Source organism: Nitrospirota bacterium (assembly GCA_016207885.1).
In the GTDB taxonomy this organism is placed as follows: Bacteria; Nitrospirota; Thermodesulfovibrionia; order UBA6902; family UBA6902; genus JACQZG01.
The window spans coordinates 1-57,671 of sequence record JACQZE010000023.1 but is presented as its reverse complement, the minus strand read 5'-3'; the positions used below and the strand labels follow the sequence as shown (position 1 = coordinate 57,671).

Sequence of the window (57,671 nt, the reverse complement as noted above, 5' to 3'; positions counted from 1 at the left end):
GCTTGTCATACAAGCTGATATCTATGAGAAGGTTCTTTAATAAACTCGCCTGCTCTGAAGTGTCATAGATGGTGAAGTTCTTCCTCAGGCCGACATGCTTCATCTCTTTTCTGAGGATCTGCAGGCAGAAGGAATGAAATGTTGAAACTATCGGCGCCTTCTTCTTACTCTTCTTTAAGATAGAGGTTATCCTCCCGCGCATCTCCCGCGCCGCCCTGTTTGTAAATGTCACAGCTATGAGAGAATCAGAAGGAACACCTTTATGAATAAGATACGCCGCCCTGACGGTTATAACCCTTGTCTTTCCTGAACCCGCGCCTGCGAGCACAAGAAGCGGGCCTTCCGTAGTTGTGACCGCCTCATGCTGCGCGGGATTGAGAGAGCGTATGTATTTATCCATTGTTTAATTGTGTCCTATTGTGATTGAAAGGCGTGATAAGTGCGGTTCCGGATTTGCAACTAATTACCAGTAGAAAACCAAAGCCGGGATATATTATGCCACACGGTGCAGAAAAATGATTTTACGTTCCCTAACTGCTAAAATATCCGAATGTCAGTGGATAAATTGATAATCAAAGGGACGAGGCAGAACAACCTGAAGAATATCAGCCTCACCCTGCCCCACAACAAGCTGATCACGTTCACAGGCATATCAGGCTCGGGAAAATCATCCCTTGCGTTCGATACGATATTCGCAGAAGGCCAGTGGCGTTTTATCGAGTCGCTGTCCACCTATGCAAGGCTCTTTCTTGAAAAGTTAGACAGGCCTGATGTCGACAGCATTCAGAACATAAGGCCTGCGATCGCACTTGAACAGAGAAACACGGTAAAGACCTCCCGCTCCACCGTAGGAACCATGACAGAGATCTCCGACTACCTGCGGCTGCTCTTCTCAAAGATCGCGCAGCCTCACTGCCCTGTGTGCGGGGATGGGCTTAAGTCATGGTCGCCCTCTTCAGTTGTGCAGGAGCTGCTTGAGAAATATAATGGAGAAAAGGCGTTAATAATCTTCAGTACTAAGCGTCCGGTACAGGAACTTCAGAAAGAGGGATTTCATCGTGTATTGATAGACGGTGAAATATCAGAGCTCGCTTCAATTAATACCAAACACTCTGCACTCGACATCGTGCTTGACCGGCTGATTATAAAACCTGAGCCGCGGCTCTCTGATTCTATCGAGACCGCATGGCAGCACGGCAGCAGTAATGTAAAGATAGTGATCGTGAAGAGCGAGGAAGAGAACATAACCCTGCTCTATTCATCAGCTCTTAAATGCCATAAATGCGATATCGAAGTGGCACGGCCGCAGCCTCTGCTATTCTCATTCAACCATCCGTTAGGCGCATGTCCCAAATGTAAAGGCTTCGGCAACACGCTTGAGTATTCCGAAGACTCTATCATCCCTGACAAAGACCTATCACTTGAAGAAGGCGCGATAGACCCATGGAACAAGCCGTCTTACATATGGTGGTATGAGCAGTTTGCCAAGAAAGCGAAGAAAGCAGGCATCAGGCTTGATATACCTTATAAAGATCTGCCGCAGGAATCAAAAGCCCTGATCTTTGAAGGCAGTAAAGACTTCTACGGTATCAATGATTTCTTCAACGAGCTTGAGAATAAAAGATACAAGCTCCATGTAAGGGTCTTTCTGACAAGATACCGTGAGGCTGTTCAATGCGCAAACTGCGGCGGAAGCAAGCTGAGCCGTGAGGCGCTTGCCTTTACTATCGGCGGGCTCAATATCGCGCAGATATCTGATATGCCGATCCTGAACCTGAGGGAATTTATCTCAGGCCTCACTTTCTCAAAATATGAAGAAGAGGTCACAGGTGAGATATTAAGGCAGATCAGGCAGAAGCTCGACTTTCTTATACGGGTTGGCGTGGAGTATCTTACCATCAACCGGCTCACCAAGACGCTCTCAGGCGGAGAGTCGCAGAGGATCAACCTCGCAAACCAGCTCGCATCAAAACTCACAGGCACGCTCTATGTGCTTGATGAACCAACAGTCGGGCTTCACGCACGGGATGTAAAGAAGATAGCCGACATATTGAGAGAGCTTGCTGAAATAGGAAATACCGTCATCACTGTTGAGCATGACCAGTCGATCATAGAATCCTCTGACTGGGTAGTTGAACTTGGGCCCGGCGGTGGTGAGAAAGGCGGCAGGCTGATGTTTTCAGGCACAGTGGAAGACTTTATGAAGAGCGGCACATTGACCGCAACGCATATCAAAGAGACAGGCATCATACCTGCGCCCAAGAGCAGGAGGATGAGCAGCGGCAATTTCCTTACGATAAAGAATGCGTCAGGCAACAACCTCAAGAATGTCGATATCAGCATACCGCTTCAGAGGTTCACCTGCGTAACAGGCGTATCCGGTTCAGGCAAGAGCACTCTCATTGACAGGACATTATATAGAGCGCTTGCAAATGCATTTAAAGAGAGCTTTGAATCACCTGAGCCTTTTGAGTCCATCAAAGGCATCGAGCATCTGAAGGGTGTAAGGATAATAGACCAGCAGCCCATAGGCAAGAGCCCGCGTTCAAATCCGGTCACATATATAAAGGGGTTCGATCACATAAGAAAGATATTTGCCGATGAGCAGGCTGCGAAGAATCTCGGCTTCGGGCCGGGGCACTTCTCGTTCAATGCAGAGGAAGGGCGGTGCGATGCGTGTATGGGCGTGGGATACCAGAAACTTGAGATGTACTTTTTTGAGGACCTCTATATAACCTGCGAAGAGTGCAAGGGCAAAAGGTTCCGTCCTGAGATATTGAACATAACCTATAACGGTAAAAACATACATGAGGCGCTGAACCTCACGGTTGATGAGGCTGTCAGGTTCTTCAATCGTGTGCCGTCGCTTCTGAAGAAACTGGAGCTCATGTCTTCGGTCGGGCTCGGCTATCTGCGGCTTGGCCAGCCTGTCACAACGCTCTCAGGAGGCGAATCACAGCGACTCAAGATATGCGCCGAGCTCGGGGCGGGAAGCATGACAGACCACTTGTATATACTTGATGAGCCCACTGTAGGCCTTCATCCCGAGGACATCACAAAACTCCTTAAAGTTATCGACCACCTCCTCAGCGCAGGCAATACCGTGGTCATAGTCGAGCATAATCTTGATATAATTAAATGCGCTGACTGGATAATCGACCTTGGGCCTGAGGGCGGGGAGAAAGGCGGTTATATAGTTGCTGAAGGAAGGCCGGAGGATATTGCAAAAGAGAAAAAATCATATACCGGCAGATACCTGAAAGAACATCTAAAGAGGACAAACCACAAATGATTATAATCCTTGAGGTTTATTACCCCACTTTGGCAAAGGGGGGCGAGGGGGGATTATTAAAATTCATTCTATAAAATCTCCCCTAACCCCTCTTTTTCAAAGAGGGGAATTATTCAATACACCTTAACTGAAAGATTATATATAATCTCATATTGATTAGTTTTGTCAGCCGGATACTGTTATAATCATTAGTAACATGAGTACTAAAAATACAAAAGACAGCGAATCGATCCTCAACTACCTCAGCAAGAAGACCTCCAAACCCCTTAAGCTCAAAGAACTGGCAAAGCAGTTAGGGACTCATAAATCAGGCGTACGCAAGCTCGGCCAGACGCTTGAATCCCTTGTTCAGTCAGGCAAGGTATTCAGGACGCGCACAGGATGCTACGGCATAGCCGAACAGATGAACATGCTTACAGGTATCTTTGAGGCTCACAGGAACGGGTTCGGATTTATGATTCCTGAGAAGTCAGGTGAAAAGGATATATTCATACCGCCCAGAAAGACGCTCGGCGCCATGTCAGGCGACAGTGTCGTAGTAAGGGTAGAAAGCTCCATAAGAAGAGAAGGCTCGGTATTAAAGATCCTTGCAAGAGGTCAGAAGAATATCATAGGCAGGCTCTATCTCGAAAAGACCACCTTCTATGTAAAGCCCAAAGGCAGAAGGCTGCCGCTTGATGTATTCATTGCGCCGAAGGACAGGGGCAAGGCTAAAGACGGAGACCTCGTGCTTGTGGAGCTGACCTCATACCCGACAGCCACAAGGCCGCCTGAAGGAAAGGTGCTGAAGGTGCTGCCTGAGGTGGATGAGCCGCGCCGCGAGATAGATATGATAATTGAGGAGCGTTCACTGCCGCTCGCATTTCCTGATAATGTGCTAAGAGAGGCAAAGGGCTTCAGCGAGATATTAAGCCCTGACAACAGGGTAGACTGCAGAGGCCTTCTTACCGTAACGATAGACGGGGAGGACGCAAAGGACTTTGATGACGCGATATCGATAAAGAAGATCCCTGAAGGCCATAAGCTCTATGTGCATATCGCTGACGTCAGCCACTATGTGCCGTGGGATACGGATATCGACCTTGAGGCAAGGGAGAGAGGCACGAGCATCTACTTCCCCGGGAACGTCATACCCATGCTTCCTGAAAGGCTGTCAAATAACCTGTGCAGCCTTATGCCGAAGGTAGACCGTTTCGCTTTCACAGCTGAGATGGATATTGACAGAAACGGCAGGCTGATAAAGAGGAAATTCTATCCAAGCATCATAAACAGCAATGAGAGGATGACCTATAACTCTGTAAAGAAGATCCTTGTGGATAATGACCCGGATGAGAGGAAAAAATACGGTTATCTGCTTGAGGACTTTGAGATAATGAAGGAGCTTTACCTGATACTGAAAGAGATGAGGATACAGCGCGGCAGCCTTGACTTTGACCTGCCTGAGCCGTACATCCTGCTTGATATACAGGGAACGCCTGAGGACATCATCAGGGCGGAACGCAACATGAGCCATATGTTGATAGAAGAGTTTATGATAGCTGCGAACGAGGCTGTGGCATCATATCTTGAGGGGATGGGAGTGCCGTCGCTTTACAGGATACATGAAGAGCCTGACACAGATAAACTCGATGAGCTGATGCCGATACTCAGGGCGTTCGGCCTGAAGATAAAGACAAAAGGGGTCAAGGCATTCCGCGCCATACTTGAAGCGTCAAAAGGGCTGCCCGAGGAGACGCTCCTCAATACGCTCCTGCTCCGCTCTCTGAAACAGGCAAAGTATTCCAAAGATAACGTCGGGCATTTCGGCCTTGCTTCAAATAGCTACACTCACTTCACCTCACCAATAAGGCGCTATCCTGACCTTGTTGTGCACAGGGTACTCAGGGAGATCGTCAACAAGAAGAAGCTCTCAGACAAGAGCAGGGAGTTCCTTGAAAAAAATCTCGCAGAGATCGCGCTCCAATCCTCAAAGACCGAGCGCGCCTCAATGGAAGCGGAGAGGGAGATCGTCAGCGCCATGAAGGCATGGTTCATGAAGGACAAGGTCGGGAACGAGTACGAGGGAATGGTGAGCAATATAAATCCAAAGGGAATGGCAGTCCAGCTTCAGGATTACTTTGTAACCGGTTTCATACATGTCTCGGACATGGGTGATGATTACTACATCTTTGATGAGGCTAAATACAGGCTTAAAGGCAGACGCTCAAAACGAACCTTCACCCTTGGTGACAAGGTCATGGTAAGAGTGGAGAAGGTCGATATCGAAGAGAGAGATATCACATTGGGGCTGGTTCAGAAGACGCCGATTAGGAAAATTGGATAAAAAGACTACCTCTTATTTTATATCGAGTATAGAGATGCCTCGTATGATCTTGCCTGCTCCTCTGATAATTCACCTGAAAGAATTACAAGCACATTGTCTTTACTGAAAGACCATGTGTGAAACTCGCCTTTTTCATTAAGCGCAAGATAATGCTCTTTCAGCTTATTTAAGTCTTCAACAGAATCAAAAGTTATAACGCATCCGCCGAGTAATCTATCCATTGTTGCCATCTGGAACTTCAGGCATTCTTTGAACTTTAGTGTATCAGGTATATAATCCGCTTCCTTTACCTTCGCAACTCTATTGAACTGAAGGCCTGACTTTATGAATCTCTCAGCCAATTGATTCGCAAGCCACTGCTTTGAGACCACCATTATTGTTGGCGTCATATGACTTGTGGTGGGGGTAAATCTACTAGAAGTTACATAAGGTGTCGGCGTGGTGTGGGATATCATGTCACCCCTAGAAAAAGCAGGATCATATGCAATGGCAATGGAGTGATATATTGACATTATAATAATGGCAGGCAACGCAACGATTAATGCAGCCGTCAGGTTTAAAAGTTTTTTTCTCTTCATTTTCTCTCTCCTTTCAGATGTTAGATATTTTAGTTAACAGATTTTATAAGTTATCTTAATTCGATTATAGCCATCCAATATCAAATTGTCCAGTTAAAAATTCTAATGGTATACATAATTTTTTCTAATTATCCCAGGATTGTTATATGTTACGCTCTATTCCACCTCTAAAGTCTCTACAAAATGACATCAATCCCCTAAAATGCTAAAATAGTCTGCCTTAAATCCATTGTATTGCGAGACCCTATTGAGCTTGATACACCTTTATAGAACCCCTGCCTTTTCCGAGGCCAAGAAAAATGACCTTTTGTCTGTTGTAAAGAAGAGGATATCTTCAGATATCGCGGATATAAGGACAGAGTTCTGCTTCAACATAGACGCATCCGAACCACTCTCTGCTGAAGAGATGAAGCTGCTGACATGGCTGCTTTCTGAGACCTTTGAACCTGAGAATTTCTCAAATGAGAGTTTTCTAACCTTAAATTCCCACCTTACCAAGGGGGGACACAGGGGGGTTATCCTGGAGGTCGGCCCGCGTATGAACTTCGCAACCGCATGGTCGTCAAACGCGGTATCTGTCTGCCACGCGTGCGGGCTGAAGAAGATAAAACGAATTGAACGCTCAAGGAGATTTGAATTTATTTTAGGGGAGGGAACCCCACCTTGCTCCTCCCCTTGCCAAGGGGAGGATGGGAGGGGTTTACTCTCTTCACTCACAACCCTCCACTCTTCATTATTCTACGACAGAATGACCGAGTGCCCTTATCCCGAACAGCTCAAGACATTTGAGACAGGGATCAAACCTGAACCGGTATTTGAGATACCATTCATTGAAGAGGGCAAATCAGCGCTTGAGAAGATCAACCGAAAGATGGGGCTCGGGCTGGATGACTGGGACATTGATTATTATTACAACCTCTTTGTGAATGATATAGGAAGAAACCCGACCAATGTCGAGTGCTTTGACCTGAGCCAGTCCAACAGCGAGCATTCAAGGCACTGGTTCTTTAAAGGGCTGCTGAAGATCGACGGGGAAGAGATACCTCACACGCTCATCGAACTGGTGATGAGGCCGCTGAAGTGGAAACCCGGAAACAGCGTTATCGCATTCAATGACAACTCAAGCTCTATCAAAGGCTATGAGATCACGACGATAACCCCTGAAAAACCGGGGAGTCCCTCACGCTTCAGAAAAGAGAGTCTCAATTACGACATTATCTTTACGGCTGAGACGCATAACTTCCCAAGCGGCATCGCTCCTTTTCCCGGCGCTGAGACAGGCACGGGCGGAAGGCTCAGGGACATACAGGGAACAGGCAGGGGCGGCCTTGTCGGCGCAGGCACAGCGGCGTATTGTGTAGGAAACCTGCATATTCCGGGCTATGAACTGCCTTGGGAAGATAAAGGCTTCACATATCCGAAGAACCTTGCGTCGCCCCTTGATATAGAGATACAGGCGAGCAACGGGGCATCTGATTACGGCAATAAATTCGGCGAGCCTCTTATTCAGGGCTTTACCCGTTCATTCGGCATGAGGCTGCCAAACGGTGAACGTTCAGAGTGGCTGAAGCCGATAATGTTCACAGCAGGCATTGGCCAGATGAGCTCAAGCCATGTTAAAAAGGGCGAGCCTGAAAAGAGCATGTGCGTGGTAAAGATCGGCGGCCCTGCTTATCGCATCGGCATCGGCGGCGGAGCTGCGTCAAGCATGATACAGGGTGAAAACGCTGAAGAGCTTGATTTTAACGCAGTTCAGCGCGGCGATGCAGAGATGGAGCAGAAGATGAACCGTGTCCTGCGCGCATGCGTGGAGATGGGCGACCGAAACCCGATAGTCAGCATTCACGACCAGGGCGCAGGCGGAAACTGCAATGTCGTGAAAGAGATAATCTACCCGGCAGGCGCAAAGATAGATGTGAGAAAGATACAGGTCGGTGACGAGACGCTCTCTGTGCTTGAGATATGGGGCGCGGAGTATCAGGAACAGAACGCCCTGCTTCTGAGGTCTTCGGATGCGGGCCTTTTTGACGATCTCTGCGCACGTGAGAAGGTGCCTTACGCTTTCATCGGCAGGATAACAGGCGACGGTAAGATAGTACTTTATGATGACAATGACAATAGCACCCCTGTAAACCTTGACCTTGAAAAAGTTCTCGGCCATATGCCGCAGAAGACATTTGAGATGAAGCGCATTCTCTCAAAACCACAACCGCTGAAACTTCCTGAAGATATTACAGTCAAAGATGCGCTGGATAGGGTGCTAAGGCTCGTCTCGGTGGGATCAAAAAGATTTCTTACGAGTAAAGTGGACAGGAGCGTTACAGGGCTCATCGCGCGCCAGCAGTGCGCAGGGCCGCTGCAGCTTACAGTATCGGATGTTGCTGTTATCAGCCAGAGCCATAGCGGAATAACAGGCGCTGCTTTATCAATAGGAGAACAGCCAATCAAAGGCCTTCTGAACCCGGCTGCGATGGCGAGGATGTGTTTGGGCGAGGCGCTGACCAATATGGCCTGGGCAAAGATATCATCCATAGAGGATATAAAGTGTTCGGGCAACTGGATGTGGGCGGCAAAGCTTCCCGGTGAAGGCGCAAAACTGCATGATGCAGCAGTTGCGATGAGCGACTTCATGATAAAGCTCGGCATAGCTGTTGACGGCGGCAAAGACAGCCTCTCAATGGCAACTATGGTCACTGATACAGCAGGCGATACAGAGACGGTCAAGTCGCCCGGAACGCTTGTCATCTCAGCATACGCTACTATGCCTGATATAACCAAGGTCATAACACCTGACATCAAGAGGCCCGGTGAAAGCAGGCTGCTCCTCATTGATATGGGATACGGGGACAACAGGCTTGGCGGCAGCTCATTGGCGCATGTCTATGGACAACTTGGCAGCGATGCTCCTGACGTGAATCCTGTTTTGCTGAGAAAGGCATTTAACGCTGTTCAGGATTTCATATCAAGAGGTTTAATCCTTTCCGGCCATGACAGAAGCGACGGCGGCTTGATAACAACACTTCTTGAGATGGCATTCTCCGGCAACTGCGGGATCGAGATAGAGTTAGGAGTTAATGAGAATAATGCGTTGAAGGCCCTCTTCTCAGAAGAACTTGGATTAGTATTTGAGTATCTGCCGAACGATGAGAAAATGATAATATCCCTGCTTGATAATGAAGAGATACCTTTCTCCATTATCGGCAAGACAACTAAAGATAAAAATATTTCCATTAAATCAGCAGGTGGATATGTCCTTAATGAAGACATGAGAAAGTTAAGGGCGATATGGGAAGAGACAAGTTATCAGCTTGACCGTATACAGACAAATCCTCTCTGTGTTGATGAAGAGAAGAGGATAAATTTTGACAGGAGCGGGCCGGATTATAAGCTTTCATTCACACCTGAAGAGACGCCTTCCAGGATTCTGGAGAGTGAGAAGAAATACAAGGTCGCCATCATTCGCGAAGAAGGAAGCAACAGCGACAGGGAGATGACGTCAGCCTTTTATCAGGCTGGTTTTGAACCGTGGGATATTTCAATGACCGACCTTCTGAATGAAAAGGTGAAGCTCTCAGACTTTCGCGGCATCGCATTTGTCGGCGGCTTCAGCTACGCGGATGTGCTTGACTCGGCAAAGGGATGGGCAGGCGTTATCAGGTTCAATGAGCGTGTATGGAAGGAGTTTCAGGATTTTTACAACAGAAAAGATACATTCAGCCTCGGCATATGCAACGGCTGCCAGCTCATGGCGCTTTTAGGCTGGGTGCCCTGGCAGGGGATTGAGAACAATATTCAGCCCAGGTTCATACACAACACTTCAGGCCGTTTTGAGTCGCGCTTCTCTACGGTAAAGATAATTCCCGGCAACTCTATTATGCTTAAGGGAATGGAAGGCTCTGTCCTCGGCGTCTGGGTCGCGCATGGCGAAGGAAAGGCATACTTCCCTGATGAGAAGATGCTTAAAAAGGTCGAAGATGAGAGCCTTGCGCCGGTGCGCTATGTTGATGACTCAAATGAGATAACAGCAGCCTACCCGTTCAACCCGAACGGTTCAACTAACGGCATAGCAGGCCTCTGCTCTCCTGACGGCAGGCACCTCGCAATGATGCCGCACCCTGAAAGGGGATTTCTTAAATGGCAATGGCCGTGGATGCCGGAGGAGTGGAAGCAGAAGCTTCAGGCGTCTCCGTGGCTCAGGATATTCCAGAATGCAAGAGAGTGGTGCGAAAGGAACAGTTAACAGGGCTTAGGGAATAGGTTCAAGGAAATGTTATACTAACTTTTCAAAACCAACTCGTTTCTGCAGGAATAAATTGGATCACAAAATTAAGAAAATTAAGTGTACGTCACAGTTTGAGGATAGCACTTCTCTGCCTTTGGACAAGTTTCATGACGAATGCGGGGTCGTGGGCATCTATAATCATACCGACGCAGCGAATCTCACCTATCTCGGACTCCACGCGCTCCAGCACAGGGGACAGGAGGGCGCGGGTATCTGCTCTTCAGATTCCAGGCAGCTCTACATTGAAAAATCCATGGGCCTTGTTGCTGATATATTCTCAGAGAAGCGGCTGACGCGGCTGCCCGGAAATATGGCTATAGGCCACAACCGATATTCAACCGCCGGTTCAAGTGTGCTGAAGAACGTCCAGCCGATAATGGTGAACTTCTACCTCGGCCCTCTTGCCATAGCGCATAACGGAAATCTTGTGAACGCCAATGAACTCAAAGATGAGCTTGAGGCGAACGGAGCGATATTCCAGTCAAACTCAGACAGCGAGGTCATACTGCACCTTATCGCAAACTCCAAAGCAGGCTCATACTATGAGCGTGTAGTTGACGCTCTCAGCAAATTGCGCGGAGCATACAGCATCCTGATAATGTCAGCAAAAGAGCTTATCGCTGTAAGAGACCCTCACGGCTTCAGGCCGCTGAGCATCGGCAAATTTGACGGCGCCCATGTCATTGCGTCAGAGACATGCGCCTTTAACCTCATAGATGCTGAGTACGTGCGCGATGTAGAGCCCGGAGAAATGATAGTTATAAATGACAAGGGCATGCAGTCTTTCAAGCCGCTTCACTGCCCCAAGAAATCATTCTGCATCTTTGAATTTGTATATTTCTCAAGGCCTGACAGCTACATCTTCGGAAACCAGAACGTCAACAGGATAAGAAAGGAGTTCGGCCGCCAGCTTGCAAGAGAGCATCCGATTGACGCAGACCTCGTCATACCTGTGCCTGATTCAGGAGTGCCTGCCGCCCTCGGCTATTCGGAAGAGAGCGGCATACCGTTTGACTTCGGACTGGTAAGGAATCATTACGTGGGAAGGACATTCATCGAGCCGAAAGGCGCCATAAGGCATTTCGGGGTGAAGCTGAAGCTGAACCCTGTGAGGGATCTGCTTGAAGGCAAAAAGATAGTGGTGGTTGATGATTCCATAGTCAGGGGAACGACAAGCAAGAAGATCGTCAAGATGCTCAGGGAACGCGGCGGCGCAAAAGAGGTCCATATGAGGATAAGCTCCCCGCCTACGATAGGCCCGTGCTTCTACGGCATTGACACCCCGAACCGGAGCGAGCTTATCGCGGCGACCCACACCCTCAAAGAGATTGAAAAGTATATTACATCGAACAGCCTTAAATATCTGAGCATTGAAGGATTGTTAAAAGTTGTTCCTATGCCTGAAAATTACTGCACCGCATGTTTTGACAATAACTATCCTGTCATGACATCCGAGGAGAAGGCCGAGCAGATGGCGCTCTTCAAGGGCTTTTAATTGAACCGGCGTTTAACTCCATGAGTGATTGCATTCTCAGGAAAAAGTTTTCTCTATCCATCTTCTGTCTTGTCTTATCGTTGATCATCCTCTCAGGCTGCAAAAACAAAACTACTGAAACAGAGAGCCGCTCGCCTGCTGTGAGCGAAAACGAGACATACGAACCGGCTTACGGTGATACCTTCGTCGAAGGTTCTATAGGCGAACCGAGCATCCTGATACCGATGTTAGCAGGAGACAGTGCCTCGCACAGCGTCGCAGGCATGATCTTTAACGGGCTTGTCAAATACGACACGGACCTGAGCGTCATAGGCGACCTTGCAGAGTCATGGGAGATATCTCCTGACGGGCTGGTCATAACATTCCATCTCAGAAAAAATGTCAGATGGACAGACGGCGTTGAGTTCACGGCAGATGATGTGATGTTCGGGTACAAGACGATCATAGATGAAAAGACACCGACACCTTACAAAGAGGATTTTCTCCAGGTCAAAAAGGCCGAGGTGCTGGATAAATATATCTTCAGGGCCACATATGAAAAGCCGTTTGCTCCGGCACTCACATCATGGGGAAACCTGATCGTCCTGCCCAAGCACCTTCTTGAGGGCAAGGATATAACAAAGGTTGATTTTGCAAGAAATCCGATAGGCATGGGGCAGTATAAGTTCAGCAGATGGACAACCGGCCAGGATGTGAGGCTGACATCCAACGAGGATTATTTCGAGGGAAGGCCCTATATTAACCAATACATTTACAAGATAATCCCTGACCCGGCCACAATGTTCCTTGAGCTTCAGTCACAGGGCGTGGACATGATGGGGCTCACGCCGATACAGTACACAAAACAGACAGAGACCGCCCTCTTCAAAAAGAACTTTCAGAAGTTCCGCTATCCCGTCTTTTCCTACACCTACATGGGCTTCAATCTGAAGTTCCCCTTGTTCAGCGACGTGCGCGTAAGAAAGGCGATAGCATATGCGGTAGATAAAAAAGAGCTTGTTGATGTGGTGCTGCTCGGACTTGGAAAGCCTGCCACAGGGCCTTATGTGCCTGAGACATGGCCGTACAATCCTGATGCGGTGAAGTATGAATACAATAAAGATAAAGCGTTAAGCCTGTTGAAAGAGGCAGGATGGAGCGATTCCAACAGCGACGGAATACTGGATAAAGACGGGAAGCCTTTTGAATTTACGATACTGAGCAACATGGGCAACCAGCAGAGGATGAATGCCGCTACCATCATTCAGCAGAAGCTCAAAAAGATCGGTATAAAGGTAGAGATAAGGGCTGTTGAGTGGAGCACATTCATTAATGAGTTCATTGACAAGAGGCGCTTTCAGGCGGTCATACTCGGATGGAGCATAGGCATCGACCCTGACCAGTACGACATCTGGCACTCAAGCAAGACAGGCGAGAAAGAGTTTAATTTCGTCTCATACAGCAACCCTGAAGTTGACGCGCTTCTTGAGAAGGGAAGAAGGACATTTGATATAGAGGAGAGGAAGAAATCGTACTTCAGGATACAGGATATACTCGCAGATGAAGTGCCTTATCTGTTTTTGTATGTGCCTGAGGCAACGCCTATCGTGCATTCAAGGTTCAAGGGCATTAAACCTACACCCATCGGCATAAGCTATAACTTCAATAAATGGTTCGTCCCGCAGAAACTCCAGAGGCACAGCAGTATTCAGCCTTGAATTATGATCTCATGTGAATTCACACTCTGCTCAATTGAAATACCATATTCCTTTGTGATACCCTTTAAATAAGTTAAGCATCAACATGCAGGGGAGGATAAATAATGACAAAACTTACCATTGAAACCGATAGCAACTGGACACGGAATAAAATAACAAGTGCAATACATACCGAGGCTGACATTCTTCGGAAAACAGCACATAATATTGAGCAAAAATTAAATAGCTTCGAGGAGAAATACGGGAAACTGGACAGGGAGTCCCTCTACGGCAAAATAGATGATATGGAACTCATAGAATGGGAAGGTGAAATTGAAACCCTTGAAAGATTAAGGGAGAGACTAACATCTCTTGAGGAGATAATTTTTGAGTATAAATGACTATATCCGCAACATTGAATCCATCATCAACTCCTTTGTTATAGTATCTTCATTCAACCTGAACATCGACATCAAAACAACTGACATAGCATTTATTTCCTGCAAAATAGAGTTCAGAAACGGTTCCATTCTTGATTTTAAAGAGTTCATAGAAAATACTGGGACAGGAATCGAAAAATATAAATATGCATACAACTATCGTTCAAGTTCAGAGTTCTTCTTCAGGTATGACAATGCTCCAGACCCATCTGCAAAAGGTGTCTCAACTTTCCCTTATCATAAGCACATTCAGGGCGGTAAAATCATTGATGCCCGACAAATAGATTTATCTGATGTCCTTGCTGAAATTGAAAAGATTTACATAAGTGAAATCGGGAACTAACCGTAATATTTTTAATATCCAGCCACTGCCTTCCACACCCATACCTCAGTGCAAAACGCTACGCATGCTCTTTATGCTCATCAACATTCGAGGCTATTAAGTCCCTGACCTTTGCAGCAATTTCTTCAGGCGCGATGTCTGCGAAATCATCATAAGCTATCTCATCAAGCACCCTGACCGTTATCTTATGCCTGCCGTGAAAGTTCAGGCTTCCCTTTGGCAATGCCCTGCCGGTTCCATTTATCGCTATCGGAAGGATCGGCAGCTTCATCTTCTTTGCCAGAACGAACGCGCCGGACTTGAAAGTCCCGACGATGCCGGTTTCCGAACGCGTGCCCTCGGGAAAGAGGAAGACAGAGCTTCCGTTTGAAAGCGTCCTCTCAGCGTCCCTGAACATCCTGAGCATACCCTTTCTGTTATAGCGCACCAACTTGATATACCGGTTCAGCGACATTGCCCATCCTATGAAAGGTATCCGAAAGACCTCTGCCTTTGAGACCCATTTAAAGTGGATGAAGAGCCCGAATGCCGCCATTATATCAAGCTGCGACTGATGGTTGGATACGATAATATATGTCGCGCCCTTTCTCGCCTTCTCCCTGCCATCTATCGAGAGAGAAAAGCCGGGTATCGCCCAGATATAAAATACCCCCCAGAAGGACATGAATTGATGCAGGGTGGCAAGGCGCTTGTCAAATATTACTGTAAGAAGCCAGCCCGCAAGGGCTATAAAGAAAAATACAACTGAAGTCGCGAAGAAGAATATTATAAATATTATAGAGAGTATCCTGTTCATATAGGTTCAAAAGCAAACTATGGAAGTCCGACTTCCTTAGTTGATAATTGTATGTCGTTAATTTAAGCTAATCACTGTAAAATATCAATCATATTCTCCGGAACAACTATGTTTATTTATATCATTAAAAGGCTCTTTGAGATGATACCCACCCTCTTCGGGATAACGATCCTCTCGTTCCTCATCATCCACCTTGCACCGGGCAAGCCTACTGATATGCTCACTGATATGAACCCGAAGATAACGCCTGAGGCAAGGGTGAAGCTTGAAAAATATTACGGACTCGACAAGCCGATAACTGTCCAGTACGGGATGTGGCTCAAGAGGATCGTGAAGCTTGATTTCGGCGAATCCTTCTCAACTGACAGAAGGCCTGTGATGGATAAGATATGGGATACGAAACAGCCGCTTATAGAACGGCGGCTCTTTATCACATTCATGATAAATGTGATCTCAATGTTCATCATCTTCCTCTTTGCGATACCCATAGGCGTATCTTCGGCAACGCATCAATACTCGCTCTACGACAAGTTCACGACCACATTTGTCTTTTTAGGTTTTGCCATTCCTTCATTCTGGCTCGCGCTTCTGATGATGATGCTATTCGGCATACAGTTGGACTGGCTTCCGATATCAGGTGTGAAGTCAATGGATTACGATTCTCTTACGCTGCCTGGCAAGATATGGGACAGGGCGCAACATCTCATACTGCCGCTATTTGTCTCTTCGTTCGGCGGACTTGCTGGGCTGTCAAGGTATATGAGAAGCAACATGCTTGAGGTCATTAGGCAGGACTACATCACAACGGCAAGGGCAAAGGGCCTGCCTGAGAGCAAGGTCATATACAAACACGCGATGAAGAACGCAGTGCTTCCGATAATCACACTTCTCGGCCTTTCAGTGCCGGGGCTCATCGGCGGAAGCGTTATCTTTGAGAATATCTTCGGCATCCCGGGGATGGGGCAGATGTTCTTTATGGGTGTAATGACAAGGGATTATCCGCTCATCATGGGCATCCTTACGATAGGCGCGTTCCTGACATTGATAGGAAATCTTCTGGCTGATCTCGGCTATATGTTTGCAGACCCGAGGATAAGGACGAGATAGGAAGTATGAGAATAATGAATTCATTAACTTCATTCTGGCGCGTCTTCAGCAGGCATAAGCTTGCCGTATTCGGGCTGGCACTTGTTGCGATATTCTTTATCATCGCCATATTCGCGCCGGTGATAGCGCCTTATGACCCGAATGACATTGACAGCAGGCATATTCTCGAAGCACCCGGCAGAGAGCATCTCCTCGGAACTGATGACCTGGGAAGAGATGTCTTCTCAAGGATGGTCTACGGAAGCAGGATATCTCTTGAGGTAGGCTTTGTCGCTGTCGGCATATCCACTTTGATAGGAATAATTTTCGGCGCGCTCGCAGGCTACTACGGCAAGTGGGCAGACATGCTGATCATGCGGTTCGTTGATATCATGCTCTCCATACCAACATTCTTTCTGATACTCGCTGTCATCGCATTTATCGAACCGGGCATATGGAACATAATGATCGTGATAGGGCTCACATCATGGATGGGCGTGGCAAGGCTTGTGCGCGCAGAATTTTTGTCCCTGAAAGAGAGGGAGTTCGTGCTTGCTGCAAGGGCTATCGGCGCAGGCGACATGCGCATCATCTTCAGCCATATCATGCCGAACAGCCTCTCTCCGGTCTTTGTATCCGCGGTTCTCGGAGTTGCAGCAGCGATACTTGTAGAGTCCTCACTCAGCTTTCTCGGCATAGGAGTTCAGCCGCCCACGCCAAGCTGGGGCAACATTCTTACATTGGGAAAAGATAATATCGAGATAGCATGGTGGCTGTCAGTATTCCCCGGTATCGCGATACTGCTGACCGTCCTGAGCTATAACCTTGTCGGAGAAGGCCTGAGAGACGCGCTTGACCCGAGGCTCAGGCAGGGAAGAAAGTAGATTCCATAACTAATCCCACTTTAGCAAAGGCCAACAGTAGGTGCCTTAAGCAGGGACATAGGGGGATTTTACAATTATTAGAAAATCTCCCCTCACCCCTCTTTGTCAACCAAAAGTAGGTGCTTTATGCAAGAGGGGAATATCTGTCTTTCTTGAACGCCTCAAATATATCTTCTTTTGTCAGTAAAGCCTTGCACGGAATGCCTAATTTTTTTATCGCCTCTTTTCCGCCTTCCTGCCTGTCTATCAGTGAAAGCACGCCGACGACTTTTAGCCCGCACATTTGAGCCCTCTCGACCGCCTTTATCGAAGAGCCGCCTGTGGTGATTACATCCTCAACGATCAAGACCTTGTCGCCTTCTTTTACCTGCCCCTCTACCCACTGCATCGTGCCGTGCTTCTTCGGCTCCTTTCTGACAACAAACGCTTCAAGCGGCTCGCCCTTTAAATATGAAGTGTAGGCGATGGCGTTTGCAACAGGGTCTGCGCCGAGAGTGAGCCCCCCTACTCCTTTGACCTTCCACTTTTTATCCTTCATGATGATCTCATAGAGAAGGTTGCCTATCAGATACATACCCTCTGCGTTCAGCGTGGTGGGTTTGCAGTTGAAGTAAAAATTGCTCATCCCTCCTGCGGCGAGTTTGAAGGTCGGCTCGTCGGTATATTTGAATGTCCTTGAAATGATAAGTTCTATGAGCCTTTTTTTCATTGCACCTGTTGACCTGTATCTGCGCATCTTATCCTCCCTAATAACTGAGTTGTGTCATTCCGGCTTGTCCGGAATCTATGAATCTGAATGACTCCCGACAAGCGGGAGTGACATAAATGACATAAGACATTTGTTATACATGAATCAATATCTCATTCTTTATTTGCAGCCTTCAGCCCCTCTGTGAGTATCAGAAAGAATACAACACTGAAGCCGAAAAGAAGGCCGAACGGGTTGACCAGTTTTTTCCACATCAAATAAAAGATGACAGCAAACAATCCGAAGAGCCTGAAGATGCTCGTGAACATCATTATGGCCTTCATCTTCTTTGATAAGATAAACCTTTCGACCGACCTTACAAGCCCTCTCAGGTTCAGTATGCCGAATACCGCTCCGGCAAGTATACCTGCCGGTACTTTATCCCATTTAAAGTAGATAGCTATAAGTACCGCGGGCAGAATTATTATACCGCTCTTTTTAATTACGCCTTTTAATATCGGATTCATTTTTTGTCACTCTCATTATTATCTTTCCCCTGCTTCATTGCAACTTTGTAGAGATGCTTAAACCCGGCTGCAATTCCGAGAAGGAGAAATATTATCGTGAACCACGGTTCTGTATGAAGATACCTGTCCAGAACCCAGTGCCCTATGGCAAAACCGACAAAGGTGGATGTGACAAGGTTTATCCCTATCATGCTCGCGCTGCCCAGTGCGCGGAAGAGCTCGCCTTTTTCGGACTTAGCCTCAGGTTGTTTTTTAGCCATAAGAGAGTTTAGCAAATGAGGGCTTAAAAATCAGCAGGATTTGCTATACTCATCCATGTTTGAGATTTTTCAGGCGATGATATTAGGCGTCTTGCAGGGGCTGACCGAGTTTCTGCCGGTAAGCAGTTCAGCCCATCTCGTTCTTCTGCCCTGGTTTCTGAAATGGGAAGGGATCGTCAATTCTCTCTCATTTGATGTCGCGCTCCATTTCGGCACACTAATGGCGCTTCTTTATTACTTCAGAAAAGACTGGATAGACATGTTCAGGGGCGTCCCGTCAAAAGAGGGGCTCTTCAGAGACCTGGTCATAGGCACCCTGCCCGCAGTAACAGTCGGCCTCTTTCTGCATGAATGGCTTTCATCTCTCAGGGATCCACTGATCATAATTTACACTCTCTGCGCTGTCTCGGTCTTGATGATCCTCGTTGAGAAAAGATATCATCCGGCAGCAGAGAGGTCTGATTTTTACAAAATAGACCAGAAGGACGCCCTGTTCATCGGTGTCGCGCAGGTCTTCGCCCTTGTCCCCGGAGTCTCAAGGTCAGGGATAACGATAGTCGCAGGTATGGCAAGGGGATATAAGAGAGAGGCTGCCGCGCGCTTCTCATTTATGCTGAGCACGCCGGTCGTGGCAGGGGCATGCATGCTTGAAGGAAGAAAGCTGCTTGGGCCTGAGCCGTTCGATCTTAAGATATTTATTACAGGCATCGCAGCTTCCGCGGTCACAGGTTTTTTTGTAATAAAATACCTTCTTTACTTCTTCCAGAACCACACGCTCAAGCCCTTTGCTTATTATCGTTTTTTACTTGCTTTTGTTATTATATTCACCATATGGACAAGGTCGGCAGGATAAAGGAAGAGATCGCCGGTATCTTATACCTGCTTGTAGGCATCATCATCCTTGTCAGCCTCTTCAGCCACAGCACATGGGATCCTTCGGCCTTTACCCACAAACCTGCCGCTCACGGAGGAATAAATAATACCCTCGGGCTCTTCGGCTCTTATCTTTCAGATATTCTTCTGCAGTTGATGGGGCTGAGCGCTTATCTCTTCCCCGCTGTCCTCATGATATACGGAATAAAAAAAGTGTTAGGCAGGGCAGATGGCCGCAAGGGCTATGTGTTTGCGGGAATTTTCGTTTTACTGATAATCGCTTCAGCCTCGCTATTTTCCCTTGCGTTAGGCAAGCAGGCCGAGGGAAACCCTTCAGGCGGGCTTATAGGTTTTTATGTCACCAATGCGTCTACCGGCCTTCTCTCTGTCATAGGATCATATCTGCTCTTCATTACGCTTTTGATAGTGACGCTCATGTATCTCATACCCTTCTCGCTCATAGACCTTTTAAGAGCTGTCAAGGATAAGACTGTAAAGGGAGCCGGTTCGATACCTGTGATCAAGCCGTCATTTAAGATGGAAAAGCCTAAAGAGAAGAAGCAACCGACCATCAAAGAGGAGCCGCTGCCTGAGATACCTGAAAAACAGGGGCACCTGCCGCTTAAGTACCCTGAAAAGAAGCTGAAGCCGACAGACAGGGTCAGCGGGAAATACGAGCTCCCGACACTTGAGCTTTTAAACGACCCGCCGCCTTCAAAGTCAAAGCCGTCAAAAGAGGAACTGCTTGAGATATCCGAACTGCTTGAGAAGAAGCTTCTGGACTTCTCTGTCGAAGGCAGGGTCACTTATGTCTCTCCCGGCCCCATAGTTACGATGTTTGAATTTCAGCCCGCTCCCGGCATAAAGATAAACAAGGTCGTCTCGCTCACAGATGACCTCGCCATGGCGTTCAAGGCAAACAGCCTGAGAATATCGCCTATACCGGGAAAGTCCACATTAGGCATAGAGGTTCCGAACAAGGACAGCGAGGATGTATTTCTTCAGGATATACTTGCGTCAGACACATTCAGAAAGGCGCACTCAAAGCTGACGATGGTGCTTGGAAAAGATATCTTCGGCAACCCGGTAGTTGCCGACCTCGCAAAGATGCCGCACCTGCTTGTCGCAGGCGCCACAGGGTCTGGCAAGAGCGTCGGCATCAACGCGATGATACTGAGCCTCCTCTACAGGGCGACTCCGGCAGATGTAAAGATGCTGATGATAGACCCCAAGATGCTTGAGCTCTCCGCGTATCAGGACATACCGCACCTCCTCATGCCTGTTGTCACAAACTCCAAAGAGGCTTCGGCAGCGCTGAGAAAGGTGGTATTTGAGATGGAGCGGCGCTACAGGCTGCTTGCGGAATCAGGCTCAAGGAACATAGAGGCATACAACGCCAAACTCAAAGGCGGCGCGCTCCCCCAAAGCATATCTGCCACTGAAAAAGGCGACGTCCGGAGAGAACCTCTCCCGTACATCATCGTCCTAATTGACGAGCTATCAGACCTTATGCTCGTATCCGCCCATGAGGTGGAGGACTCCATAGCCCGGCTTGCACAGATGGCGCGCGCTTCAGGCATACATCTGATACTCGCGACACAGAGGCCGTCTGTTGATGTCATCACAGGCGTGATAAAGGCAAACTTCCCTTCAAGGATAGCTTTTCATGTCTCTTCAAAGCTTGACTCAAGGATAATCCTTGACACATACGGCGCTGACCAGCTACTCGGAAAGGGAGATATGCTCTATATGAGCCCCGGCAAAAAGGTCGCCAGGGTGCACGGCGCGTATGTAAGCGAAGAAGAGGTGCGGAACGTCGTAAACTTCATAAAGGCGCAGGGCAATCCCGATTATACCGTATTCAAAGAGCTCACCGCCGAGCCTGAGAAAGAATCAAACCTGCTTGAAGAGCAGGACGAGCTTTACAAGGAGGCAAAAGACCTCGTTCTCTCAACCGGCCAGGCATCCATCTCATATATACAGAGAAGGATGAAGATAGGTTACAATAGGGCGGCAAGGATAATGGAGATGATGGAAGAAGAAGGCATAGTGGGCCCTGCCGGAGAAGCAGGTAAATCAAGGGAAGTATTCGGGAGGGATTCATGAAGAAAGAGTTATCAGGATATATGAACCGTTCAGCATTTATTTATTTTTTCTTTGTGATCATCCTGGCTGTCAGTTCAGCCGCATCAGCAGCATCACTTGATGAAACCGTATCAATGATAGAGAAGAAGGCAGGCGAGATCAAGGATATAAGCGGCTCTTTTCTGCAGGAAAGCTATCTGACAGACCTTGAGCGGACAGAAAAGTATTCCGGCAATTTCTTTATCAAGAAACCCTCCATGGTAAGGTGGAAATATGCCGAGCCGAGGGATGAAGAGGTATATATCACAACAGACGCAATATGGATACACAAGAGACTGGCAAAACAGGCTGTAAAGAGCAAGTTCACGGAAAATGCATACGGCCAGGCGCCTATCGCCCTTTTGGCGAGCCTTGAGAACCTCAGGGCTAATTTTGATATCACAACCACAGAGAAGAAAGATGTCTTGAAACTTAAACCTAAACGCAAGATAGGTTCGATAAAAGAGCTGACGATGCAGACAAGTAGCAGCGATTTTCCCGTAAAGTCATTTACCATATTTGACATATACGGCAACAATGTCATTATCACGATAAAAGATGTCCGCACAAATACAGGGCTTGAAGACAAGGTCTTTATATTCAAGCCGGCATCTGATATGGAAGTCTTTGAGTATTAAAAAAAGTTCACAGCATAAAACCAAGGAGGAATGTCATGAAGAGCAATTATATTCTGAAAGTTGAAGACGGAAAGGCGGTAGATATCCAGAAGGCACTGCAGGCCGCAGGGATAAAGGTCACAAGTATCATTGAGGTTTTCAAGGAAAAAGAAGAAGGCAAGGAGTAATCTCCGTCTCTGAGTCTTTTTTACATCACTACATATAGTATAAACAACACAAAACAGAGTGATGGTTCAGTAATGGAAAATAATAAATATTGCTCAATAAGGCAGGATAACTTATTGATTTTATTCATTTTCAACTCTTAACTCTTAACTCTTAACTCTTAACTTATTTATCTGGCTTGTTTTTTGCTTATTATAGTCATAGTCACAAACCGTTCTTTCTCAGTATAGAGATCTTTAGAGTTAAAATGTGGGTGCAGCAGGGTCATATTTTTAATTAGTTTATTTAGATTTTTTACTTGCTTTAAAAGGCTAATTGATGTTATAAAATATGACTCAAAATGAGCCGATTACAGTGAACCACATATAAAACCTAATAAATACAGGAGGTGACCACACAGATCAACCATCGACCAATGTAAAAATAAGCAAAAGCCGCAGATCTGAAAATAGCTTCATAAACCCAAACAAAATCAAAAGGAGGAAACAAAACAAATGAGAAAAACTTTAGTAGCGATCTTAAGTTTAGTTCTCGTTGCAGGTTTCGGCACATTCGCATTTGCCGGACACGCAGCAAATGAGGGCTATGAGTACACACCGAAGCTCGTAAAAGCAGGCAAGTCTAACATCGACCTGAGCGGTTCTATCAGAATAAGAGGCGACTTCAGAGACAACACCTCTGATTTCAACAGCGAAGAAGCAGATTACAAGGGTTCATATGATTCAAGGATAAGGCTCAAAGTTGATGCAACAGTAAGCCCGAACACAATGGGCGTAGTAGAGCTTGAATCAGGTTCTTGCAGTGATTATTCATGTGATGACTACTATGTCTGGGGCTCAGACACAGCTGCTGACGGAACTTTCGGAAGCTATGAAGACAGCTACAGTGGATACACATATGGTAACTACAAGCCGACATCTTTGACCGTTCGTCAGGCTTACATAGCACACCAGGGCACAGGCCTCCTCGGAGTTCTTTCCGGGATTAAGGCAGGACACATCCTTACCAAGCTCGGCAACGGCGTATTCTACAACCACGCAAAGTTCGGTGATGATGCTGTAGTTCTCTGGACAGTTCCCCAGAAGGGCACAGAGGTATCACTCACCATGGCTAAACTCGGTGAGGGCAATACTGCTGCTTCCGGTTCTGGCCTTTCAAGTGCAGGTAATGACGATGCAACATCTTACACATTAGGCGCTACAACAGCAGCAGCAGGCATCAACCTCGGCGCTGATGTAACATACATCGATGCACAGGATTTCACAGGCGGTACAAGCAGCGACTCTAATGATTCAGCAGGATTACACTTCTGGAACGTAGGCTTAAGGGCTGACACAACTGTATCAGGCGTAAAGCTTTATGGAGATGTTGAGATCCAGAGCGGCAAGGCAAAATCCAACTACAACAGCTATACACACGATTCAGACAGAAAGTACAAAGGTTATGCATGGCTCATCGGCGCAAATGTTGACGTCCCGAACTCACCTGTTTCAGTAGGCGCGGAAGTCGGCTACGGCAGCGGCGACAAGGTCGAAGACAGAGTTGACAGCACCGGCGACTATATTGATACCCAGACCGGCAACAAGTATGAAGGCTTCATGACCACTATCGGCTCAAGCGGACAGCTTGGCGTAAGAAAGACAGCGTTCCTCTATGACGATAAGATAGCAAACGCAGGATGCGCGCTTACAAACACTTACGGCGGTGTATCATGCAGCAAAGCAGGTATCGCAAACACATGGTATATCAATGTCGGCGCAGATGCAAAGGTATCACCTGACCTTACAGCAGGCCTTGACATATTCTACCTCAGGGCAGCAAAGGGTGTTAATATCAATGGCGCAACCGATGCTAACGGCGGCCCGAAGCGTTCCAAGGCTCTCGGCACAGAAGTTGACGCAACTGTAACATACCAGGTTGACACAAACCTTGTTTACTTTGTTGAGGCCGGCTACATGTTCGCAGGCTCAGCTTATGATTACCAGACACCAATGACAGCAGATGGCAATAACACCAGTGCTGACAATCCGTATGGTGTAAGGCACGGTTTAACTCTCGAGTTCTAAAACCTGCTTGATTGAAGTTTCTAAAAGGCGTTCCGATTCGTCGGAACGCCTTTTTTTATTGCCCTTGCCAATTGCCTTTACATCCCCCTTTCTCTTATAATCTTCATGTTCTAATTCCAATAATAAAGGAGCATGATAAGTATATGTCAGGACATTCAAAATGGTCCGGTATAAAACACAAAAAGGCCATAGTTGACGCAAAGAAGGGAAAGGCATTCACCAGGGTCACCAAAGAGATAACCGTTGCAGCAAGAGCCGGCGGCGGCAACCCTGATATGAACCCGAGGCTTAGGCTCGCAATTGATAATGCCAAAGGAGTCAATATGCCTGCTGACAACATCAAGCGGGCTATACAGAAAGGCACAGGCGAACTTCCGGGAGTCTCGTATGAAGAGATAACATACGAGGGGTACGGCCCGGGCGGCTCGGCGATAATCATCGAGACGATGACAGACAACAAGACAAGGACCATCGCCGAACTCAGGTATATCATGAGCAGGAATAACGGAAATATGGCAGAGTCAGGGAGCGTGTCCTGGATATTTGAGAATAAAGGCTATCTGCTCGTCGATAAAAAAGAATGCGATGAAGAGACCCTAATGACATTGGCTCTTGACGCAGGCGCGGATGATGTAAAAAATGACCCGGATGAGGACAGCTATGAAGTGCTGACCTCGCCTGAAGGCTTCACCAATGTCAGGGATCACCTTGAAAAAAACAATATAAAGTTCAGCCTCGCTAAGGTCATGCAGATACCGAAGAATTATGTGAAGCTAAATGAGACAGACGCGAGAAAGGTACTGAAGCTTGTGGATGTTCTCGAAGATCACGACGATGTGCAGAATGTATATTCAAACTTCGATATCCCGGATGAGATGATGGAAGAATAATGAATATCATCGGCATCGACCCCGGGACGGTCTGCTGCGGCTACGGCATCCTGTCGGTGAATAAAAAACCATACGTCCCGAAATACGTTGCATCCGGCGACATAAGGATGAGCTCAAAGAAGCCCCTTCCTGAAAGGCTCCATATACTTTATGGCTCGCTGAAAGATATTATCCTTGAACACAGGCCTTCCCACCTCTGCATGGAAAAGGTCTTCTACCACAAAAGCATACGCTCTTCCATGGCGTTAGGCACCACCAGGGGGGTCGTCATGCTCCTTGCAGCTCAGCACGGCATGCCGCTTTTTGAATATAACCCGACAGAGGTAAAGATGGCTCTGACAGGTTACGGAAGGGCTGAAAAGAGACAGGTGCAGGAGATGGTCTTAAGGATTTTGAACCTTGAGCCGTCTCTTGTTATGAGCGAAGACACATCAGACGCCCTCGCCCTCACTATCTGCCACATTAATTCCTCTTTTGAGTTAAAATAAGCGACAGGAATTCAATATGATCGCATCACTTAAGGGAACAATCATAAGCAAAAAACCTGACCGCATCATTGTCGAGGTCAGCGGGGTCGGCTACAGTGTGGCGATACCTCTGCGCAGTATCGGCGACATCCCTGATGAAGGCAAAATCGTCTTCATCCACACATATACACACGTGAGGGAAGACGCACTTCAGCTCTTCGGCTTTATTACAGAAGACGAACGCAAGGTCTTTTCAACCCTGCTCGGCATCAGCGGCGTCGGCCCGAAGCTCGCCCTCGGGATATTGTCGGGAATGGAGGTGGGCCGGTTCACCGATGCGATATACAATGAAGATATCGCCCTGCTCTCAACCATACCCGGACTCGGCAAAAAGACCGCCTCAAGGCTTGTGCTTGAATTAAAGGGCAAGCTCCAGTCCTTCAGCGGTACATATGCGTCACGGCCGGGAACGCTTGCAGATGACGCTGTATCAGCTCTTGAAAATCTCGGGTACAAAAAGTCTTTGTCAGAGAATGCGGTTTCAACAGCTTTGAGCAACGGGGCAGAGTCTATTGAGGATATAATTAAAGACGCGCTCAAAATATTGACGAGAAAATAAATAGTGAATTCGACTGATATCTTTTATTGAAATGTCATTTCGACCAAAGGGAGAAACCTTGAACACTTTATAACAGCCAGGATTCCTCACCCTAAAGGGATTCGGAATGACAAACAACTTATACAATGAGCGATACTCCTGAAAGAGATATAACACCTGAGGCGATAGAAGAGGACTTCGGCTTTGAGCTGAGCATGCGGCCAAGGTCATTTGACGAGTTTGTCGGCCAGCATAATATCAAAGAGAACCTGAAGGTCTTTATACAGGCTGCGAAACAAAGGGACGAGGCGCTCGACCATGTCCTCTTCTGCGGCCCTCCGGGTCTTGGCAAGACAACGCTTGCTCATATCATAGCTTCTGAATTAGGCGTAGATATCAAGGTCACATCAGGCCCTGTGCTTGAGAGGCCCGGCGACCTTGTCGCGGTTCTCACCAATCTGGGCAAGAAAGATATACTCTTCATAGATGAGATACACAGGCTCCCGAGGATCGCCGAAGAGGTGCTTTATCCGGCGATGGAGGATTACCAGCTCGATATCATCATAGGACAGGGGCCGAGCGCAAGGACGGTCAAACTTAACCTGCCGAAGTTCACTCTGGTTGGCGCAACAACAAGAACCGGCCTTCTCACATCACCGCTTAGAGACCGCTTCGGTGTGATCAACAGGCTGGATTTCTATTCACCTGATGACCTGAAGCGCATACTCTCACGCTCAACAGGAATACTCCATACAAATATTGATGATGACGCGACTACAGAGATAGCGATAAGGTCAAGAGGCACACCCCGTATAGCAAACAGGCTCCTGCGGCGCATCAGAGATTTCGCGCAGGTAAAGAACAACAGCATCATCGACCTCAATATTACGGAAGAGGCTCTCAAGGCTATGGGAGTAGATAAAATGGGTTTTGACTTCATGGACAGAAAGCTGCTTCTTACGATAATAGAGAAGTACGGCGGCGGGCCTGTCGGGCTTGATACGCTTGCCGCGTCGATACAGGAAGAGAAGAACACGATAGAGGATGTCTACGAGCCTTTTCTGCTGCAGCAGGGTTTTATAGACAGAAGCCCGAGAGGCCGGATAGCCACAAAACTCGCGTATGAACACTTCGGGCTGAAGAAGGCGGACGGGCTCTTTTAAATGAATATCCTTCTCCACACATGCTGCGGCAACTGCGCAATATACCCTTTTGAGATATTAAAAACCGAGGGGCACAGCCTTACGGGTTTCTGGTTCAATCCGAACATTCATCCATTTGAAGAATATGATTCAAGGCTTCAGTCAATGAAAAAGCTGGCGTCGCAAAGAAATATCGACATGCTTTTTTTTGAAGATTACAGTCCTGAAGATTATTTTGATATGCTGGGAGTTACAAGCACAGACCTTGCATTGATACCACAAAGCCCAGGCCGCTGCAGGTCATGTTATGAGCTTAGATTAGGCAAAACCGCTGAGGAGGCGTCAAAAAAAGGTTTCGATGCCTTTTCAACCACACTCCTTATCAGCCCTTATCAGGATTTTGATCAGCTGACTGCCACAGGAAAAAAGATATCTGCAAAGCATGGAATAGATTTTTATCTGAAAGACTTCAGGCCCTTCTTCAGGGAATCCATGGCATCTGCCAAAGAACTCGGCCTATACAGGCAGAAATACTGCGGATGCGTATTCAGCAGGGCAGAAAGCAAAGAAAGGCAGAGGAACAGGCACAAAGCTTAAGAGAATAAGTATAATATTTATATCCTATTTCTATTTTTCGGCAGGAAATGAAACGCGCATTTTACTTAATAATTATCCTTTTTATACTCTTGTTATCTTTCGGCCAGTCCATGGCTGAAGATAATATCAAGGTGCTCATCTATGAAGACACCATCACGCCTGCTCCTTCAAAAGACGCCAAAGATATCGGGAGCCTGAACGGCAAGCTCTTTTTAAACGGCAGGCATTACACCGGCAGCTTTGAAATAAAAAAGGACAACAACGGGCTTCAGTTCATCAACAGCATCCCGTTCGAAAAGTATGTTGAGGGAGTTGTCGCTTCTGAAGCCGGCAGGGATTGGGAGATAGAGGCGCTCAAGGCGCAGGCGGTCATATCAAGGACATATGCTGTTTTCCATAAACTGGCGAACGGGGAGAAAGAGTTTCACCTGACCTCCGGTGTTCTCAGTCAGCTCTATAAAGATGAGAACAACGACCCGCTGATCACCCGCGCTGTCAGTGAAACAGGAGGCGAGATATTGACCTACAACGGGGCTCCTATTGAATCTTTGTATCATTCTGTATGTTACGGAAAGACAGAGGTGCCTGAAGAGGTCTGGGGAACGAGCTACCCGTATCTCAAGCCGGTTGAATGCAACAATAAAAATACCCCGTATGAGAACTGGGAGAGAAAGTTCACTCTTGAAGATATAGGGAAAGCGCTGAACATCAACGGCATAAAAGATATCACCATATCTTCATTTACTTCTACAGGCAGGGTAAAGACGCTTAGCATAGCTAAAGACAATAATGAGGCCGCCGAGATCAAGGCAACGGAATTAAGAAAACTCATGGGATATAACAAGCTTCCCAGCACCAGTTTTCTATTGAAAAAAGAGAGTAACGGCATGGTCTTTGAGGGCAATGGATGGGGCCATGGCGTCGGCCTGAGCCAGTGGGGCGCGCTTGAGATGGCAAGAGAAGGCAAGGACTACAGGGAGATACTCGCGCATTATTATCCCGGAACTGTCATAGAGAAACGGCAGTATTAAAGACATATCCCCGCAGGATCTATCACTGAATGCCATATAGCATATTATGAATCTCTCTGATTATGATTACTTTATACCTGCCGGCCAGATCGCCCAATATCCGCTGCCAGTCCGGGACTCATCCAGGCTGCTGGTGATTGACAGGGGAAAACAGACTCTGGAGCACAGGGCTTTCAGCGATATAGTTGAATACATCAATGACTCCGACCTCCTTGTATTAAATGATACAAAGGTCATCCCGGCCCGCATTACAGCGATTAAACCTTCAGGCAAGAAGGTTGAGATACTGCTTGTCAGAGAGATAGGAATCAACAAATGGGAGGTGCTCCTTAAGGGAGTTAACAAAGGAAAGCTTCACATTGACGGGGGGATAAAAGCTGAGATACGCAATTCAAACGGAGTTCTGCAGGCTGAGTTCAGCGTTGATGACGGCAATATTATAAAAGAGAATGAGATCAAGGCGCATCTATTTAAAACAGGATCAGCGCCCCTGCCCTTTTATATTAAACGGGATGCTGAGGGCTCAGACCTGGAGCGTTACCAGACCGTGTATGCCGAGAAAGAAGGGGCCATAGCCGCGCCTACGGCAGGGCTGCATTTTACTGATGAAATACTCTGCTCTTTAAAGGAAAAAGGTGTGGATATAAAGACGGTCACACTGCATGTCGGATATGGAACTTTCAAGCCGGTTGTTTCAGATAATATCAAAGACCATGTTATGGGTGAGGAGTTCTATGAGATATCGGAAGAGACGGCTGAAGCGGTAAATACGGCAAGAAGAGAAGGCCGAAGGATCATCGCCGTTGGAACAACCGTTACAAGAACGCTTGAGTCTGCTGCAAATGCTGACGGAATTATTAAAGCAGGGGCAGGCAAAGCTGCGATCTTTATTTATCCCGGATACAAGTTCAAGGTCATAGGCTCGCTTATAACCAATTTTCACCAGCCGAGGTCTACCCCGATGATGCTGACCTCTGCCTTTGCCGGACTGGATCTCTTAAAAAAGGCGTACGCCGAGTCCCAAATGGCGGGATACAGGTTCTTCTCCTACGGGGACTCTATGATCATATTGTGACCTGATTAGATAACCCGCTGGATTTATTAATAAATTACCCACCTTGGCAGATTCCCCTCCTCTCATTATTTCTTTGATAAATAAAGATATTTATGTATAATGTATCTTGCTTTTATATGCTCTAAGAAGTATAAATAGATATACATATCGCATAGGTATATATAGAGGAGATAGCTTACGTTTAAGTTAGAACTGGATCTCGGCGAAGAAAGGGATCTTTCATCCACACATGAAAGGCTTGATAAGAGCCTTAGAGTTATAGAAGATACCCTTGGGATCGAAACATCTATCAGGGGCAACAGGATCTTTCTTCAGGGTGAGGAAAAGGCTGTTAACAGAGCCAAAAAACTGATCAAAGAACTGCTGCTGATAGACTCCGGCGGTTTCAGGATAAACCCGAGAGATATTCAGTTCCTCTTAAAGGCATCTGATGAGCTTTCCTCAGGCAATGCCTCCGCTTCTATCAAGGATTTCTTTTTAAGCGCGATCCCGGTCTCCTCAAAAAACAAGTTCATAGTTCCAAGGTCAGAGACCCAGATGCGCTACATCGAAGCCATAAAACATTATGACATGGTACTGGGCATAGGCCCGGCAGGCACAGGCAAGACCTATCTCGCAATGGCAATGGCGATAAACGCCCTGATGAAGAAGCAGGTCAGCAGGATCATTCTTGCGAGACCAGCGGTCGAAGCCGGAGAGAAACTCGGCTTTCTTCCGGGCGACCTTTACGAAAAGATCACCCCGTATCTGAGGCCCCTGTATGACGCGCTTTATGATATGATGGATGCGGAAAAAGCACACCATCTCATAGAAAGCGGCGTAATTGAGATAGCTCCGCTCGCGTTCATGAGAGGACGCACGCTCAATGATTCATTTATAATACTTGACGAGGCGCAGAATACGACTTCAGAACAGATGAAGATGTATCTTACAAGGCTCGGGTTCAACTCAAAGACCGTGATCACAGGGGACAAGACACAGGTCGACCTCCCTCCGGGAAAGACCTCTGGCCTTATTGAGATAGAGGGTATGCTCAAAGATATCGAGGGCCTTAAATTTATTTATTTCTCAGAAAAGGATGTTGTCAGGCACAAGCTTGTTCAGCAGATAATAAAAGCATATGAAAAGTTTGAAAACAGATAACGCAGAGATCAATAAGCATCATCTTATAACCAAAGGATCTTTCATAAGGCTCTCCCTGCTCATGCTTTTTTCAGGTTTGATAGGGGCCACAATATTATTCGGCCGTGGATTTATTTCCGGAACTGCAACAGAAGTATCACATGAGGCCGCAGCAGGAGTAGTATTGGTCATCGGCCTGCTGCTGATTATATTTTATAAAGACCTTAAGCGCTATACTCCAACCATAGAAAAAGACTACAAGACCATAATCCTCGTCGGGATACTCCTTACAACCAACTTTATTTTAGGAGAAGTATTTTACTTCATCTTCAAGCTCTTCACCCTGTGGCTTGGAAATATTGACCCCATGCTGCCGATATATGTTATACCGCTTGCGACAGGTTCAATGCTTGCGGCGCTCCTAATCGATATCCATACCGCCATTCTGCTGACCATTGTTTCAAGCCTCATAGCCGGCCTGTGGCTGAATGACCCTGTTTACCCCATCTTTAACTTTGCCGCAGGCATCACGGCCGCGTTCGGGGTCATCAGATGCAAGAGGCGGTCAGCTATATGGAGAGGCGGCCTTTATGTAAGCATGGTATGTGTATTCACATCAATGATATTGATCCTTTATCGCGGTCATCTCCCGGGCCCGGAAACCATGGTAATAATAGGCTTCTCGTTTTTAAACGGAATGTTAGTCGCAATACTCGTCTCTGCACTGCTGCCTGTCGGTGAAAAGTTCTTTAAACTCATCACTGATATCAGCCTGCTTGAGCTGCTGGATCTCAACCAGCCTCTTTTGCAGGAGCTTTTAGCTGAAGCGCCCAGCACATACCATCACAGCATTGTTGTGGGAAACCTTGTTGAATCTGCTGCCGAAGCCGTCGGGGTCAATCCTCTGATGGCAAGGGTCAGCGCATATTATCACGATATCGGAAAGATAAAGATGCCGGAATACTTTATAGAGAACCAGACCGGATTGGTCAGCAGGCACGAGAATATGTCCCCGCGCATGAGCGCTCTTGTCCTGATCTCCCATGTCAAAGAGGGCGTTGAACTGGCAAAGAAATACAACCTGCCAAAAGCGATAATAGATATCATACAGCAGCATCACGGCACTTCCATTCAGACCTATTTCTGGCAGAAGGCCAGGGAACAGCATGAGGCTGACAAGACATTACCCCCATCCACAGAGGATGATTTCAGATATCCCGGGCCCAAACCCAGGACCAACGTGGCGGCTCTCATCCATATGGCTGACGCAGTAGAGGCTGCTTCAAGAACCCTGACTGAACCTACACCGGAAAAGATATCTGCGCTGATCGACCGCATAGTCAATAACAGGATAATTGACGGCCAGCTTGATGAATGCGAATTGACGCTCAAGGACATCCGTGAGATAAAGACCCATTTCGTCTTTATCCTCAGCAGCATGTTTCACAAGAGAATAAATTATCCGGGCTTTGAAATAGAAAATGAAGATACTGATAAAAAACCTGCAGCGGCGCCGGAAGCTGGACACTAAAAGAATAGCGGCAAAGGCCGGTAATATTCTCACGTTTCTTAAACAGGAGGATGCAGAGCTGAGCATTCTTTTTGTAGGCAATCGAAGGATGCAGGAATTGAACACAACTTTCAGGGGCATCCGGAAGGCCACTGATGTTCTCTCTTTTGAAGCCGGACTCCGGTTGCCGGGCTTGTCTGACAATGTCCTGGGTGATGTCGTGATTAATATTTACAGGGCTGAATCCCAGGCTGACGCAGCTGACATGGGACTCTACGATGAGATATACCGCCTCCTGATACACGGCATACTGCACCTGCTCGGATATGAACATGAAAATGGCGGCCCGGATGCAAAGAAGATGGTGAGGAAAGAGCGGGCAGTGCAGACTGCACTTGAGAAGATATAGAATTTACAATATGCTTTATTAATAAACTATGCCTCTAAGAAAATTCGTAGACAGCGCAAATGCCGCAATCAACGGTATACTGCATGCCGCCAAGACACAGCGGCATATGCGCTACCATCTTATTGCAGCCCTGCTGCTCCTTGTCTTCAGTTTGCTGCTGGGTGTGAATTGGACGGAATTTGCCGTGCTGGTGGTTCTGGCGGTAATCGTTATATCTACAGAAATGCTCAACACGGCGCTCGAAACGATCACTGACTTTCTCTTTAAGGAATATGATACAAGGGCAAGAATAATAAAGGATACTGCTGCCGGAGCTGTTCTGATAACAGCCCTGGGTGCGGCTGTTATCGGCTATATGATACTCTTTGCCCCTCTCAAAAAGGCCTTTCGCGAAGGAATAACTATAGCAAAACATGCCGGAGACAGTATTGCTGTGATCTCACTTATTGCAGTTCTTATACTTGTTGTATTGACTAAGACATTCCTTGGAAAAGGGATGCCTCTTAAGGGAGGGATGCCGAGCGGTCATGCGGCAGTAGCCTTTTCCATATGGACTGCCGTAACATTTATGACCGAAGGTTTTATGCCGTCACTTTTGATATTCCTGATGGCTGTTCTCATCGCTCAAAGCAGGATTGCCACCGGAATACACAAACCCTGGGAGGTTATATTAGGTGCCCTGGTCGGAATCGCTGTAACATTCTCACTCTTCAGGCTTTTTTCCTGAAACCGCATATTGATTTTTTGTTGTTTTATATGATACCTTATATGTCACTTATGAAGGCTCTTTGCTCTTGCCATACGGGCAAGGGCTGCATTTCCGGCATATGATGCAGGACACCGCATTTCGGAAAAAACCCAAATGGAGGAATAAATGACTCTTTACGAACAGCTTTTCATTCTCGACACCAACCTTGACGAGAAAACCAAAGAAGAACAGATCGCAAAAGTAACCGGACTTATCGCAGAAAACGGCGGTGAGATCCTCAAGACAACAAACCTCGGATCAAGAAAACTCTCCTACGCAGTAAAAAAGCAGGAAAAAGGCGAGTATATTCTTCTGGTCTTCAACGCCCCGCCCGCGGCAATGGCAAAGCTTGAAAGGCTATGCAAGCTTTCAGAGAATATCCTCAAGTTCATGATAATAAAGATAGAAAAAAAGAAGCATATTGCAGCTCTAATGAAATCTCTTATTACACCAGCTGCCGCTGAACCCGTTGCTGATACCGGGGCTGCTGGCGATACCGCTGTTATAAGCGAACCCGCAGAAACTGAGGAGACAGACGAAGATGTTCAATAAGGTAATTCTTATGGGCAATCTTACAAGAGACCCTGAGGTCAGATACACCCCGCAGGGCACTTCTGTATGTAACTTCGGGATCGCTGTTAATCGCAAGTATAAGCAGGGAGATGAGATGAAGGAAGAAGTCACCTTCATAAATATTGTGGTATTCGGCAAGCAGGCTGACAGCTGCGGCAAATACCTGAGCAAAGGCAATCCCGTACTCGTTGAAGGCAGGCTTCAGGAACAGAGATGGGAGACTGAGGACGGCCAGAAGAGAAGCAAGCATGAGGTAGTTGCCCAGCAGGTGCGCTTTCTCTCTAAAAAAGATTCCGGCGGCATGAACGATGAAAGAGCCATGCAGCATGACGAAACCACTGACCTTGAACCATTTTAAATAAAAATAAAAATTCTGTAGAAAAGGAGTTATAAATTGAGACCCACCACAAAACCAAGATCATCAAGACCAAGATTTCAGAGAAAGAGGTTCTGTAAGTTCTGTGCTGACAAGATAGACTTTATCGATTATAAGGATATCAGGATATTAAGGCATTACCTTACTGAAAGGGGCAAAATGATGGCAGCCAGGATGAGCGGCACCTGCGCAAAACATCAGCGTGAACTCGCACAGGCTATCAAAAGGGCAAGAAGCATCGCGCTCCTGCCGTTTGTTGAGAAGTTTTAGAGATGAGGATCCCGAAGGGCTGGCTGACTGTCATATCAAGAGAGATACTGAAAGAGCTTCTTGATAAAGACTTTGTCGAACTGAAAACCTCAGAGAATGCAGTGCGGGATATCATCTTCGAAGCTATGCTTGCTGAACTGATGGTTGAGGACACTCTAAACGACGAAGTGAGAGATATATTGAAGAAGTTTGACTCAGAGATAGAAAAAGGGAACCTTGACTACCGTACGCTTTTTGATATGACAAAAAAGAAACTCGTAAAGGAACGCAATATCATATTATGAGACTCTCTGACGATAAGGTAAGCCACCTGACACACATTATACTTAAGGGGCTCAAGGATAAAGACGCCGTCAGAACCCTCAGTGAAGACGGAGCCATCAGGCGCGCAATAAGAAACGTGATTACAAAAGAGCTGAAGCTGGCTGAAGATATAGATATCAAGGTTAATAATAAGCTGCAGTCATATTCCAAAAAGGTCTTTGAGGGAACCTCCGAGTGGGATGTCCTTTACCAGAAGTTCTATGATGAAGAGATGTCAAAAAAGGGCAGGAACTGATCAAGCGCCTGTCTTGCCCTTCATAAGATACCCCTTTATAAACTCATCAATATCGCCGTCAAGCACAGCAGCAACATTGCCTCTCTCGATATCTGTCCTGTGATCCTTTATAAGCTGGTAAGGCTGCAGGGTGTATGACCTTATCTGGCTTCCCCATGCTATCTCCTTCTTCTCACCCATAAAGTCCTCTATCTTTTTATCATGCTCTTCTTTTTTTAGAGTGTACAGACGAGCCTTGAGTATCTTCATGGCCATAGCCCTGTTCTTTATCTGGGAACGTTCATTCTGGCAGCATACAACAATACCTGTAGGAATATGGGTAAGCCTGACAGCGGAATCTGTCTTATTGACATGCTGTCCCCCGGCTCCCGAAGACCTGTACGTGTCCACCCTGATATCGTCATCATTAATATCCACATCTATATCCTCGCTTATCTCAGGGTAAACAAGAATGGCTGCAAAAGAAGTATGCCTCCTCTTGTTGGCATCAAAAGGTGATATCCTTACAAGCCTGTGAACGCCTGCCTCGCCTTTCAGGTACCCATAGGCATAGTCACCTTCGACAGTGATGGTAGCGCTCTTGATACCTGCCTCTTCACCGGAGATAATGTCGATTATACTTACCTTGAAATTCCTGCGCTCAGCCCATCGCATGTACATCCTCATCAGCATCTGAGCCCAGTCCTGGCTCTCCGTTCCCCCGGCTCCCGGATGGATCGTCATTATGGCATTATTAATATCTTCAGGAGCAGAAAAGGCGCTCTTCAGTTCAAGGTCATCAAGCTGAACCTTGAGCTCTCTGATGTTTCTTGAAATATCACCGCCAAATACATCTCCATCCTCTTCTTCGGAAAGTTCGATAAGGACAGATGTGTCCTCAAATTTTTTCTGGATGGAAAATAGAGGCTGCAGGGCATTTTCGATGCCGGATCTTTCTTTCAGTAATTTCTGTGCGCTTGAAGGGTCATCCCACAGGCCTTCTGCAGACAGTTCCTTCTGAAGCACTTCAAGCCGGCCTTTCAGTGATGGGACTTCAAAGATACCTCCAGAGGGTATCGATTCTTGCCTGTATTTCTTTAAGGTCTTCTCTTGTTCGCTCTTCAATAACCATTTCTAATAACCTTCCTTATATTTACCTTTCTTTTCAGGGAAGAGGCAGTTTGCGATCAATATCACTGAACTAATTATACACAAAAAAGCAAAGAGGTCACCAAATTTGGTATAGAAAGTTTTATCATCGGACCCGAGAGAAATCTCCTTTGACATCTCAGCCGGGACAAAGATGCCGCTCATTCCCATTATCCTGCCTCGTGAATCTATGAAACCTGAGATGCCGGTATTTGCAGCCCTGATAACAGGAACCCTGTTCTCCACCGCCCTGAAGACCGCCATGGAGAAATGCTGATAAGGGGCTGGCGTTTTCCCAAACCATGCATCATTCGTTATGGCCACAATGGCGTTGGCTCCCTTATTCACAAACTTCCTTGTAAGGCCCGGGAATATGATCTCATAGCAGATAAGGCCGGCTATTCTTGCCGGCGGCATCTCCATAACAGTATGCGTTTCTCCGGGCCTGAAATCCCCTATGTCAATAACCAGTTTCTTTATAAAAGGAAGATAGCGTGCCAAAGGAACATACTCACCAAAAGGAACGAGGTGTATCTTGTCATATACTGAAACAACCTCGCCTGAAGATATCAGGATAGCGCTGTTAGCGAGCACTGATTCACCTGCTTCGGAATCTTTTTCTGTGATACCTCCTGTGAGCAAAGGAATGCCGATATCCTTCTGAAAATCAAGCATATCTTTTGAAGAGGGAGAATTCTTACTGAACACAAACGGCAGCGCAGCCTCTGGCCATACTATGAGGTCAGGAGATTCAGTTACAGCCTCAAGCGAAAGCCGTTTATAAATATCAACTATCTCCTGCATTGAATCTGCATCCCACTTTCTGTCCTGGCCGATATTCCCCTGTATAACACCGGCCTTTATCGTCCTGGTTTTATCTTGTGATCTATTTAACTCCCAGAAGCCGTATATCAGAGAGACGGCCAGCAGCAAACCGTATATTGCAACACCTGCAGTGATATGCGACTTGCCTAACAAAGGCATCCTGCGGATCTTCCCGGGCCATGAAACAGCTAAATCAAAGACTGCTCCGTTAAACGCAACTACAAGGAAAGAGACTCCGTAAATCCCGGTAATATCGGCTATCTGGATTATAGTGAGAAACTTATACTGCGAATACCCCAGCAGCAGCCACGGAAACCCTGTAAAGGCATAAGAACGCACCACTTCAAGAGTCACCCACAGGACAGGGGCTATGAAAAGAGCCGGCATCCTTGAACGGTCTGATATCAAAGAAAAGATCATGGAAAATATTCCGATGTACAGGCTTAGAAAAAGGCATAACAGCAGAACTATAAACACGCTTAATACAGCCGGGATGCTGCTGTAATAATATATGGAGTGAAATACCCAGTAGAGCGCTCCTGAAAAAAAGACAAGGCCTGTCAGGCTGCCTATGTAAAAAGCGGCCCTGGCTCCTTTATCCCTCAGAGCCATAAAAAGCGGGATAAGAGCAAACCAGGTCAAAGGATACAGGTCAAAGGGAGGGAATCCGGCTACAAGAAGAACTCCGGCGATTACAGAGAAGAAAATAGAGGTTCTGTTATCCATGAAATATTGACAAGGAAAGAAAGTATAAGTTATAGTTTCTACTCATGGGCAGTTAGCTCAGCCGGTAGAGCAGAGGCCTGAAAAGCCTCGTGTCCGCAGTTCGATTCTGCGACTGCCCACCATTTTTCACTTACAGTTACGTTAACAGAGAGGCTTCAATGCAGAAAATATCCCACCTTCCATAAATAAAAAAACAAGCAGCGGCCTTCAAGATATGCAGGCCGCTGCTTGTTTATAATATTTATTTTTTATCAAGCTTCTTGATGACCTCATCCGTTATGTCTACTGCAGGATCAAGGTATGCAAGCGCGTTCCTGTCTCTGAATATCATGATATATCCCTTGTTTTTGGCTATATCCTTCAGGATCGGGTCTGCCTTAAGCAGTATATCAATAACGAGCTCCCTATCCTTCTTTGCAAGCATTTCCTTGGCATCATCAACAATCCTCTTGAACTCCTTTTCCTTAAGCTGCATCTTGTCGATCAGCAGCTTAAGCTCTGCCTGATCAGCGCCTTCTTTCTGACTCTCAGCCTTAAATGTTTTGTTAAGTTCTTCAAATTCAGCGCGCCGTTTGCTGATCTTGACATTTTCTGTGTCCTTCAGTTTCTGAATATCGGCATTGGCCTTCTTGCCCATTTCAGAATCAGATACTATCTTCTGCACATTAATAAAACCCACTTTGTCAGCCGCATATGAATTAACACAGAACAACAGCACAACAGCAATTGCAGCAATTACTATCTTCTTCACAAATACATCCTCCTTCTCAAGATTAAGGTTTACATAAAAAGACGGATAGCCACCCAGGGCAGCTATCCGTCTCTGTTTCAGCTATTGCCCTACTTGTTCGCCTTCTCCTTCTCTAACAAACCCATCTCCCCAAGAGACGTTACCAGCGAGATATCCATTACAGATATGGATTCCTCGTGGAAGGTTCTGTACTTCCAGGCCTCGTCAGTCAGGCTCCATTCATCGGCAAATGAGCTTACTACGTTGTTAATGTAGAGGTAGTATGCTTCATTCAGGTCTCTATTCGTCTGGTCGTTAAGAGTCGGGTTCTCAAAGTACCAGTTGCCTATCCTTACTACACCCGGTGCGATCAGGTCATTGTGGTATGTCGGGTAGCCCGGAATCTGAGGCAGAGGATAATCAATCCTTATGTTCCTCTGGTCGTCGAACCTCGAGCCTCTGAGCATCCAGCCTGACCTCAACTCGCTGGGATCTCTTGGCGATGTAAGCACAAGATCAAGGAACTCAACATTGAGCACAGGAGTGAATTCAAGGCCTATCGTTCCTGTCCTTATCACCGTCTTGTATGCATCTATCACACCCTCTCCGTCATTCCAGTCCGTTACGGTATGGCTTACCTGGCTGAAGTCTGTTGTCCCGTCAATGTCGCCTGTTAAAGCGAACAGATAGGCTGTATCAGTAGCGATAACATCCATGATAGTAATATCACCGCCGTTTGTAGCTGTCAGGTATACATCACCCTCCTGGTCATCTACATGATATGGGTCATTGACCAGGCCGTCATTATCAAAGGCATTCACATACCTTGCGATTATGTCTCCGTCATTGTCTATAGTGATGTCACCATCGTCTGTAACGGCTTCAATGTCAAGCTCAAAGCCGCCTGTCTGATTGTATATGATATTTGAGGCATCATCGCCAAGCCCTGTGCCGGCGTCACCGCTTGTTGTGAGCGAAACCACTGTATCAGTTGTAGCAGCATTGTCAATATTTATATCAGCATCGACACTTGTTACATTGCCGGTTACCGTTGTCCCATTGATATGGAGAACATCTGGGAATGCCGGCAGCCTTCCTGCGCCAATGCCTGAAGCAGCGTTGAGAATAATAGTCGGAGCAGCTATCTCCAAATCTCCAGCAAATGGATGAGTGTTAGCGTTTATTGCGCCTACTCCGTCTGCGAGTCCATTAGTGTTACCCGGGACAAGGTCGTAATCAGTGTTGTCATCAGCTGTAATGCTTACAGTTCCGCCGGTCCTTACGCCTCCAAGCAGATCGCTGCCCAGCACTACATTGTCAGTAGCTGTCATGGTTATCGTGCCTGTGCCGCTTATCGTATCAGCTGATGTGGCCATTACGATGTCGCTGTCAAGTGATGGGAAGAGATTGTCAAAGCCCGGCCTAAGCACGCCCTTATTGTAATCAACACCGGCATGGTAGCTGATGTTTCCGGGGCCTGCTGCCATCACAGTCACACCTGCATTCTGGTAGATGTCATCACCGGCATAGAGTGTAATGTCACCGTAACCGTTAAGATCACAGTTTGCGGCATTTGTACATGTTGCAGTCACATCATCATTCAGTATCAGGTCATCAGCAACTGTCCTGCCCTCTGCAACAAGTGTAATATCACCTGCTCCAACCTCATAAGGTTCGCCGCTGCTGCCGCCGTCATTCGTGACCGGCGCATCAATGGTGAGCGGGCTGGCCGCTATGATCGTTATGTTGTCATCCACCATGCCGTCTGTTATAGTCACACCGTCTGGCTGGCCGCTGCCTTTGAGCGGGGTGATGGCTGATGCGTATGCGCTCATGTCGACCACATAGAGGCCGTCAATGACGTTTACATCTACGTCGCGGATATGTATGTCGCCGTCCACAGTTGTGGCTGCTGCCTCTCTCACTGTCGTTTCGATAGAGTTAGCGTCAGTGCCGATGCCGTGCTCTGCAATGAGAGCAACTGAGCCGTACTGCTCGTCGACCACTATATCAGATACACCTGTTGCGCCATTAGCGCTGTCGCCTGCGTCGAGTATGGAGCCGTTAATACTCTCAAGCACCACCTCTATCTCTGTCGCAACATTATGAGTCGTTGTCAGCTGGCCGACGATTATATCTTCGTCAGCAGACATCCTGATAAGTCCCTCGCCTGCATCTATGACAGTTGCGTCCGCTCCGGCAGGATAATCCGTCTCATTGTTGTCAGACATTATTATGGCCCCGCCGTTGCCGTCATCAGCCACAGCATCATCATCTGCCTCAACTATCACGTCGCCTGCAAGTGTCTGAATCGTATCAGGCCCGTAAACATCAGCTATCGTCACATCGCCCTCAAGACCGAACTCGACATTATCATCAGCAGTAAGCGTTATGTTGCCGGTGTCAGTATTGTTTATCGGAGCGTTGATGATCAACCTGCTCAGCCTGTCGTCAGTTAAGTTTGTTTCATTTGCATCAAGTACGATATTGCCGTCGATGGCGCTGACACCCTCAGAGTCACCCATTCCGTTATCATCAAGAAGTGTGATAGTGCCGTCAATCGTCCTGAGCGTTATCATGCCTGTAGTCGCGGTCTCATCATTCGCAACGCCGTTTCTGAGCTGTACTACATCTATATCACCGCTCTCAAGAAGATCGATATTGCCTGCCGCTATTATCACATTGGTAAGATTCTCAGCATCTACTGAATCCCCATCGATCTCAAGAGCCGCAGTTGCAGCAGGCGGTACGAGTGTTGACCCGATGCCTGTAACCGCATCCAGCACTATGCGTCCGTTCGGAGCGATAATATCCTCTGTCCTCGGGTTTGTGCCGCCCGCGCTGTCACCGCCGTCAACAATATCCCTGTTCTTGCTCGTTACCACAACCGCCGTATCCGTATCATTGTTTGTTATAAGCTGGGAGACAGTAACACGCTCATCGGCGTTCAGTGTGATAGTCCCGAGATCAGTATTGATCAGCGAGCCGTTAAGCATGTAGATCACGCCACCTGAACCATTATTGTCATTGTCAAAGTCAGCCCTTACCAATACATCGCCGAGTATAGAGTTCACATCAGACAGGACATTGTCAAAATTGACATTATCATCAGCCTGAAGCGTGATGTCTCCGAAAACAGATGTTATGGCATCGCTTATCTCAAGAATACCGACCGTATTACCGGCTGCTGCTCCGCCATTAGCCATTATGTCTATCGTGCCGAGGTTGCCCGTTGTAACCGGGGCATCGACATCTATGCGGCCTGCTGTCGTGTCAATGTTTACCAGGCCGCCTACTGTCGTGATGGCTCCATTAATGTCGATTGATGAATCAGGAGCATCCTCACTGTTCAGGATGGTTACACTGCCGTCAGGGCTCGGCCCGAATGTGCTGATCGTGTTATCAATTATGATAGTGTCTGCGCCGGCGTCAAAAGCGCCTGTCATATTGATATCAACTTCACCATTCCCTCTCGTAGTTATACCGACTCCGCCAAGTCCTACACTGCTGACCAGTATGTTATCACCTGCGTCAACAAATATGTCTCCGTCATTCTCCTGCGTCAGGCCGTCTATTCTGAGAGCGTTAAGCTCGTTTATATCTATGTCGCCTGAGAGGGTGTTTCTGCCGGTTATTTCAGCTACCTCAGTCTCAAGGGAATTGCCATCACCAGCTCCTGTAGCAGAGTCAATGAATAACTCACCCGAGACAGTTCTGATATACGCGCCGGTTGTCTGCGAAATGCTTCCAAGTGTTGCGTCGATGTCTATGTCACCGATTCCGCTCACAACATAGACAGTGTCATTAAGAATTACGCTGTCCTGAGCGGTGATATTGATGACATCAGTGTTGTCAGAAAGGTTCCTGTCGCGAGCTGTCACTATGTCAGAAGAGATATTGTAGCCTGTCAGAGTTATCTGCTCGCCAATCACTGTTGAACCAGAGCCTACGCCTGCGAGTGTGTACATGGTCAGGTCGCCTGCGCTGCTTGAGTCTGTATCTGCGTTGAGTGTCACATTACCGGCATTTACTGCTGTGCCGGTCAGGTCAGCGTCTGCAGTGATGGTTACAGGGGCGCTGATGGCTATGTTATTTGCTGCATTACCTGTCACATGGCTGTCAGCAGTGATATTGCCTCCCATATCAATGGTACCGCCGCTTGATGTGAGCGACACATTACCCACTACCGTATTGCCTATTGTGCAGATAGCAGTTCCGCTTCCTATTGAGCCCTCCGTCTATAGTGACGTTTCCTCCTGCAAGCATGTTACCTGCCGACTGCCAGGCAACTCCCTCATTAGCATCAATATCTATGTCGCTCGCGCTGCCAGTGCCTGCCCAGAGGTCATCGCTCATCCTTGCGTTGTTCTGAGCAGTTATCGTGATATCACCTGCGGTGTCCATCCTTGTCGTGCCTGTCGTGGTGTCTGCATATATCCTGTCCACCTGCACGTTGTAGCCGCTAACATTGATGTCATCGCCGCGTACGATGAAGTCGCCCATCGTTACGTCACCGGCGCTGTCACTGTCTGCGTCTGCTGCTATTCTCACATCTCCGTTATCGCCGCCGTTCTCATCTGCCGTCAGGTCTGCGTTTATAGATACGTTGTTGTCAGCGGTTATGATTATGCCGTTCCCGGTTCCATCAGTTGTAACGACCGAACCGTCATCCTCTGCAGTCAGTGTGTCATTAATAGTAATGTCATGGCCTGCTGTCATCGTTATCTGGTCATTCTCACTATCAACAAAATCACCTATCGTGATATCAAGGCCTGCTGTAACGGTTATGTTTCCACCTGCATCAAGCGAGCCTGCTGCACCGGTTGTCACATTGCCTTCTGTTCCGTCAATGTCTATTGTCCCGTCAGTCTGGCCTGCCAGTACAGCATCACCTATTGTTGCGTTGTTCTGTGCATTCAGGTCAACATTACCGCTTCCGTCTATGGCCCTGTCCGCTGTCAGCTCTGCAGCCGCTCCGTTTGTCCTTATATTGTAACCGTCGATTCTTATGTTCTCTCCGGTTATCAGAGCTGTTGACTCGAAATCGCCTGAACTGTCGCTGTCAATGTCTGCCCTCATGTCCACATCACCTGCATTGTCACTATCCGCATCTGCCGTCACTATGTCATTTACAGTTATGTTGTTGTCTGCCACAACTGTTACACTGCCGTTTGCAATCACCTGATTACTGATGGTTACGTCATACGGGTCGATATCGATATTCAGCTCTTCCGTGCCATCCCTTGCATCAAGTCCGTATGTTACGCCAGATGCATTTACTCTGATATCTCCATCTGCAGTAAGCTTGATAGCTGTCGTGCCTGGAGTACCGGCTGCATTAGGCATGTTGTTGGCATTTGCCACCACTTCTATCACATCAATGTCTTTGCCAGCTACTATCTCCACGCCGCCGTTTGTCGCAAGGATTGTTCCGGCGGTCTGGTTTGTGCTGCCCTGTGTTGATGTGATCTCTATGTCACCATTGACAGCGCTAACTACCGTTGTATTGTCATTGATGGTCACATCATGCTCACCTGTTATAGTTATCTTCGTGCCTGCCGTGTCTGAACCATTTCTTGCTGTAACCACATCTGAGGTCACATTGTAACCTGTAAGCGTTACACGCTCGCCTGTTATGGTTGAGTCATCATTGATAGTCAGGTCTCCGGCACTGCTTGAGTCTGTATCAGCATTCATTACAACATCACCTAAATCGCTCAGGTTATTATCAGCTGTGATATCTGCGCTGTTGCCTACGACTATATTATTAGCCGCATCTACAAACACATCGTCATTCGCAGTGATATTGCCGTCTATTGAGACAGAGCCGTATGCTGACTCGATATCCACATCTATGCCGATAGCAGTTGTGGCTCCAATCGTGCCGTCAAGATTGACCCCTGATCCGCCGTTAATGTAGACGTTGCCGCCTGCAAGCATGTTACCTGCCGTCTGATTAGCGAAGCCTTCATCAGCATCCAGATCTATGTCGCTGGCAGCGCTTGTCCCTGCTGTCAGGTTGTTATTAAATGTGGCATTGTTCTGAGCATGTACCGTGATATCACCGTTTCCATCCATTACTGCCGGTGCTCCGGTGTTGTCAGCGGTGAGCGTCATTACCTGCACATTGTAGCCTGCTATGTTGATATCATCGCCATAGATAACAGAGCCTGCGCCCATAGTCACATCACCTGCGCTGTCACTGTCCGCATCTGCATCAATATCAACATCACCGTTATTGCCGCCGTCTTCATCAGCCCTGAGTACCACACCTGAAGCTATCGCTACATTGTTGTCAGCGGTCATGATTATGCCGTTGCCGGTTGCGTCGCCGCCGTCATCTTCTGCTGTCACTGTGTCGTTGATCGTGATGTCATGGCCTGCTGTCATCGTGACCTGGTCATTCTCTGTGTCAACAAAGTCGCCTATCGTGATATCAAGGCCTGCAGTCACCGTTATATTTCCGCCTGCGTCAAGCGAACCCGCTGCTCCGGTCATCGCGTTTCCGGCTGTTGCCGTTACAGTAATCATACCGCTTGTCTGGCCTGCTGTAACAGCGTCACCAAACGTGGCATTGTCCTGCGCCGTTACTGTTACATTACCAGCTCCGTCTCCAGCCCTGTCTGCTGTAAGCTCTGCCGCTGCTCCAAACGTTCTGACGTTATAACCATTGAGTGTTATGTTCTCACCGGTTATCAAATCTGTTGATTCCAGATCGCCCGCGCTGCTTGAGTCGCTGTCAGCAGTCATTGTCACATCGCCATCATTGTCAGCAACTCCGGCATCTGCAGTCACTATCCCATTTACATCTATGTTGTTTGCAGCATTAACCGTCACATGCCTGTTTGCATCGATCAGTTCGTCAATATCAACGGAACCGATACTTGAGGTTATCAGCACATCACGCCCGATATTAGTCACATTACCTATCGTGCCGTTGAGGTCTACTCCTGCTCCGCCTGAGATCGAGACATCTCTGCCTGCGGTCATATCACCGGCGGTCTGAGTTGCCATACCCTCTGTTGCTGTGATGGTTATATCACTTGCTGCCAAGCCAAGGCTTGTGCCTGCTGTAAGGTTATCATCCATCCTCGCATTGTTCTCTGCGGTTATCGTGATGTTGCCGTTCGTGTCCATGGTTGCTACACCTGTTGAGGTGTCTGCAAGTATCCTGTCCACCTGCACGTTGTAACCGCTTACATTGATGTCATCGCCGCGTATTGTAAATGCCGCGCCCATTGTAACATCACCCGCACTGTCGCTGTCAGCGTCTGCACTTATCCTCACGTCACCATTATTCCCGCCGTCTTCATCTGACGTCAGGTCTGCGTTTATCGCTACATTGTTATCAGCGGTCATGATTATGCCGTTTCCGGTTGCGTCGCCGCCGTCATCTTCTGCTGTCACTGTGTCGTTGATCGTGATGTCATGGCCTGCTGTCATCGTCACCTGGTCATTCTCAGTGTCAACAAAATCGCCTATCGTGATATCAAGCCCAGCCGTCACCGTTATGTTTCCGCCTGCGTCAAGCGAGCCCGCTGCTCCGGTAGTCACATTGCCTTCTGTTCCGTCAATGTCTATAGTACCGCTTGTCTGGCCTGCTGTAACTGCATCACCGATTGTCGCGTTGTTCTGTGCATTAACATCTACGTTACCGGCTCCGTCTCCAGCCCTGTCTGCCGTAAGTTCTGCCGCTACTCCGCTCGTCCTGATGTTGTAACCGTCAAGCCTGATGTTCTCACCGGTTATCAGGGCTGTTGATTCCAGATCGCCCGCGCTGCTTGAGTCAATATCAGCTCTCATATCCACATCACCAACATTGTCAGCAACTCCGGCATCTGCCGTCACTACCGCATTGACAGTGATATTGTTGTCTGCAACAACTGTTACATTACCGCTTGCAGAGACCGCGCTGTTGATATTTACATTCCACGGATCAATTGATATGTTGAGATTCGGGTTAATTACAGCCAGGGTATCTACCGCTACCAGTCCGGTGCTTCCGGAGTTCACATTTACATCTCCGCCCGCTGTCAGCTTGATGGCGTTAGTAGAGCCGGTCATATTATTGGCATTGGCTGTCACTGCTATTACATCAATGTCATCTCCGGCTGATATCTCTACTCCGCCGTCTGTGGCGAGTATCGTGCCAGCGGTCTGATTAACGCTGCCTTCTGTTGCAGTGATATCTATGTCACCGTTCACAATACTTGATACCGTTGTGTTGTCATTGATGGTCACATCATTCTCACCGGAAATGGTTATCATTGTGCCTGCCGCGTTTGAACCATTCCTTGCTGTAACCACATCTGAGGTCACATTGCGGCCTGTCAGGATTACCTGCTCGCCTGTTATGGCTGAGTTATTGTAAATTGTCAAATCTCCCGCACTGCTTGAGTCTGTGTCAGCGTTCATATTTACATTACCGGCGCCGCTCAAATTATTATCAGCGGTAATGTCAGCGTCAGCACTGACGCCTCCCACGACTATGCTGTTCGCAGCATTTACAAATATATCGTCATTCGCAGTGATATCGTCAATGATGTCAACACTCCCCATGGAAGAATCGATAAACACATCATTTCCGATAGCGGTGCCTGTTCCTATCGTGCCGTTGAGGGTAACGCCTTCCCTGCCGTCTATATCTACATTTCTGCCTGCCAGCATGTTGCCTGCAGTTTGTGTTACATCCCCTTCTGCGGCAGTAATGAGAATATCACTTGAAGTGCCGGGACCGGCTGTAAGGTTGTCATTGAGGACAACATTGTATATTGCGTCGATATCGATAGTGCCGTCATCCGCACCGCCTGAAATATCAGCCGTAAGCGTATCTACCTGTACATTGAAGCCGCTAACTGTGATAGCGTCAGCTGTGATCGAAGAATCTGTATGCATCGACACGCTGCCGGTGCCGCTGTCATTGTTGTTCTCGTTTGCCCTGACCGTCACTGAGCCTTCGCCTGAAGATGTCACATCAGCCGTTCCATCCATCAAGCCTACATGGTCATTAGCGAGTATCTGTACGGCATGGTCTCCGGCTGTGGTTATCGCAGCATAAGAGAATATAGAGCCTGCTGAGCCGTTTGCGTCAAGCAGTATATCGCCATCCACCGCAACAACTCCGAGGCCGCCGACTGACTCATCCGCGATCGTTATGGTGCTGCCCGCTGTTGTAAGCCTTATGTCGCCTTCGCTGCCGCCGTCAGCATTGGTAGCATCGTTGTCAAGCTGGATGACTGTAACATCATCTGTCTCATCGATGTTTATATCACCGTCCGCAGTGTTAGTAGCGTTTGTTACGTTTTCAACATCCAGTGAATTTGCGGATGTCTCGATCGCAACATCTGTTCCAGAGCCTGCTGCATTACCTACTCCGGTTGCGGCAGTAATCACTACACGGCCGTTGTTTGCGTCTATGTCTATATTGGTGTCACCGCCGTCTATTACAGCTGCTTCTGAATTTATCGTAACTGCTGTATTAGTGTTGTTTGATGTCTTGAGACCGGTAAGCGTTATATCCCCACCGGCAATTCCTGTGGCAGTAGACATCGTTATCGTGCCTGTGCCAGAGGTTATAGTCGCGCCGTTGGCCATAAATATTCTATCGCCGTCGCTTGCTGCGCTGACTCCGTCGGCATTGGCAATTATAGAAACATTACCCTCAGCAGGAGAGGAGATAAATCCGTTACGCCCGCCTGCTGTGTTGCCGAAGGTCACGCTGTCATTAGAGGTAATTGTCACATAGCCTTCTTCTGTAGTGATACCGTCATTGATTACAACATCTGAAGCCGCGCCGCCTGCCGTCAATCTGACGCTGCCGCCGTCAACCACGCCGCTTCCGTCAACCGCAATAATTACAGGCTCTGTGTCATCGCTGTTATCTACCACAGTGATAGTACCGTTAGTGGTCACTACCCTGATAAAGCCGTTGTTATCGGTCTGCTCAGGTGACATCTGGACTATTTTATAAATATTCATAGCATCGGTCTCAGCAATGTCAATATTACCGGATACGGTATTCTCCATCTCAACACCTAATACCGTGGTCTCGATCGCGTCGGTTGCTGCACCGCCTGATGCTGAACCTGCACGGCCTACGCCTGTCACTGTCTGAGTGAGGAGACGGCCGCTTGCTGCAACAACATCAACAAAGGCGTCGCCTCCGTCAACTATGCCGGCGCTTGTGCTTGTAAGTTCAACCGCGCCATTGCCGGTTGAGTTAGTCGCATTGGTCGTGAGCAGGCCGCCGAGAGTGATGTCCTCGTCAGCGCTTACGATTATCTGGCCTGAACCTGCATTGACCAGAATCTGGTTGTCCATATGTACCTGGCCGCTTGCACCGTCGGCAACGCCGTCAGCATCAGCAGTAATTGTTACATTGCCTGCACCAAGAGCTGTCACATCACCGTCTGAAGAGGCTGTATCAACAAGCATGACATCGTTGTCAGCTGATATGGTGATAGAGCCGCCCGTGCCAGAACCTGTGCCTGTTGTTACAACGTTTTCAAGTATAACGTCGCTTGTCGCGCCGTTTGCATCAAGGAGGATATCTCCGCCTATAGCTATTACGCCGAGGCCGCCTGCAGCAGCGTCGTCAACCGTGATCGTTCCGCCTGCTGTAAGAGCTATGTCGCCGAGATCAGCATCATTATCAAGCTGTATAACGGTTATGGCGTTAACTTCATCAATCCTGATATCGCCGCTCGTGGTGTTATCCACATCAATAGAAGCAACCGCTGTCTCAAGAGCCGCGTCAGCGGGGTTCACAACATCCGGGTCAGGATCTACGTCAACAAGTGTGGAACCGACGCCTGTTACAGCATCAATGACCACCCTGCCTGAGTCAGCTTCAATATCAATGTCAGCATCGCCGCCGTCTATGACTCCGCCCGCGGTGGTTGTGATGACGATAGCAGTTGATGTTGCATTGGTGGTTTTCACGCCGCCGATAGTTATGTCGCCTCTTGCATCCATTGTTATAAGATCATCACCGGAGTTGATCATAGCTCCGTCAGCCATGAATATTCTGCCTACGCCTGCAACACCCATTGCATTCACATCAACATATCCGGAGGTTGTTGTAACATCACCGGCAGCTGCAAAGTTGACATCGTTTGTATCTGATGTCAGGGTCACTGTTCCGTTTACCGCGGTGACAGCCGCGTTGATGTTCAGGTCTTCGTCATTGGTTGTATTTGCGTCATGAGCTATTAAGGTTATTGTGCTTGCCGGTCCTGCTGTGCTTACCGCACCGTTTACAGTCAATGTGCCGTCATTTGTCTGAATGTCAACATTGCCCGCAGTTGCTGTTGAATTGGTCGCGCCAAGCACGATCAGGTCGTTGTCTGTTCCTACTTCATAAATATTTATGTTTCCGCTTATTGAGTTAGTTGCAAGAACTGTCCTGACATTGGTATCTATGTCATTGGCAGAACCGATGCCTGTCGCAGCTCTCATTATCAGGTCATCAGCTGTTACTACCGCTGTCTCAGCGGCAAGAACCTCTGTTATAGCTCCGACATTGTTCCCAAGCAGGTAAGTGTTATCGTCAGCGCTGATGGTTACATCACCAGCCGTAGAGATAGCGCCGATGGTTATGTTCTCAGTAGCGGTCATCATAATATTGCCGCTTCCGCTTGTTATGGTTGCTAAAGCATCCATAGTTATGTCAGAGAATCCCGCGCCTGCATATCCTGCTCTCGGGATTCCGGCGTTCCAATCAACACCGGCATACATGCTGATGCTTCCTGAGCCGGCTGCGGTGACAGCTACATCGCCTGCAACACCCGCGTCCTGGATAATGTCATTTCCGGCATAGAGTGTGATATTTCCGTTACCGCCTGATGCTGTTATATCATCATTGATCGTCATAATATCAGCAGCGGTTGTTCCGTCCGCAACGAGCAGTATGTCACCGCCGACTGCGTCTAAAACAGGAGCGCCTAATGCAACCGTAAGCGGGCTTGAGGCTATGACTGTAATATTGTCATCTGTTGTCTCAAGGCCGTTTCCGCCGGTTATGGACACTCCGTCAGGGCCGGTAAATGCGCCGTCATTTGCGAATCCGAATGCAACTGACGAATCCACTATGGTCAACGCGCCTGTGTTCTCAATGTTGATGTCGCCGCTCTGCGTTATTGCAGCCAGCTCATTGACCTGCGTGTCAAGCCTGTTCTCAGGCCTGTCATAATCATCCGTGCCGATTCCTGCTCCTGCCTCAAGCATGAGGAGTTCGCCCTGTATGTCAACATCCTGGTCGCCAAGCGGCTGGTCTGTCGTATTGTATTCAACTATCCTTCCGCCAGCGGCAGTAGCTCCAAGATATACATCATCATCAGAATGTATGAAGTTTACCTCCATGTCACCTGACTGTGCATCGATAGATATGTCATGTGTGCCCGTATCGTCGCCATTGCCTGTGTCTGACTGCACATCAACTACAGTGGTAGCAGCACCCGTCTCAAAGGCGAGTCCGTTTGTTATAAGGATGATGTCACCGTCGTTGGTGTCAACTGATTCAAGAACTATACCGTTGTTACCTAAAGTCCCATCGTCCGTTTCAGTAAGTATGATGTCACCAAGCAGAGTTGAATCGGCAGTCAGCGTTCTCACGCTCGTTTCAATATCAGCCTCGCCTGTCCCTCCGATATCATTCAAAGCGATAAGGGTCAACTCATCGCCTGTGATGTCAGTAGCTCCATCCTGCGGACGAACCAGAACAGGTATGTTCGGAGAACCGTTGTGTTCAAATATTGAGCCGTTGGTCGCTGTCATAAATATGTCGTCTGTGCCAGCGTCTCCGACTGTTCCTACATATATGTTGCCGCCGACATCAAAGGTGGTTACTGTAATATCATCATCAGCAAATGCACTATTGAGCCATATATGTGCAGGGTCAGTTCCGCCGGTACCGAGACTGGTGAGCGTAATGTCAGTGCCGAGGCCGTTCGCGCTGATATTCCTGACGTCGATATAACCACCGGCTGTTATCGTGATATTACCATCAACCGTGCTTGCGTTTGCCAGCATAACATCATTCGGATCCAGTATAAATATGTCGCCTGAAGATGAAGAGGTAGTTGCGTCAAGAACATTGGCGTCTATCTCAAGTTCGTACTTCTTACCGATGCCTATGCCTGCCCTGAGAGTTACAACATCACCGGTTATATCAACAGCAGCGTCCTGTGTTTGCGCAGGCGGCACCATAGTTACCAGCTCATCGATATATCCGTTGGTCGCTGTGATCGTTACATCCCTTCCAAGCACTATCGGAGACGGGTTGCCGACAACATCTATGGATATGTCGCCGTAATCCGCAATAATATTAATATCGTCGTCAGCAAGCACAGAGCGCAGGATCATGCCGCCAGCATCGGTGTATAAAGTCACGTCACTGGTCGCGCCATTGGCATCTATGATAATAGCGTCTATGCCCTGTGTTGCAGATGCTCCGTTATTCGTTATTGTAATATCACCGTCTGTTGTTGTAGCAGAGTCAACCGTAAGCCCGCCGCCGCCTGTCTGGTCAAAGTTGATATCAGCAAGGGTACCCACGGTGGCAAGGGTTGTGAATGTGCTCTGAGAATTCGTGTTCTCGATGTCAATACCGGCCGCGCCTGCACCGGTGGTGTCTGCAAGGATCGTGTTAGCCTCAATGTCGATGTCGCTTGTTGTAATACCGATACCGTTTGCAGCGGTCATCGTAACGGTATCACCTGCGACATATTCATCTTCTGTTCCAGCATCGTCATCATCTATCACGCCTGCTGTGGCTTCAAGGGTAACATCCCCTGTGTCCGTTGTCCTGACCTCATCAGAAAGCAGAAGGTCGTTGCCTGCCGTCATGGTAATATCGCCTGCCATGGTGCTGTTAACCGGCGCATTTATATCAATATCGTTTATCGCTACGATGTCAATATTTCCTTCAGCATGCATGCCGTCTCCGCCGATGGTTACATCGAACGGCGGGTCGATATCTATGGAGCCGCCTGAGTCTATCTCACTCTCAGTTCCTGCAAGAGTGAAACTTCCGCCGGTTAAGTCTGCGGTATTCGCAAATTCATAATTGGCTGTTATCTTTATGTCGCCGTTACCAACCGTCCTTACTACGCCGGTGTTGGCGCCTGAGCCTACATTGATGTCCTCGCCCTGAAGCGTTATATCGCCGTCAATGGACGTTATTGAAGATAAGTCATTCTGAGCGATATTAAGGTTACCAACTCCGCCCTGGTTTGAGTCAGCTGTTATATTGATCGTGCTTGATCCGTTAACAGTGATGTCAGCATCGATATTAACGTCATCATCTGCGTCAATATCAACATATCCTCCGGCATCAATATCACCGTTTAAATTCACAGTATTATCAGCGGTCAGCTCTACATAGTCAGCTGCGGTCAGGTTACCGTCAACATCAATGTCACCACTGTTAGCTTCCATGTCGATGTGCCCGGTTATGGCAGTTACATCATCTTCCGTCCAGATGCTCGTGTCAGCCGTAATATTAACGCTTCCGCCTGCAAGAAGAGGCGAACCTGAATACGCATCAATATAACTGTTATATGATGTCAGAGAAATATTTCCTGAGTTAGCTGTGATTGAAGAAGCATTTAACTCAATAGAGTCGTCTGCGACTATATCTACATATGTACCGGCAGCTATCGGAGCATTCTCCAGATATACATAACTGTTGTTTGAATATATCTCTGTATATGTGCCCGAACCGATGCTTGAATCAATGGTTGAGCCAATGATATCAACCGATGTGTCTGCAGTTATATCTACAGATGTCCCGGCAGTTATCGGGGCGTCTTCAATATACACATACGATGCGTTTGAGTAGATCTGTGCATACTCACCGGCGTTAATATCAGAAGTGTATATATCTACTGAACCGTCAGCGCTTACAGAAGCATACTCACCGGCCCTTACAAGGGTGTCGAGCATATATATATAGTCGTTGTTGGCAAATATATCAACATGGCCTCCGCCAGTGACAACAGAGTTGTCAATATATATAGAGCTGGAGTTTGTATAGACATCAACATCAGTATCTGCACCAATGTCCGAGTCAGTTATATCAACATAAGTATCAGCATATACATCAACATAATCTTCTGCTTTAACTGTTGAATTATTAACTTCAACATAACTGCTATCCGCCCATGTGGCAAAATATGTGCCTGTGTTAATGTCTGAATCAACAATATAAGTCCTGTAATAACTGTACAGATCAGCATATGAGCCAGCATTTATCGAAGATGTGTCAATAGTCAGGTCGCCGTCATTGGCTATCATATCCACGGAAGTGCCTGCGTCAATAGCTGAATCAAGAAGATCGATCTGATAATTTGTATTCTCAACGTACACAGATGTGCCTGCTGTAATGCTTGAAGAATTCTGAATTGTCACAGTGTTCCATGAAGCTATATCCACATATGTGTCTGCGCCGATGTCGGAATCGTCAATATAAACATTATCATTTCTGCCGTCTATCTCGACATAAGTGCCCGCGCGTAAGACAGAGGAAACAACATCAACATATTCATCAGCATCTAAATGGACATAGTCACCGGCTGTTACCCTCGCATTTGAAAGTTCAACCGAACTATCGCCAGAATACATATCAACATACGTACCTGCGCCAATATCCGAGTCAGTTACGATTACCTCATAATCAGTCGCCTCCATGTATACAGAAGTGCCGGCATCGATTCTGGAAGAGCCCTGAACCTCTATACTGTCATCTGCATAAATATCAACATATGTGCCTGCGCCTATGTCAGAACCGTTATAGATCTCAACATCCTCGTTCCTGCCCTCGATGTAAACATTGGTGCCTGCACGTAGAATTGAATTGTCAATATCAACATCATACTCCGACTCTATACTGGTATTCGTTCCGGAGTTAATCGACGAATCAGAAATGTCAATATTATTATTGTCTACATACAAATCAACATAGCCTGCAATAGAGGTCACGGAAGTGCTATTAATGTTGATATTGTCATCCGCATCAAGGTCAACATTGCCTCCGGCAGATATCCCGGCGTTTATTGTGAGATCAAGAGGTGTATCAATTGTTACGGTGCCGTTGCCTGAGTTTGTAACACCGTTGCCGTCAACCGTGAGGCCGTTTGTGGAAACCGTATCCGCTTCAATTATTTCAACATCGCCGCTTGCGGTATTGACCGCTTCCACTGTTGTAACATCTGTATCAACGTCTATCCCGGTTGCCGCGCCCATATCAAGGTCAGGTACGGTGATGAGCCCGCCGCCGCCGATTATGGCTCCGTCACTGCTGAACATATCTACATGTGTAGCAGCGGTAATGTTATTGCCGCTCATGTCGATATCCCAGCCTGCCGCAATCTCAACGTGCCCGGCTACTGCTGTTACATCATCGCCTAATGTGACCTCCTCACCTGCATCCATGGTGATGTTTGTTGTAGCGTCAATTGTATCGGTTGTGATTATGTGGCCTGTTTCAGCTACAAGGTTTACGTTAACCGTGTTGAGATCGCTGCCGATAGCCGCATTAATATCCAGATTGCCTCCTGCACCGGCATTGACGTCTGAGGTAGCTGAATCAACCGTGCCGTCAAGCGTCATGTTCTGTCCGGCAGCAAGTGTTACCATGCCCTCTGCGTCTATTTCGTCAAGTGCAGCGTCCTGTCCTGCTGTAACGGTAATTGTTGTGCCGGCATTTGTATTAGTGTCAAGCAATGCTGTGGTCGTTACGTCGTGGCCGCCGGCTATATTAATAAACCCGCCTGCTGTAACATCACCTGCTACAGTTACATCCTGGCCTGCACTCATTATTACATTGTTGTCGGCATCTATCGTTCCGTCTGTATCAATACTGCCCAAGGCAGAAGCAAGTGTTACGTTATTTCCTATCGTTGTCCCGCTTCCAACCGTACCGTTAAGGTCTACTCCTGCTCCGCCTGTCACAGTAACATCACCGCCTGCAAGCATGTCGCTGCCGGCTCCTTGCTGTGTTACTATGCCCTCTATACCATTTACTTCGATGTCGCTTGAGGCGTCTGTCCCGGCTGTAAGTGTATCATTCAGCGTGACGTTGTTATCTGCTGTTACTGTGATATCTCCGGCTGCATTCATTACGCCTGTGCCTGTGTTATCTGCTGTTAACGCATCCACCTGTACGTTCTGGCCGGTTATTTCGATGTCATCGCCGTAAATGGTGAAGTCGCCCATTGTAACGTTACCGGCACTGCTGTTGTCTGCATCAGCATTGATCGTTACGTCGCCGTCATTGCCGCCGTTTTCGTCTGCAAGGATATTGGCGTCTATGCTTACGTTGTTGTCGGCATTGACCGTCACTCCGGTCTCTGCTGTTATTGTGCCGTTGATATCTGTGTCATTGCCGCTTGTCAGCGCTACGTTGGCTAATTCGCTGTCTACTGTTGTGCCGAGCGTTATATCAAGCCCAGCGTCTACTGTTATCGCGCCGCCTGCGTCAAGTGTCCCGCCTGCTGCGGTCACTGCATTGCCGGCTACCGCGTTGATGTCTATTGTGCCGCCTACAAGATCTCCACCTGTCACCGCACCGTTCAAGGTCGCGTTGTTCTGCGCGTTCACTATTACGTCGCCGTCTCCAACTCCGTTAAAGTCAGCTGTAAGAACGCCTGCTGCTACATTATATCCGCCTATTGTTACGTTCTCTCCAACTATCGTTGCGCCTGTGCTTACGAAATCTCCGGCGCTGCTTGAATCATTATCAGCTGTCAGGTTTGCATTTCCTGTGTTGTCGTTGTCACTGTCTGCTGTTACTGCTGCGGTAACTGTGATATTGTTGTCTGCCACTACTGTCACATCACCGGTTGCCATTACTGCCGCACCTATTGCCACGTCAACAGGGTCTATTGAGATGTTAAGTCCTGCAGGGCCAGTTGCTGTAAGCCCGGTCCCGGTTATGCCTACGTTACCGTCTGCCGTGAGTTTGATAGCGTCTGTGCCGAAGTTATTGGCATTGGCATCAATATTGATTACGTCAATATCTCTGCCTGCTACCACTCTCACTCCACCGGCTATCGCCTGGATCTGGCCCGCTGTCTGCTCCATGTCTCTGCCTGCCGTGATATCTACGTTGCCTGTGGTCGCTGTCACGTTATTGCTGACCGCTGCGTCTTCATCGGCTGTCATTGTTACGCTCGTCTGCGCTATCACCGTGTTGCTGGTTGTGATGTCGTTGCCTGCTATTATTGCTACTGTCGTGGTATCGGCTGTTACTGTGCCTGCCAATGTCACGTTGCCGCTTGTGCCTGTTACGGCTACGCTGTTACCGTTGATCGCTCCGGCTGCCGCTGATGTTACGTTCCTGCCTCCGGTCACTGTTGCTA

At 47.7% G+C, this 57,671-nt stretch carries 40 protein-coding genes and 1 tRNA gene (1 of these 41 running past the window's edge); 30 read left to right on the top strand and 11 right to left on the bottom strand.

From position 1 onward, the window contains the following. A protein-coding gene (locus HY807_10230) for a UvrD-helicase domain-containing protein (GenBank protein ID MBI4826777.1) crosses the window boundary here: on the bottom strand, positions 1 to 400 show its 5' portion. Its footprint begins 1,619 nt before the window's first position; 400 of the gene's 2,019 nt are visible here — the first part of the coding sequence; its start codon is at positions 398 to 400; its stop codon lies beyond the left edge, outside the window. Positions 401 to 550: 150 nt separating this feature from the next. Here HY807_10230 and uvrA point away from each other — a divergent pair, with 150 nt between their 5' ends. Next, the gene (gene uvrA, locus HY807_10225; GenBank protein ID MBI4826776.1) at positions 551 to 3,292 is read left to right on the top strand and encodes an excinuclease ABC subunit UvrA; all 2,742 of its coding nucleotides are present in this window, start codon (positions 551 to 553) and stop codon (positions 3,290 to 3,292) included. Between the two features lie 196 nt (positions 3,293 to 3,488). Next, positions 3,489 to 5,615, top strand: a complete 2,127-nt coding sequence (gene rnr / locus HY807_10220; GenBank protein MBI4826775.1) for a ribonuclease R — start codon at positions 3,489 to 3,491, stop codon at positions 5,613 to 5,615. A gap of 17 nt (positions 5,616 to 5,632) precedes the next feature. Here rnr and HY807_10215 read toward each other — a convergent pair whose 3' ends face one another. Beyond that, complete coding sequence (locus tag HY807_10215; GenBank protein MBI4826774.1) at positions 5,633 to 6,193, bottom strand: hypothetical protein; 561 nt, start codon at positions 6,191 to 6,193, stop codon at positions 5,633 to 5,635. 253 nt (positions 6,194 to 6,446) lie between these two features. On the opposite strand from HY807_10215, the gene purL reads away from it, so the two are divergent. From purL to HY807_10190, 5 genes are all read left to right on the top strand, one after another. Continuing rightward, positions 6,447 to 10,433, top strand: coding sequence for a phosphoribosylformylglycinamidine synthase (purL, locus tag HY807_10210; protein MBI4826773.1), 3,987 nt, complete (start codon positions 6,447 to 6,449; stop codon positions 10,431 to 10,433). 130 nt (positions 10,434 to 10,563) lie between these two features. After that, positions 10,564 to 11,970 (top strand): amidophosphoribosyltransferase, encoded by a 1,407-nt coding sequence (locus HY807_10205; GenBank protein ID MBI4826772.1) that lies wholly within the window; start codon positions 10,564 to 10,566, stop codon positions 11,968 to 11,970. 20 nt (positions 11,971 to 11,990) lie between these two features. Then, the gene (locus HY807_10200; GenBank protein MBI4826771.1) at positions 11,991 to 13,667 is read left to right on the top strand and encodes a peptide-binding protein; all 1,677 of its coding nucleotides are present in this window, start codon (positions 11,991 to 11,993) and stop codon (positions 13,665 to 13,667) included. 104 nt (positions 13,668 to 13,771) lie between these two features. Next, positions 13,772 to 14,047, top strand: coding sequence for a hypothetical protein (locus HY807_10195; GenBank protein ID MBI4826770.1), 276 nt, complete (start codon positions 13,772 to 13,774; stop codon positions 14,045 to 14,047). Then, a complete protein-coding gene (locus HY807_10190) occupies positions 14,034 to 14,429 on the top strand; it encodes a hypothetical protein (GenBank protein MBI4826769.1) in 396 nt (131 codons plus the stop codon). Before HY807_10195 ends, HY807_10190 begins: the two co-directional genes overlap by 14 nt. Before the next feature lie 58 nt (positions 14,430 to 14,487). On the opposite strand, the gene HY807_10185 is transcribed toward HY807_10190, so the two are convergent. Next, entirely contained in the window at positions 14,488 to 15,225 is a 738-nt protein-coding gene (locus tag HY807_10185; protein ID MBI4826768.1) for a 1-acyl-sn-glycerol-3-phosphate acyltransferase, read from the bottom strand. A gap of 108 nt (positions 15,226 to 15,333) precedes the next feature. Here HY807_10185 and HY807_10180 point away from each other — a divergent pair, with 108 nt between their 5' ends. Together HY807_10180 and HY807_10175 are read left to right on the top strand one after the other, a co-directional pair. Beyond that, entirely contained in the window at positions 15,334 to 16,332 is a 999-nt protein-coding gene (locus HY807_10180; protein MBI4826767.1) for an ABC transporter permease, read from the top strand. Positions 16,333 to 16,346: 14 nt separating this feature from the next. Further along, positions 16,347 to 17,195, top strand: a complete 849-nt coding sequence (locus tag HY807_10175; protein MBI4826766.1) for an ABC transporter permease — start codon at positions 16,347 to 16,349, stop codon at positions 17,193 to 17,195. 124 nt (positions 17,196 to 17,319) lie between these two features. Here the strand turns inward: HY807_10175 and pyrE are convergent, their stop codons facing one another. From pyrE to HY807_10160, 3 genes are all read right to left on the bottom strand, one after another. Continuing rightward, positions 17,320 to 17,904 carry an orotate phosphoribosyltransferase gene (gene pyrE, locus HY807_10170; protein MBI4826765.1) on the bottom strand — a complete coding sequence of 195 codons (585 nt, stop codon included), beginning with the start codon at positions 17,902 to 17,904 and terminating at the stop codon, positions 17,320 to 17,322. Between the two features lie 152 nt (positions 17,905 to 18,056). Next, complete coding sequence (locus HY807_10165) at positions 18,057 to 18,410, bottom strand: hypothetical protein (GenBank protein ID MBI4826764.1); 354 nt, start codon at positions 18,408 to 18,410, stop codon at positions 18,057 to 18,059. Next, positions 18,407 to 18,670 carry an AtpZ/AtpI family protein gene (locus tag HY807_10160; protein ID MBI4826763.1) on the bottom strand — a complete coding sequence of 88 codons (264 nt, stop codon included), beginning with the start codon at positions 18,668 to 18,670 and terminating at the stop codon, positions 18,407 to 18,409. The genes HY807_10165 and HY807_10160 overlap by 4 nt, the downstream gene beginning before the upstream one ends. Before the next feature lie 55 nt (positions 18,671 to 18,725). Here HY807_10160 and HY807_10155 point away from each other — a divergent pair, with 55 nt between their 5' ends. From HY807_10155 to HY807_10060, 20 genes are all read left to right on the top strand, one after another. Beyond that, positions 18,726 to 19,523 (top strand): undecaprenyl-diphosphate phosphatase, encoded by a 798-nt coding sequence (locus HY807_10155; protein ID MBI4826762.1) that lies wholly within the window; start codon positions 18,726 to 18,728, stop codon positions 19,521 to 19,523. Then, positions 19,502 to 21,649, top strand: coding sequence for a DNA translocase FtsK 4TM domain-containing protein (locus HY807_10150; protein MBI4826761.1), 2,148 nt, complete (start codon positions 19,502 to 19,504; stop codon positions 21,647 to 21,649). The genes HY807_10155 and HY807_10150 overlap by 22 nt, the downstream gene beginning before the upstream one ends. Then, on the top strand, positions 21,646 to 22,305 hold the full coding sequence (gene lolA, locus HY807_10145) for an outer membrane lipoprotein chaperone LolA (protein MBI4826760.1): 660 nt from the start codon (positions 21,646 to 21,648) through the stop codon (positions 22,303 to 22,305). The genes HY807_10150 and lolA overlap by 4 nt, the downstream gene beginning before the upstream one ends. Before the next feature lie 659 nt (positions 22,306 to 22,964). Continuing rightward, positions 22,965 to 24,536, top strand: a complete 1,572-nt coding sequence (locus HY807_10140) for a hypothetical protein (protein MBI4826759.1) — start codon at positions 22,965 to 22,967, stop codon at positions 24,534 to 24,536. 143 nt (positions 24,537 to 24,679) lie between these two features. After that, a complete protein-coding gene (locus tag HY807_10135; GenBank protein MBI4826758.1) occupies positions 24,680 to 25,426 on the top strand; it encodes a YebC/PmpR family DNA-binding transcriptional regulator in 747 nt (248 codons plus the stop codon). After that, the gene (gene ruvC, locus HY807_10130; GenBank protein ID MBI4826757.1) at positions 25,426 to 25,914 is read left to right on the top strand and encodes a crossover junction endodeoxyribonuclease RuvC; all 489 of its coding nucleotides are present in this window, start codon (positions 25,426 to 25,428) and stop codon (positions 25,912 to 25,914) included. Before HY807_10135 ends, ruvC begins: the two co-directional genes overlap by 1 nt. Positions 25,915 to 25,930: 16 nt before the next feature. Next, entirely contained in the window at positions 25,931 to 26,512 is a 582-nt protein-coding gene (gene ruvA, locus HY807_10125) for a Holliday junction branch migration protein RuvA (GenBank protein ID MBI4826756.1), read from the top strand. A gap of 125 nt (positions 26,513 to 26,637) precedes the next feature. Then, positions 26,638 to 27,654 carry a Holliday junction branch migration DNA helicase RuvB gene (ruvB, locus tag HY807_10120; GenBank protein ID MBI4826755.1) on the top strand — a complete coding sequence of 339 codons (1,017 nt, stop codon included), beginning with the start codon at positions 26,638 to 26,640 and terminating at the stop codon, positions 27,652 to 27,654. Further along, the gene (locus HY807_10115) at positions 27,655 to 28,230 is read left to right on the top strand and encodes an epoxyqueuosine reductase QueH (protein ID MBI4826754.1); all 576 of its coding nucleotides are present in this window, start codon (positions 27,655 to 27,657) and stop codon (positions 28,228 to 28,230) included. A gap of 47 nt (positions 28,231 to 28,277) precedes the next feature. Further along, positions 28,278 to 29,261, top strand: a complete 984-nt coding sequence (locus tag HY807_10110) for a SpoIID/LytB domain-containing protein (protein MBI4826753.1) — start codon at positions 28,278 to 28,280, stop codon at positions 29,259 to 29,261. A 46-nt stretch (positions 29,262 to 29,307) separates the two neighbouring features. After that, a complete protein-coding gene (queA, locus tag HY807_10105; GenBank protein ID MBI4826752.1) occupies positions 29,308 to 30,336 on the top strand; it encodes a tRNA preQ1(34) S-adenosylmethionine ribosyltransferase-isomerase QueA in 1,029 nt (342 codons plus the stop codon). Between the two features lie 192 nt (positions 30,337 to 30,528). Further along, positions 30,529 to 31,479, top strand: a complete 951-nt coding sequence (locus HY807_10100; GenBank protein ID MBI4826751.1) for a PhoH family protein — start codon at positions 30,529 to 30,531, stop codon at positions 31,477 to 31,479. Then, on the top strand, positions 31,457 to 32,989 hold the full coding sequence (locus HY807_10095) for an HDIG domain-containing protein (GenBank protein MBI4826750.1): 1,533 nt from the start codon (positions 31,457 to 31,459) through the stop codon (positions 32,987 to 32,989). Before HY807_10100 ends, HY807_10095 begins: the two co-directional genes overlap by 23 nt. Then, positions 32,940 to 33,377 carry an rRNA maturation RNase YbeY gene (gene ybeY, locus HY807_10090; GenBank protein ID MBI4826749.1) on the top strand — a complete coding sequence of 146 codons (438 nt, stop codon included), beginning with the start codon at positions 32,940 to 32,942 and terminating at the stop codon, positions 33,375 to 33,377. Before HY807_10095 ends, ybeY begins: the two co-directional genes overlap by 50 nt. 28 nt (positions 33,378 to 33,405) lie before the next feature. Continuing rightward, entirely contained in the window at positions 33,406 to 34,104 is a 699-nt protein-coding gene (locus HY807_10085; protein MBI4826748.1) for a diacylglycerol kinase, read from the top strand. A 147-nt stretch (positions 34,105 to 34,251) separates the two neighbouring features. Beyond that, a complete protein-coding gene (gene rpsF, locus HY807_10080) occupies positions 34,252 to 34,677 on the top strand; it encodes a 30S ribosomal protein S6 (GenBank protein ID MBI4826747.1) in 426 nt (141 codons plus the stop codon). Continuing rightward, positions 34,667 to 35,056, top strand: coding sequence for a single-stranded DNA-binding protein (ssb, locus tag HY807_10075; protein MBI4826746.1), 390 nt, complete (start codon positions 34,667 to 34,669; stop codon positions 35,054 to 35,056). Before rpsF ends, ssb begins: the two co-directional genes overlap by 11 nt. A gap of 36 nt (positions 35,057 to 35,092) precedes the next feature. Then, positions 35,093 to 35,344, top strand: coding sequence for a 30S ribosomal protein S18 (locus tag HY807_10070; protein MBI4826745.1), 252 nt, complete (start codon positions 35,093 to 35,095; stop codon positions 35,342 to 35,344). A gap of 2 nt (positions 35,345 to 35,346) precedes the next feature. Continuing rightward, positions 35,347 to 35,628 (top strand): DUF507 family protein, encoded by a 282-nt coding sequence (locus HY807_10065; protein MBI4826744.1) that lies wholly within the window; start codon positions 35,347 to 35,349, stop codon positions 35,626 to 35,628. After that, positions 35,625 to 35,903, top strand: coding sequence for a DUF507 family protein (locus HY807_10060; GenBank protein MBI4826743.1), 279 nt, complete (start codon positions 35,625 to 35,627; stop codon positions 35,901 to 35,903). Before HY807_10065 ends, HY807_10060 begins: the two co-directional genes overlap by 4 nt. On the opposite strand, the gene prfB is transcribed toward HY807_10060, so the two are convergent. Continuing rightward, entirely contained in the window at positions 35,904 to 37,007 is a 1,104-nt protein-coding gene (gene prfB, locus HY807_10055) for a peptide chain release factor 2 (protein ID MBI4826742.1), read from the bottom strand. Positions 37,008 to 37,016: 9 nt separating this feature from the next. After that, positions 37,017 to 38,582, bottom strand: coding sequence for an apolipoprotein N-acyltransferase (gene lnt / locus HY807_10050; protein MBI4826741.1), 1,566 nt, complete (start codon positions 38,580 to 38,582; stop codon positions 37,017 to 37,019). 46 nt (positions 38,583 to 38,628) lie between these two features. Here lnt and HY807_10045 point away from each other — a divergent pair. Continuing rightward, a tRNA-Phe gene (locus tag HY807_10045) sits at positions 38,629 to 38,704 on the top strand. Between the two features lie 119 nt (positions 38,705 to 38,823). On the opposite strand, the gene HY807_10040 is transcribed toward HY807_10045, so the two are convergent. The 3 genes from HY807_10040 to HY807_10030 all read right to left on the bottom strand — a co-directional run. Beyond that, positions 38,824 to 39,333 carry an OmpH family outer membrane protein gene (locus HY807_10040; GenBank protein ID MBI4826740.1) on the bottom strand — a complete coding sequence of 170 codons (510 nt, stop codon included), beginning with the start codon at positions 39,331 to 39,333 and terminating at the stop codon, positions 38,824 to 38,826. Between the two features lie 89 nt (positions 39,334 to 39,422). Further along, positions 39,423 to 43,487: a hypothetical protein gene (locus HY807_10035; GenBank protein MBI4826739.1), complete on the bottom strand. Its 4,065-nt coding sequence runs from the start codon at positions 43,485 to 43,487 to the stop codon at positions 39,423 to 39,425. Between the two features lies 1 nt (position 43,488). Next, a partial coding sequence (locus tag HY807_10030) for a hypothetical protein (GenBank protein ID MBI4826738.1) occupies positions 43,489 to 57,671 on the bottom strand: 14,183 nt, incomplete at its 5' end.

Coding starts and splice junctions, on each gene's coding strand:
- HY807_10175 (MBI4826766.1), top strand. CDS start 16,347: ATGAATTCATTAACTTCATTCTGGCGCGTCTTCAGCAGGCATAAGCTT.
- HY807_10185 (MBI4826768.1), bottom strand. CDS start 15,225: ATGAACAGGATACTCTCTATAATATTTATAATATTCTTCTTCGCGACT.
- HY807_10165 (MBI4826764.1), bottom strand. CDS start 18,410: ATGAATCCGATATTAAAAGGCGTAATTAAAAAGAGCGGTATAATAATT.
- lolA (MBI4826760.1), top strand. CDS start 21,646: ATGAAGAAAGAGTTATCAGGATATATGAACCGTTCAGCATTTATTTAT.
- lnt (MBI4826741.1), bottom strand. CDS start 38,582: ATGGATAACAGAACCTCTATTTTCTTCTCTGTAATCGCCGGAGTTCTT.
- HY807_10065 (MBI4826744.1), top strand. CDS start 35,347: ATGAGGATCCCGAAGGGCTGGCTGACTGTCATATCAAGAGAGATACTG.
- HY807_10195 (MBI4826770.1), top strand. CDS start 13,772: ATGACAAAACTTACCATTGAAACCGATAGCAACTGGACACGGAATAAA.
- ruvB (MBI4826755.1), top strand. CDS start 26,638: ATGAGCGATACTCCTGAAAGAGATATAACACCTGAGGCGATAGAAGAG.
- rnr (MBI4826775.1), top strand. CDS start 3,489: ATGAGTACTAAAAATACAAAAGACAGCGAATCGATCCTCAACTACCTC.
- HY807_10060 (MBI4826743.1), top strand. CDS start 35,625: ATGAGACTCTCTGACGATAAGGTAAGCCACCTGACACACATTATACTT.
- HY807_10200 (MBI4826771.1), top strand. CDS start 11,991: ATGAGTGATTGCATTCTCAGGAAAAAGTTTTCTCTATCCATCTTCTGT.
- ruvA (MBI4826756.1), top strand. CDS start 25,931: ATGATCGCATCACTTAAGGGAACAATCATAAGCAAAAAACCTGACCGC.
- ssb (MBI4826746.1), top strand. CDS start 34,667: ATGTTCAATAAGGTAATTCTTATGGGCAATCTTACAAGAGACCCTGAG.
- ruvC (MBI4826757.1), top strand. CDS start 25,426: ATGAATATCATCGGCATCGACCCCGGGACGGTCTGCTGCGGCTACGGC.
- HY807_10110 (MBI4826753.1), top strand. CDS start 28,278: ATGAAACGCGCATTTTACTTAATAATTATCCTTTTTATACTCTTGTTA.
- rpsF (MBI4826747.1), top strand. CDS start 34,252: ATGACTCTTTACGAACAGCTTTTCATTCTCGACACCAACCTTGACGAG.
- HY807_10155 (MBI4826762.1), top strand. CDS start 18,726: ATGTTTGAGATTTTTCAGGCGATGATATTAGGCGTCTTGCAGGGGCTG.
- HY807_10180 (MBI4826767.1), top strand. CDS start 15,334: ATGTTTATTTATATCATTAAAAGGCTCTTTGAGATGATACCCACCCTC.
- HY807_10160 (MBI4826763.1), bottom strand. CDS start 18,670: ATGGCTAAAAAACAACCTGAGGCTAAGTCCGAAAAAGGCGAGCTCTTC.
- HY807_10135 (MBI4826758.1), top strand. CDS start 24,680: ATGTCAGGACATTCAAAATGGTCCGGTATAAAACACAAAAAGGCCATA.
- HY807_10085 (MBI4826748.1), top strand. CDS start 33,406: ATGCCTCTAAGAAAATTCGTAGACAGCGCAAATGCCGCAATCAACGGT.
- queA (MBI4826752.1), top strand. CDS start 29,308: ATGAATCTCTCTGATTATGATTACTTTATACCTGCCGGCCAGATCGCC.
- HY807_10150 (MBI4826761.1), top strand. CDS start 19,502: ATGGACAAGGTCGGCAGGATAAAGGAAGAGATCGCCGGTATCTTATAC.
- uvrA (MBI4826776.1), top strand. CDS start 551: ATGTCAGTGGATAAATTGATAATCAAAGGGACGAGGCAGAACAACCTG.
- HY807_10095 (MBI4826750.1), top strand. CDS start 31,457: ATGAAAAGTTTGAAAACAGATAACGCAGAGATCAATAAGCATCATCTT.
- HY807_10140 (MBI4826759.1), top strand. CDS start 22,965: ATGAGAAAAACTTTAGTAGCGATCTTAAGTTTAGTTCTCGTTGCAGGT.
- HY807_10115 (MBI4826754.1), top strand. CDS start 27,655: ATGAATATCCTTCTCCACACATGCTGCGGCAACTGCGCAATATACCCT.
- HY807_10215 (MBI4826774.1), bottom strand. CDS start 6,193: ATGAAGAGAAAAAAACTTTTAAACCTGACGGCTGCATTAATCGTTGCG.
- ybeY (MBI4826749.1), top strand. CDS start 32,940: ATGAAGATACTGATAAAAAACCTGCAGCGGCGCCGGAAGCTGGACACT.
- pyrE (MBI4826765.1), bottom strand. CDS start 17,904: ATGAAAAAAAGGCTCATAGAACTTATCATTTCAAGGACATTCAAATAT.